Origin of the sequence: Burkholderia sp. AU27893 (assembly GCF_002223205.1) — a bacterium.
GTDB lineage: Bacteria > Pseudomonadota > Gammaproteobacteria > Burkholderiales > Burkholderiaceae > Burkholderia.
On record NZ_NKFD01000001.1, the window covers coordinates 283,307 to 340,977 of the forward strand.

The window sequence follows — 57,671 nt, forward strand, 5'->3', positions numbered from 1 at the left end:
GTGGTGGGTACGCTGGGCGGCGCGCACGCGGATGTCGGTGACGGCCTGAAGGTCGCGCGCGGCAACGCGTGCATGGGCTGCCACGCGGTCGACCGCAAGCTCGTCGGCCCGTCGTTCAAGGATATCGCCGCCCGCTACAAGGCCGATCCGCAGGCCGTGGCCAAGCTGTCGAAGAAGGTGAAGGAGGGCGGCTCGGGCGTCTGGGGCGCCATTCCGATGCCCGCGCACCCGCGCATGAGTGACGCCGACGTGCGTTCGGTGGTCGAATGGGTGCTGGCTGGCGCGCCGTCAAAGTAGGTTTGAGGGGCGATTCAACCCCTATTGCCAAGCGCAGAAATGCGTGTGTATGATGGTTGACTGTTGGGGCGGTAGCTCAGCTGGGAGAGCGTCGCGTTCGCAATGCGAAGGTCGGGAGTTCGATCCTCCTCCGCTCCACCAACGGAATTTGAAGGGCTCGATCACAAGGTCGAGCCCTTTTTGTTTTTGCGGGTCCGCGATGGCACGCCGGACCCAGGCGCCGCACTCGACGTGGCGGGGCGGGTCGACCGGTGGCCGGTCAGTCAGGTCAGCAGTTCGTGCGCGAGCCTGAACGTCGGCACCGCCAACGCGGCGAGCGCCATCGTGACGATTGCGAGAATCACCGTTCTCTTCCGCAGCAGCGCGAAAATGACGAACGACAACGCGTAGAACGCGCAGGTCAGCAGGATGAGCCACCACAACGTTGCGTAGCCGGCGCCGCCTTCGAAGTTCGACACGTTCCGCGTGATCAGCGGCGCGACATAGCCAGCGGCGGTCATGCTCGCGGGCAGGCCCAGCACCGAATACAGGATGTAGACGATGAGCTGTCGCGGTGTCGGATCGGAAGACGTCATGACGGGCGGTTCTTATTCGGGTGGACGGGCAGCCGAACCGTTCGCCGTGCAGGCCGATTCAGGCAGCCGGCAGGATGCGGGCGTTTGCCGTGTTTGGCAACTACCCGCCGCCGCCCACCACCACCCTCACCCCCGCCCGACACTCGGCCGCTTCGGATCGTACGTCCACCCCGGCACGAGATAGCGCATCGCGACCGCGTCGTCGCGCGCCGTGCCGCCAACCTGCCGATAAAGCGCATGCGCGGCCTCGACCTGCGCCATGTCGAGCTCGATCCCGAGCCCCGGCCGCTCCGGCACGGCCACCTGGCCGCCGACGATCTTCAGCGGCTCGCGCGTGAGCCGCGCGTCGCCTTCCTGCCAGATCCAGTGCGTGTCGATCGCGGTGATCGTGCCGGGCGCGGCGGCCGCCGCATGCGTGAACATCGCGAGCGACACGTCGAAGTGGTTGTTCGAATGCGAGCCCCACGTGAGCCCCCAGTCGCGGCACAGCTGCGCAAGCCGCACCGAGCCCTGCATCGTCCAGAAATGCGGGTCGGCGAGCGGGATGTCGACTGCCTGCAGCCGCACCGCATGATCCATCTGCCGCCAGTCGGTCGCGATCATGTTGGTCGCGGTCGGAATGCCCGTCGCGCGGCGGAATTCGGCCATCACCTCGCGGCCCGAATAGCCGCCTTCCGGCCCGCACGGATCCTCCGCATACGCGAGCAGGTGGCCTTGCCCGCGGCACAGCGCGACGGCCTCGTCGAGCGACCACGCGCCGTTCGGGTCGAGCGTCGCGCGCGCATCGGGGAAGCGCGCCTTGATCGCGGCGATCGCTTCCATCTCGTCGGCGCCGGCCATCACGCCGCCCTTCAGCTTGAAATCGGCGAAGCCGTAGCGCTCGACCGCGGCCTCGGCCTGCCGCGCGATCGCGGCCGGCGTGAGTGCTTCCTCGTTGCGCAGCCGGAACCATGCATCCGACGCGTGCGTCTCGTCGCGGTACGGCAGATCGGTGCGGCGCCGGTCGCCGAGGTAGAACAGATAAGCGAGCATCGGCACCGCGTCGCGCTGCTGGCCTTCACCAAGCAGCGCCGCGACCGGCACGTCGAGATGCTGGCCGAGCAGGTCGAGCAGCGCGGCCTCGATCGCGGTGATCACGTTGTCGAGCCGCAGGTTGATCTCGTGCGGCTGGCGCAGCACCGCGGCTTCGCCGGCCGACGTCACCTCGTGCCGGATCGTGCGGCCCGCACCCGGGCCCGTGCCGGACAGCGCCGCGCGCACCGCGTTGAGCGTCGCCAGGTAATGTCCGATCGACTGGCCGACCACGAGATCCGTCATGCGCTCGAGCGCGTGGCGGATGCCTTCGCCGCCCGGCACTTCGCCGACGCCCGTGTGTCCGCTGCTGTCGTCGAGGATCACGAGGTTGCGCGTGAAGTACGGCGCGTGCGCGCCGCACAGGTTGAGCAGCATGCTGTCGCGGCCGGCGACGGGAATCACCTGCATGCGCGTGACGTGCGGGGTGCCGGCACGGCGGGATTCGGACATCGGTTCGCTCCTGGTTCCGGTGATGCACGGGCTGCCGGCTGCGCCGGTGCGGCCCGCGCCGTTCATTGAAGCTCGACGCGGCGGATCTCGCCGACGACGAACAGGTAGCAGATCACGGCGACGAGCGCGTGCGCGACCACGTAGACGAGCGCGCCGTTGAACGAGCCGCTGCGGTCGACGATGTAGCCGATCGCGATCGGCGTCGTGATGCTGGAGAGGTTGCCGCACGTGTTGAGCAGCGCGCCGCTCAAGCCCGCGATCTGGCGCGGCGCGGTGTCGGCGTTGACGGCCCAGCCGAGCGCGCCGAGCCCCTTGCCGAAGAACGACAGCGCCATGAACAGCACGACGAGCACGTGCGAATCGGTGTAGTTGCAGACGATCATCGACATCGACAGCAGCATGCCGACCACGATCGGCACCTTGCGCGCGACCGACAGCGAGCGGCCCTGCTTGAGCAGCCCGTCGGACACGACGCCGCCGAGAATCCCGCCGAGGAACCCGCACACGGCCGGGATCGACGCGACGAGCCCCGCGTTGAGGATCGACATCCCGCGCGCCTGCACGAGGTAGACGGGAAACCAGGTGATGAAGAAATAGGTGAGCGCATTGATGCAGTACTGCGCGACGTACACGCCGATCAGCATCCGGCTCTTCAGTAGCGCCTTCACGTGGCGCATCGACGGGCCGCCGTCGCGGCCGCCGCTCGCCTGGTCGATGTTGACGAGCGCGCCGCCCTCGGCGAGGTAGTCGAGTTCCGCGCGGTTGATGGTCGGGTGGTCCTTCGGGTCGAACATCGTGCGGTTCCACACCAGGACGAACGCGAAGCCGAGCACGCCCATCACCGCGAATACCGACTGCCAGCCGAACGCGTGCACGAGCCAGCCCATCAGCGGCGCGAACACGACGGTCGCCGCGTACTGCGCGGCGTTGAAGATCGCCGACGCGGTGCCGCGCTCGGGCGCAGGGAACCACGCGGACACGATCCGGCTGTTGGCCGGGAACGACGGCGCCTCGGCCGCGCCGACGAGAAAGCGCAGCCCGAACAGCAGCGCGAACGCGACCGCGCCGCCGAAGAAGCCGATCCCGCCTTGCAGCAGCGTGAACAGCGACCAGAAGAAGATGCTGAATGCGTAGACGATGCGCGACCCGTAGCGGTCGAGCAGCCAGCCGCCCGGCAATTGCGCGATCACGTACGACCAGCCGAACGCGGAAAAGATGAAGCCCATCTGCACGTGGCTCAGGTGCAGCGCGCGGGCGAGGCTCGGGCCCGCGATCGCGATCGCCGCGCGATCCGCGTAGTTGATCGTCGTGACCGCGAACAGGACGGCCAGCACCAGCCAGCGCACCCGCGTGCGCCGGGCCGTTGCCGACGCGGACGCCGGCAGCGCTTGAAGCGGATTCATGACTGTCTCCTCCGAAGGGCGGAAGGTGCCGTCGTGCGGCAGACGCGTCGGTGCGCGCATGTTGTGTATGGATGCCGCCGGCGGAGGCCGGGCACCGGACGCCGGGCCGGGCGTCCAGGCCATTCTGTCATGTCGGAATTTGTGCCTTCATGCCAATTGCTGACTCGATCGATTCAGCAATTGAATCGATCGACCGGAGTGCGGTGCGGATGTTGTCGACATATTTTTACCCGGATGATATTGACATCCAATTTATACCCGGATAAAAATATCGTCATTCCGATTCCAGACTGCGGGCGACCACGATGACCACCACACTGCTTCCTTCCTACACGGCGTTCGACGGCCACCGGCGGCTCGCGTCGGGCCCGCTCGCGACCGTCGCGCTCGCGGTTCGCCAGGCTGCCGGCGATGCGATGTCCGCCGCGATCCTGATCTTCGACGACGCGACCGGCCGTTCGATCGACCTCGACCTGCGCGGCACGGCGGACGAGATCCGCGCGCGCTATGCGCCGCCGTCCGCCGATGCATCGGCCGGCTTAGGCGAGCCGGCCGGCGCGGGCGAGCAGCGCGGCCGCGGCCGGCCGAAGCTCGGCGTCGTGTCGCGCGAGATCACGCTGCTGCCGCGTCACTGGGAATGGCTGGCCACGCAGCCGGGCGGTGCGTCGGTCGCGTTGCGCAAGCTCGTCGAGGATGCACGACGCACGCACGCGGAAGCCGACCGGCGACGCGACGCGCAGGCGCGCGCGTACCACTTCATGTCGGCGATGGCCGGCGACCTGCCCGGTTTCGAGGAAGCCGCGCGCGCGCTGTATGCGAACGACCTGACACGCGTCGCCGAGCTGATCGCCGGCTGGCCGGACGACGTGCGCGACCACGCGCTCGCACTGGCGCGCGGCGAGCTGCCGCCGTCCACCGAAGACTGCTGACAGGAGCATCGGACGCCATGACCGCATTCGATCTGAACCGTGGCGCGCTCGCGCCGGTTGCCGACGAGGTCGATCTCGTCGACCTGCGCGTGACGGGCGCGATCCCGCACGAACTCGCCGGCACGTTGCTGCGCAACGGCCCGAATCCGCCGGGCGGCCGCTTCGACGGGAACGGCGTGCTGTCGTGGTGGCCGGAAGCCGCGATGCTGCACGCGATCGCGTTCGAAGGCGGCCGCGCGACCGGCTACAGGAACCGCTGGGCGCGCACGCAGCGCTGGGCCGCCGTGCATGCGCCTGAAGAAGCATCGCAACTGCCCGACACCAATCCGAACGTGAACGTGCTGCAGCATGCCGGCGAATTGCTCGCGCTGTCGGAGGGCGGCGCACCGTTCGCGATCACGGCCTCGCTCGAGTCGCTCGGCGCGCCGGTGCGGCACGCGGGCCTCGGCGGCGGGATGACCGCGCATCCGAAGGTCGATCCGGTGACCGGCGAGCTGATCGCGTTCCGCGCGGACTGGCGCGCGCCATGGCTGCGCTATGGCGTGGCCGATGCGCAGGGCGTGCAGCGCGTCGATGTCGAGATCGCGCTGAACGCGCCGTCGATGATGCACGACCTCGCGATCACCGAAACCCGCAGCCTGCTGCTCGACCTGAACGTCGGCTACGACTTCTCGCTGCTGAAGCAGGGCCACCGGATGCCGCTGCGCTGGCACGACGACCGGCCCGCGCGCATCGGCGTGATTCCGCGCCACGGCGGCGCGGTGCGGTGGTTCGACGTCGAGCCGTGCTTCATCCTGCACGTCGTGAACGCATACGACTGCGACGCGTCGTGCATCGTGCTCGATGCGGTGCGCTATCCGTCGTACCTGCGGCTCGACGCGGGCACGGGCCGCTTCGCCGACAACCCGGTCGGCGAGCTGTGGCGCTACGTGATCGATACGGCGAACGGGCTGATCGACGAAGGGCCGCTGGCCGACGGCGGCATCGAGATGCCGCGCATCAACGAAAGCCGGACGGGGCGCCGCTACCGCTACCTGTATGCGGTGGAGCAGCCGAACCCGGTGGAAATGCGCGGCGTGATGCGTTTCGATCACGCGAGCGGTACGACGACGCGCTATGCGGTGCCGCCCGGCGACCAGAACAGCGAGCCGGTGTTCGTGCCGCGCCCGGGCGGCGCGGACGAGGACGACGGCTGGCTGCTGGTGATGATCTACCGCGCGGCGACGGATACGAGCGAGGTCGTGATCCTCGATGCGCGTGCGATCGACGCGGGGCCGGTTGCCACCGTGCACCTGCCGCGCCGCGTGCCGGCCGGGTTCCACGGCGCGTGGGTGCCGCACGAACGTTGAACGTGAGCGGCGGCGCGCGTCACTGCGCGCGCAGCGCATCGACGATTTTCAGCCGGGCGGCGCGCATTGCCGGCAGGAATCCGCCGACGAGCCCCATCACCAGCGAGAACAGCAGCGTCTTCACGACGATCGCGGGCGTCAGCACGAAGCGGAACGACAGGTCGGCGAAAGTTTGAAAGTTGGTCGTCGAGAACGACGCGAACTGCATCAGCGACGCGCATGCGAGCCCCGCCGCACCGCCGACGAAGCCGAGCAGCAGCGCTTCCAGCAGGAACGCGGCGAGCACGTTCGTGCGCTTGAAGCCGAGCGCGCGCAGCGTGCCGATCTCGGCGACGCGGTTCGCGACCGACGCATACATCGTGATCATCGCGCCGATCATCGCGGCGATCGAGAAGATCGTCGACAGCGTGATGCCGAGGATGTTGATGAACGTCGACAGCGCCTTCGACTGGTCGCCGTAGAAGGTCTGTTCGCGTTTGGCCTCGTCGGTGAGGCGCGGGTCGACGTCGATGTCGGCCTTGAAGCGCGCGAAGCCGTCGGCGCTCGGGATGCGCAGCACCATCGACGAATAGCTGGTGCGCCGGAACGACTGCATCAGCTGGTCGACGTCGCCCCAGATCTCCGAATCGAAGCCGCTGCCGCCCGCGTCGAAGATGCCGACGATGGTCCAGTCGCGCTGCGCGAAATGCAGGCTGTCGCCGAGCTGCGTGCCGCTGAACCCTTTCGCGATCGCGCTGCCGACGATGATGTCCGACGAGCCGGGCGCGAACATGCGACCGGCGGTGAGCTTCACGTGCGGACGCAGCGCGAGGCCCGACGGCGACACGCCGCGGATCACGACGTTCGACGGCTTGCCGGTCGAGGTCTTCACCAGCGAGATCAGCACGACCGCTTCCTTCGACACGAGCGGCCGGCCGTCGGGGCCGAGCGCGACGGCCGGGTGCATTTCGAGCGCATTGGCCTGCTGGTGGTCGATCGAGCTCTGGATCTCGGTTTCGGCGCCCTTGCGGATCACCACCGCGTTGTCGGGTTCGCCGGTCGACACGAGCGTCTTCGTGAGCCCCGCATCGAGCATCTGCACGGTCGCGAACACGAAGATCACGAGCGCCATCCCGCCGGCGGTCAGCGCGGTGGTGAGCCGCCGGGTCCACAGGTTGCGCGCGATGTAGTTGAGCGGGATCGCCATGTGCCGACCTAGCCGATTGCCCTGAGGCCTTCGACGACGCGCACGCGCGCCGCCTGCCACGCCGGCACGATCGCCGCCGCGAAGCCGACCGCGACCGAGCACGCGGCCTGCAGCACGACCGTCTCGGTCGACACCTTGAACACCGGGAAGATGCCGCCGGCCGCCTGCTTGAACAGGCTCGCGGCGGGCGGCGTCGCGAGGATCCCGAGCCCGCCGCCGGCCACCGCGATCACGACCGATTCGCCGAACACGATCAGCGCGAGGAAGCCGGGGCCGAAGCCGAGCGCCTTCAGCGTCGCGTATTCGGCCGTGCGTTCGCGCGCGCTCATCGCCATCGCGTTGGCCATCACGGCCATGATGATCAGGATCACCACGTACGACACGAGGCGGATCGCCGCGATGATCTGGTTCGACATCGCGACGAAGCCGAGCTGGAACGCCTGCTCGGTTTCGGTCAGCGTCTCGGCGAGCGAGTTCTTGAACACCGCGTCGACGTGGCGCGCGATCGACGCGCCGTCGTCGGGGTTCGCGATGCCGAGCACGAATACGCCGACCTGGTCGGCCTGCTTCGGCGTGCGCTGGCGCACCGTCTCGTTCAGGTATTCCCAGTGGAACACCAGCTGCCGCGTGATCGTCGAGTCGTCACGGCCGTCCAGGATGCCGCGCACGACGAAATCCCATGTGCCCGGGTAGATCGTGCCCTTCAGCGGGATCACGTCGCCGATCTTGAAGCCGAATTGCGTCGCGAGCTGGCGGCCGACGAGGCAGCCGCGGCGGTCGCGATCGTAGTCGGCGCGCTGCTGCGCCGGGATGATGAATTCCGGGTACAGGTCGAGGTAGTTGTCCGATACGGCGAAGCTCGCGAAGAAGTTCTTCGGGTCGCGGTAGATGCCGCCGAACCAGTTCGAGCGGACCACGGCCGTCACGCCTTCGACGCCGCGGATCCGGTTCTCGTCGCTCACGGGCAGCGGAAACACGAGCGAGATCGCGTTGCGCGTGACGAGCCGCCCGCTGGAGGCGGCAGCCGCGCCCGCGTACCACGCGTCGACCACCGTGTGCAGCAGCCCGAACGCGAGTACGGCGATGGTGAGCCCGAGCACGGTCAGCAGCGTGCGCAGCCGGTGCCGCAGCGCATTGCGCGCGATCAGCTTCAGCACGTACATCGCGCGCGCTCCCGCAGCCGGTCAGCCGGCGTGCCCATCGATCAGCTCCCCTTTTTCCAGATGCACGAGCGAGCGCGCGGCGCCGGCCGCGTGCGCGTCGTGGGTCACCATGATGATCGTCTTGCCGAGCTCGGCGTTCATTCGCTGCAGCATCGCGAGCACGTCGGTGGCCGATGCGCGGTCGAGGTCGCCGGTCGGCTCGTCGGCGACGATCAGCACCGGATCGGTGATCAGCGCGCGCGCAATCGCGACGCGCTGCTGCTGGCCGCCCGACAGCTCGGACGGGTAATGGCTCGTCCGGTCGCCGAGGTTCACCATGTCGAGCACGAGTTCGACGCGCTCGCGCCGCTCGCGGCGCGACAGGTGGGTGAGCATCAGCGGCAGCTCGACGTTCTCGAACGCAGTGAGCACCGGCATCAGGTTGTAGAACTGGAAGATGAAGCCGACGTTCGCCGCGCGCCATTCGGCCAGTTGCGCCTCCGCGAGCAGCGAGATGTCGAGCCCGCCCACGCGCAGCTCGCCGCTGTCGGGCCGGTCGATGCCGGCCACCAGGTTCAGCAGCGTGCTCTTGCCGGAGCCGGACGGCCCCATCAGCGCGACGAAGTCGCCTTCGCGGATATCGAGCGTGATGTCGGTCAGCACGGGCACGATCTGGTTGCCGCGCCGGTACGACTTCGCGACGTGGCTGATCTCGACGAGGGGCGGCGGGGTATCGTTCACGCGTGCGCTACTTCTTCGCGACGGTCACTTTCGTGCCGTCCTTCAGCTTCGCGCCCGGCGCGAGCACGACCGTGTCGCCGGGCTTCACGCCGGCGAGCGCGACGAGTTCGCCGATCCGCATGCCCCGCGTCACGGGCACGGCGCGCACCGCATCGTCCTTCACGACGAACACGACCGGCCGGCCGTCGCGCTCCACGACCGCGCTGGCCTGCACGGCCGTCACGGGCTGCCGGTCCTGCGCCGACACGGGCTTCGACAGGAACGCGATCTTCGCGCTCATGTCGGGCAGCACGCGGTCGTCGCGGTCGACGAAGCGCACCTTCACGAGCACCGTGGCCTTCGAGCGGTCGACGGTCGGCACGATGCGCGACACGCGGCCCGCGAAGCGCATGTCGGGCAGCGCGTCGAGCTGGATCTCGCACGGCTGCTCGGCACGGATCTTCGCGATGTTCGATTCGGCGACGTCGGCCTCGACCTCGAGCGTGTCCATGTCGGCGATCGTCACGACCGCGCCCTTGCTGTCCGACGCGGACGAGAACGGCGTGATGTTGTCGCCGACGTTCGCGTGCTTCGCGAGCACGATGCCGTCGAACGGCGCGCGGATCACCGTCTGGTCGACCGCCACCTGCGCGGCCTGCGCGTTGGCCTCGGCGGACGCGATCGCGGCCTGGTCGCTGTCGAGCGTCGCGCGCGCCTTGTTCACGCGGGCCGTGTCGGTGTCGAGCTGCGCGGCCGGCACGGCGCCGCGCGGCGCGAGCGCGGACGTGCGTCGTAACGCGATCTCCGCATCCTTCAGTTCCGCCTGCGCGACGCCGAGGTTCGCGCGGGACACCTGCACCTGCGCGCGCGCCTGCGCGAGCGATGCTCGCACGTCGTTGCTTTCGAGCCGCGCGATGATCTCGTCCTGCTTCACGCGCGTGCCTTCGAGCACGCCGAGCCATTCGACGCGCCCCTGGCCCTTCGACGCGACCGCGGCCTTGCGTTGCGGCACGACGTAGCCGGTCGCATTGAGTTGCGTGTCGTTCTGGTACGGGTAGGCTGACGTGACGGCGGTGGTTTCGACGGCTGGCCGGCCGGTGAGTGCGAGACCGGCGGCGATCGCGCCGATGACGAGCGCGGCGGCCGCCGCATAGCGGAGCCACCGGCGGCGACGGGGCGCCGGTGCGAGCGGACGCCGGTCGATCTTCAGTTTGTCCAGATTGTGATCGGGCAATTTGAGCGCCTCGAGACGGCGGCGGTCTGGCGACCGGCCGCGATCCGGTTGCCGGGGAAAGGGACGGATGGACGCCAGTATAAGCGTCGCCCCGACGGTGCGCGAGCCGGTTTGCAGCGCCGCCGCGGCGGCGGCCGGATGGGGCGCCGACCGCGGATACGCGTGCTCCTCCGGGGAAACCCGAGGGGCGCAAGCAACGTGTCAACTTGCCGCGAACACGGTGCGTTATGGAACCAGTGCGTCAGGTTTTGTCGCGACGGCACGGCGCAAGCCGGCCTCGCGGCCTGGGGCTCCGATGCGAATGCCTCGCATCATTACTTACCGGTACGTTTGATTTTTTCTCCGCTAAAGGAAGAACAATGAAGAAGACGCTCGCTTCGATCATCGCCGCAGCATTCGCACTCGCATCGGTTTCGGCATTCGCACAGGATGCGTCGGCACCGACAGCCGACACGTCGGCCGCTGCACCGGCCAAGAAGGATCACAGCAAGCCGAAGCACCAGCTGAAGCACCACGGCTCGAAGAAGGGCCAGGCGAAGGCCGCAGCCGCATCGGCCGCCGGCACGAACGACGCAGGCGCGCAGAACTAAGAAGCGCGTTGCGCTGCGGGCGGCCCCGCCGGCCGCCAGTCGCGAGACCCCGCATGTTCACGCATGCGGGGTTTTGTTTTTTCAGGCCTCGTGTTCGCCGTCCGGCCGCGACGGCGGCGGCGCGCGCATCGCGTCGACCACCGTAAGCATGCGCTGCCAGTGCGAACCTTCCCAGAACACGCGCCGGCACACGTCGCATGCGGCGAAGCGCCGGTGCCGCAGCCGGACGCCGGCCGGCACGCGCGGCGCGGCAGCGGCCGCGTCGAGCGGATGCAGCGGCGCATTGCAGCGCAGGCACAGCCGGAATGGCCGCATGTGCCGCGCGAGATCGAGCCGCTCGAACAGTTCGCGCAACTGGTCGGCCGGCTGCAGCGCGTGCAGGTAGCAGCCACGCTCGACCGCGCGCCGCTTGAGCAGCTCGCGGTCGCGGGTCAGTACGATCCGGCCCTCTCGCGCGGCGAGCGCCGCCAGCGCGTCGTCGCGGTAGTGGTTGTCATAGCAGGTGTCGAAGCCCGCGAGGCGCAGCAATTGCGCGAGGCCGCCGAGATGCGCGTCGGCGACGAAGCGCCATTGCGCTGGTGGCGGCGCGGCGGCCCCGTTCACGGCAGCCGGCCGTGCGCGCTCCGGAAAGGCTTCGACCCGGTCGCCGTCGTCGAGCGGCCGGTCGAGCGCGGCCGGCGCATCGTTCACGCACAGCCGGCCGATTTCGGTATGCGGGACGCCGAGCGCTTCGATCGCGTGCTTCACCGTCGCGTCGCGCGCACACGCATGCCCGAACGCGCGGTCGCGCTGGGCGCGCGGCAGAAAGGCGTTCAGTTCGTCGTGGAAGCGGAAGGTCGCGGTCGCCATGCGGGCAGTATGGCACCGCGCCTGGGCGGCCGCGTGCCCTGCAGACGCCACGCATCTGTGTTTAACTCCCCGCTTCACGGAGCGAAGGAGCGGGTAATGGATCTCGGATTTATCGGGCTGGGTGAAATGGGGCAGGCAATCGCGACGAACCTGCTGAAGGCCGGACACACGGTGCGGGTCTGGAACCGGTCGCGCGAGCGCGCCGAGCCGCTCGCGGCCGTCGGCGCGCAGATCGTCGACACGCCGGCCGACGCGTTTCGCGGCGACGCGGTGTTCTCGATGCTGGCCGACGACGCCGCGGCGCGCGCGATCTTCGACGATGCGCTACTCGCCCAGGCGCCGCGCGGCCTGATCCACGTCAACATGGCGACGGTGTCGGTCGCGCTGGCCGAATCGCTCGCGCACGCGCATGCATCGCGCGGCATCCATTACGTCGCCGCACCGGTGATGGGCCGGCCCGACGTCGCGGCCGCCGCGCGCCTGACGATCATTGCGGGCGGGCCGGCCGAGGCGATCGACCGCGTGCAGCCGCTGTTCGACGCGATCGGCCAGAAGACCTGGCGGTTCGGGTCGTTGCCGCAGCACGCGAACGTCGCGAAGATCGCCGCGAACTTCACGCTCGCGTCGGCGATCGAGACGCTCGGCGAAGCCTCTGCATTGCTCGGCGCGCACGGCGTCGCGATGCGCGACTTCCTCGACGTGATCACCGGCAGCGTGTTTCCGGGCCCCGTCTACGAAGGCTACGGCTCGATGATCGCCGAGCGGCGCTACGAGCCCGCGCGCTTCAAGGCGCGCCTCGGGCTGAAGGACGTTCGCCTCGCGCTGGAAGCCGGCGACGCCGTGTCGGTGCCGCTGCCGGTCGCGAGCGTCGTGCGCGACAACCTGCTCGACGCGCTGGCGCACGGCGGCGGCGAGCAGGATTTCGCGGTGCTCGGCGAAGTCGCGCTGCGCCGCGCGGGCCGCTGAGCCGTCGCGCGACAGAAGTCCGGCGCACCGGCATAATCGACGTTTCGTTTTTCCTTACATCGACGCAGAGGCGGGCATGAACTTGCATACGTGGTGGCTTTTCCTGGCGACGGTGTTCGTCGTGTCGGCGATTCCGGGCCCGAACATGCTGCTGGTGATGACGCACGGCGCGCGGCACGGGCTGCGGCGTTCGACGTGGACGATGGCCGGCTGCCTCACCGCGCTGGTGCTGATGCTGTCGGTGTCGGCGGCGGGCCTCGGCGCGGTGCTCGAAGCGTGGCCGGCGATGTTCAACACGTTGCGCTTCGCGGGCGCGGCCTACCTGATCTACCTCGGCGTGAAGGCGTGGCGTGCACGCGTCGACGACGCGCAGCCGGCCGCCGACGTCGACACCGTGTCGCGCCAGGCCGCGCCGGCATCGCGCGGGACGCTGTTCCGCAACGGTTTCCTGGTCGCGGGCAGCAACCCGAAGGCAATCCTGTTCGCGGCCGCGCTGCTGCCGCAGTTCATCAACGCGGCCGAGCCGACGCTGCCGCAGTTCGGCGTCCTCGTCGTCACGTTCGCGGTGATCGAGGTGAGCTGGTATCTCGTCTACGCGTCGTTCGGCACGCGCATCGGCGCGACGCTGAAGAGCCAGAGCGTGGCGAAGATCTTCAACCGGCTGACGGGCGGCCTCTTCGTCGGCTTCGGCGCGATGATGGCGCTGGTCCGCCACTGATTTCGCACTGACACCGGCGTACCGAACGCCTCGTCCCTCGCAAGAGGGCGGGGCGTTCTGCTTTTCGAGCCTCCGTCACGCGCTCGCTCATGCATGCGGGCGCGTCCATGCCGCCGCGTCGGGGCCACGTCCGGACGCGATCCCGAAGACGGCGGCCGCGCCGGCGAACGCAAACCCCACGCCGCACACCGCGCTCCACCCGCCCCAGGCCCACGCGGTGCCTGCGAGCGCCGCGCCGAGCGCGCCGCCGATGAAGAACAGCCCGACGAACAAGCCGTTCAGGCGGCCGCGCGCGGCCGGGTTCAGCAGGTTGATCTCGCGGCGGCCGATCGTCTGGTCGACGATGACACCCGCATCGAGCAGCGCCGCGCCGCCGGCCAGCAGCGCGAGCGCGAGGCCGCGATGCAGGTGTGCGTCGAAGCCGAACCAGCCGGCGCCCGCGATCCCGAGCACGACGAGCGCCGCGAGCATCGTGCCGTGCGCGATCCGCTGCGCCGCAGGTCCATGCCCACGGTCGCCGGCACGGCCCGCGAGCGGCGTGACGATCGCGCCGCTCGCGCCGGCGAACGCGAACAGCGCAATACCGTGCAGGTCGAGGCCGAACGGCGGCTGCGCGAGCCGCAGCCCGACCGCGGTCCAGAATGCGCTGAACGCGGCCATCGCGAGCGCGGCCGACAGCGCATGCCGGCGCAGCACCGGCTCGTCGGCGAGCAGGCGCCCCATCGACGCAAGCAGCGTGCGGTAGCCGGCCGAGATCGACGGCGTGCGCGCCGGCAGGCGCAGCGCGAGCACCACGGCGATCGCGGCATTCGCGAGCGCGGCCAGCACGTAGAACCCGCGCCAGCCGGCCGAGCCCGCGATCAGGCTTGCGAGCGGCCGTGACAGCAGGATGCCGAGCATCAGCCCGCTCATCACGTTGCCGACCGCGCGGCCGCGCTGCGCCTCGGGCGCCATCGACGCGGCCATCGGCACGAGCATCTGGATCACGCTCGACGCGGCGCCGGCCACGAGCGTCGCCAGCAGGAATACGGTGCCCGACCGCGTGAACGCCGGCAGCGCGAGCGCAGCCGCGCACGCGGCGAGCGTCGTGACGATCAGGCGGCGGTTCTCGAGCAGGTCGACGAGCGGGACGAGCAGCACGAGCCCGGCTGCGTAGCCGAGCTGCGGCAGCATCGCGACGAGGCCGGCCAGGCCGGGCGGCAGGTGCAGGTCGGCGCTGATCGGGCCCGTCAGCGGTTGCGAGGCGAACAGATCCATCACGATCACGCCGACCGTCGCGGCGAAGAACAGCGTCATGCCGGCGCTCAGCGCGGGCGGCGTGCCGGCGCCGGCCGGCGCGCTCACGGGCGGGCGCGCGGCGGAGTGGCAAGGGTTGGCAGGGCAGTTCATTGGAAGCCTGGCGAATGGGTCGAAGGAGTCCCCATCGTAGGTGTCCGATGTTTATGCGACAATTGAAATATCTCTAACATGATTATGCGAGTTTGTTTTGAATACGCGTGATCTCCAGGCATTCGTCGCGGTGGTCGACAGCGGGTCGATGGTCGCCGCGGCCGCGAAGCTCCACCTGACGCAGCCGGGCCTGACACGGCGCGTGCAGAACCTCGAAACGCTGCTCGGCATGCCGCTGCTGGAGCGGCAAAGCAAGCCGCTGAAGCCGACCGCCGCCGGGCGCGACGTCTATGCGCTCGCGCGCAACGTGCTGGGCGCGGTGGACGAGCTGATGGCGGCGGGCGCGCCGGACAGCGAGCCGTCGGGCGAGCTGCGCATCGGCGTGCCGCCGTTCCTGTCCGAGCTGGCACTCGAGCAGCCGATCGACCGGCTGCGTGACGCGTTTCCGCGCCTCACGCTGCGGGTGACGGCCGGCTGGTCGCCGGCGCTGATGCAAGGCGTCGAGCGGGGCACGCTCGACGTCGCGGCCGTGATGGTGCCGGCCAGTTCGACGCTGCCCGATACGTTCGCGTCGACGCTGATCGGCACGCAGCCGACGGTGCTCGTCGCCGCGCGCGACTATCCGCTGCCGGACGGTCCGCTGTCGATCGACACGCTGTCGGGTTTTCCGTGGGTGCTGAGCCAGGACGGCTGCGGGATGCGTTCGGCGCTGAGCCGCATGCTCGGCGCGGCCGGGCTGCCGTTCGACGTCGCGGTCGAGGCGTTCGGCTCGGAGCTGCAGCTGTCGCTCGTCGCGCGCGGCGCGGGCATCGGCATCGCGGCGCCGAACGCGCTGGCGCGCAGCGCGCATCGCGATGCGCTGAGGGTGGTGGAAACGGTGGGGCTGGAGACGCGGATCAACGTGTGGATCGTGCACGGCGCGCTGCCGGGCCGGCTGGTGCGGCCCGTCGCGCTGCTGCGCGATGCGCTGGGCGAGGTGCTCGACCGGGTAAACAGGGTGGGGTCAGAAGCAGAGAACGCGGTCTAGAGGCGACATTCGAGGGAAAATCCTTATTTTCTCTACGGAAATGTTGCATTGCGGAAACCGATTCGCTATAGTTGCACCTGTCTCCTCCATGTCTCCTCTGATATGGATTCAGCCCGCCTCTTAGGCGGGCTTTTTTTTGCCTGCGATTTTGTCGCGGCCTTCCATTCGTCGTCGGTCGCTGCGCTCAGAACTTGTACGTCATCCCGACGTAGCTGATGATCGGATCGGCCTTCAGGTCCGATTTCGACTCCGAGAGCACCGTGCCGTCGGCCGCCTTGATCGTCACCGTCGACGTCGTCTTCAGCGGGATGTACGTGACCGACGCGATCAGCCCGAAATGCTCCGTCATGTTGTACTGCAGGCCCGCGTTGAACACCGGCTGCCATGACGACGACGCCTTCGCCTCCACCGATGTCGTACCCGGCTTGCCCGCGCCCGCCGCGAGAACCGCGCCGAGGTTGTCCTGGGTCTGCTTGATGAAGTTCGTGTTGAGCTGCAGGTCGCTGAACCAGTTGTACGACACGCCGAGGCCGAGGAACGGCCGGAACTTCGCGTTCGCCGCGCCGAAGTAGTACTGCAGGATCGCCGCCGGGCTCCACTGCCGCACGCTCTTCACGATCGGGTTGACCGACGCCAGCCCGATGTTCTGCGTGCCGAGCGCGCCGGCCGGGCCCGGCGGCTTGATCGTGCCCTGGCCCGACACCTTGAACACCGGCGGCACGCCGGCCACCGACGTGACCGCGATATGGTCGGTCAGGAAGTGGCTGACCGTCAGCCCCACGGTGTCGGCGCCGCTCGTGTGCAGCCCGGTGCCCGGCGACGTGAACGACGGCGGCAGCCGCAGCGGCGTGTTGATCGGCGTCGGCGCGACGTTGGTCGTCATCGGCGTGCTGCTCTGCTGCGGCATGATATGGAACCAGCCCAGCGTCACGACGTTGCTGCCGGCGCTCTGCGCGTGCGCCGCGAGCGGCGCCACGGCGGCGGCACTGGCCGCCGCGCAGAGAAGGGTCTTCTTCATCACGGCTCTTCCCTCCGCTTACTGGACGAATGCGCCGATCGTGAAATACGGCGTCGATCCCGCGTTGTCGAGGAAACCGAACACGCCACCCGTGAAGATGAACTTGCCGGTCGGCGACGTGCTGCCCGAGCCCGTGTGAATCGTCGTGACCGTGCCCGGCACCTTCTGCGTGTAGTCGAGATCGAGCGCGGTCGCGAGCGAGGCCTGCGACGCGTTGAACGGATCGAGCAGCGTGGCCTGCTTGTCGATCAGCGCGGTGGTCCGGTAGTCGAACTGGCTGTCGACGCCGATGTACTCGCCGTTCTGCGAGCCGAGCGCGATCGCCGTCTGCGGCGCGAGGATCGAGATGCTCGATTCGTCGTCGGCGGTGAGGCCCGGCACGCCGTTGCTGTCGGGCGTCGGGTTCGGGTTCGCGACACCCGTGCGCACGAGGATCGGCACGAGCTGGTTGCGCAGCTTGCCGACGATCATGAAGCCCTTGCCCTGCGGCGTCGCCGACAGCGTCGGTTTCAGCTGGCTCGCGTAGTTGTTCGACTGGAACGCGCCGCTGCCGTCGGCCGACTGCACGAAGTTCGTGCCCTGCTGCGCGCAGGCGCCGCCGGCGAACTGGCCGGTCGTGTCGCACTTGGTCCACGTGCCGTCCGCGTTGATCGTCACCTTCGCGTCGATCGACGCAGGCGCGAACTTCTGCGACGGCACTTCGCCGAAGCCGACGTGGCTGTACGTGCCCGCGACCTTCGTGATGTCGGTTTCGATCGACGAGAAGCCGATGAACGGGTAGTACGGGAATTTCGTGTCGGGCACCGCGGCCTGGCCGAGCACCCCGTCGAACTGGATTTCCTTGCCGGGGATCGTGCCGCCCGCGACGCCGAAGCCGACGAAGATGCGTGCCGGACGCGACGCATCGAGGCTCGCGCCGTTCAGCCGGAACGCGCACTGGTTCAGCTTGTTGGTCGGCAGCAGCGTTTCCTGCGTGAGCGTGCCGCTGTCGACGGTGCCCGCGCGGGTCGGCGTGACGGTGCCGGTCTTTTGCGGGACGGCCGATTCGACGTAGGTGACCTGCCAGGTCATCTTGGTCGTGTCGAGCTGGACTTTCGCGAGCTCGCCGCTGCCTGCGCCGCCCGTGAATACGGTGTTGTAGTCGAGCGTGGCGGGGCAAAGCCGGTCTTCGACGAGCGGGGGCGGGTTGTCGCCGCCGCTGCCGCTGCCGCCGCAAGCGGAAAGAAGGGGGGCGGCAAAGGCCGCCGCCAGAATGAGGTTGCGCTTCATGTTGCTCCTCCAGATTTGTCTTGTGCGGCGGCCAGCTCCCTGTCGGCCGCTTCTGTTGGTCGTGCTCGTCCTGCTTGCGCCGTGCCGAGCGCCTTCGTGCCTTCCCAGCGTCACGCGACGGCGGTCAGCCCGCCGCCGCGCCCTCGTTCGCTACTTGCTGATCTGCGCGCCCACGCCGAAGTACGGGGTCGACGACGTCGTCGAATTCGCCGAGGTCGACGTGACGCCGCCGTTCACCGTGCCCTGGATCAGCGCCGCATACAGGCCGCCCGTCGCGATCACCACGCCCGAAGCGGACGGATAGGTCGCGCCGCTCGGCGGCGTCGTCGTCGCGTTCAGCAGGCCCGGCGTCGTCTGGCTGTAGTCGAGCGTGAAGCCGTCTTCCTCGACTTGCGTGGACGGGTTGATGAACGACGCGTTGCTGCCGCGGATCAGCGCGGCCGTGTACTTGAAGTTCGAATCTGCGCCCGCGTAACCGCCGTCGATCGCGCCCGACGTGATCGCCGTCGCCGCGCCGAGCACCGCGATGCCCGATTCGTCGTCGACCTGCGCGTCGGTGTGCAGCGGCGGCGTGCCGAGGTTCACGTTGCCCGTGCGCACGATCACCGGCACCGTCGCGCCGTTGAGCTGGCCGATCACCATGTGCGCGGTCGCCGACTTGCCGGTCGTGCCGACGATCGGCAGCGACGTTTGCGGCAGCGTCTGCGGCGCCTTGGTGCTGTCGAAGTAGCCACCGTTCGCGGTGTTCACGGTCCACGGGTTGCCGGTCGTCTGGCAGCCGCCCGAACTGGTCGACGTGCACGCACCGTTCGCGTCGAACGTCTCGCTCGAGTTCGAACCCTTCGTCGCGTAGTTGCCCGACGGCACGAGGTGATAGAGCAGTGCGTTGTACGTGCCCGGCAGTTTCGTCAGGTCGGTCGTCGTGTTCGCGAAGCCGAGGAACGGGTAGAAATCGAAGTGCCGGTTCGGCACCTTGCCGACGTCCTTTGCCACCACGACCGGACCGATGGCGATCGTCAGCCCGTCGTACTGGATCGTCGCGCCCGGAATGCCGCCGCCTGCGACGCCCATGCCGACCAGCAGCATCGGCGGGTTCGCCTGGTTGAAGTCGGCGGCCGTCGAGTACGTGGCGCCGCTCGGCGCCTTGCCCGTGCCGGGTGTCAGGATGAACGCGCAGCGCGTCTGTTCCGCGGTCGGCAGTACGCCGGTCGGCGGGTGCATGACTGCACCGGTGATCGTCGTGCCGGCGCGGCTCGGCGTGACCGTGCCGGTCGCGAGCGGAATCGGCGATTCGAGCCACTTCAGCGTGTAGGTCATCGCCACCGCGTCGATGTTGACGCTGACGATCTCGCCGCTACCGGCGCCGCCGAGGTACGTGCTCTTCACGATGTCGGCGTTGGCCGGGCACAGCGCACCGTTGATGGGCTGTGACGGCGGCGGCCCTTGCGTGCCGCAGCTGGATCCGGAACATTGGGGCGCATTGATCGGCGCGGGTGCGCCGCCGTCCCCCCCACCACATGCAACCAGGAAAGGGGCAATGGCAAAGGCCGTTGCCACCCCCTTCGATAAGGTGTGCGACATGCCGCTGTCTCCAATCGTTTAATTGTGCGAGCTAATGTCGCCGCCTTGATTTTTGCTGTCAATTGATGAACCCGTCTAAAAAAGGCGATTGAAACGGGCAGCGTGTATTGAATCCTTGTCCGACACGGCATTCGGTAAGAATTAAAACGTGAGACGGGCTGCCGAAAGCGGCTGAAGTGGGGGATGTGCGACGCCGGACGGGCCGGCGCAGCGCCTTCCTGCGTATAACGGCAGCGTTTAAAGCGGCGGTATCCGGTTTATCCCTATTCGGGATTGACTGGATAAAGAAAGGGCGGGGTTAATTCACGGGTAATCGCGCAATGGAAAGCTTGTAAATATTTGTAAATGCGCGATCCGGAATTTTTTATATATTGCCTGACAGGGGTAAATAAAAAGCCGGCCAGTGGCCGGCTTTGCATTGCATGCGATGCTGAATCAGCGTTTGAGACCTGCGTCCTCGGCCGCGCCGATGCTCAGGTTCATGCACTGGATCGCGGCGCCCGATGCGCCCTTGCCGAGGTTGTCGAGGCGCGCGACCGTGACGAAGCGCTCCGCGTTGCCGAACACGAACAGGTCGACCCGGTTCGTGTCGTTGTTCGCCTGCACGTCGAAGAAGCCGCCGTCGAGGTTCGCGTCCGCATCGAACGCTGCGACGCGCACGAATGCTTCGTCCGCGTAGTACTCGGCGAACACGCGCTGCACGTCCTGCGGCGTCGTGCGTTTCGCGAGCTGCTCGGGCGTGAAGTAGGTCGTCACCGCGAGGCCCTTCAGGAACGGCCCGACGATCGGCGTGAAGATCGGCGGGTTCGCGAGGCCCGTGTGCGCGGCCATTTCCGGCAGGTGCTTGTGCGTGAGGCCGAGCGCATACGGGCGCGGGCTCGCGAGCTTGCCGTCCGGCGTGGCGTTTTCATAGTCGGCGATCATCGACTTGCCGCCACCGCTGTAGCCGGTGATCGAGTAGCTGTGCGCGGCGAACGTCGGTGCGACGATGCCGGCATCGACGAGCGGACGCATCGCGAGCACGAAGGCCGACGCGTGGCAGCCCGGCACGGCGATGCGCTTCGACGTGCGAATCTTCTCGCGCTGCGCGCGGGTCAGTTCCGGCAGGCCGTACGCCCAGTCGGCGCTGGTGCGGAACGCGGTGCTCGCGTCGATCAGCGTCGTGTTCGGGTTCTCGACGAGCGACGCCGATTCGCGCGATGCAACGTCCGGCAGGCACAGGAACGTGACGTCCGACGCGTTGATCAGACGGCGGCGCTCTTCGACGTCCTTGCGCTTCGCCTCATCGATGCGCAGGATCTCGATGTCGCTGCGTGCCGACAGGTATTCGAAGATCTTGAGGCCGGTCGTGCCTTCCTGGCCGTCGACAAAAACTTTGGTGCTCATTTCGCTCTCACTGAATGAAACGGGGGCCCGCGCCCTGAATCCGCCATTTTAAGACGTCATCCGGCGGCCCTGCACCGCGCGGGGCGAAAAAAAGACGGCCGGCGGGCCGTCTTGTGTCCCTTTGTCGCCCGCCGGAGCGGGCGCCAGGGCATGCTCAGCCGCGGCCGGCCACCCACCGGGCGGTCGCTTCGGCAACCCGCCGGCCGAATGCCTTGCCGGTCTCGAGGTCGCCCGGCAGCGGGCCTTCGTCGGGCGTCGAATCGGCCGGCGACTGCGCGAGCAGGCCCGTCGAGCCGCCCAGGTAGTTGATGTCGTTGCGCGTGGCCGCCTTCGAGTTGGCCGGCATCAGGCTCGTGCCGACCCACACCATCCCATGCTGCATCGACAGCGTGACGAAATATTGAATCGTCGAGAACTTGTCGCCGTTCATCGTCGCGGAGTTCGTGAAGCCCGCGGCGATCTTGTCCTTCCATTTCTGCGTGAACCACGCTTTCGACGTCGCGTCGGCAAACTGCTTGAACTGCGCCGACGGGCCGCCCATGTAGGTCGGCGCGCCGAAGACGATCGCGTCGGCCGCGTCGAGCGCGGCCCAGCCCGCGTCGTCGACGTCGCCGACGGCGAGCAGGCGCACGGTCGCGCCGGCATCCTGCGCGCCCGCGTGCACGGCCTCGGCCAGTTTCTGCGTGTGACCGTAGCCGCTGTGATAGACGATGACGATGTTCGACATGAAGCGTTCTCCGGAAAGGAACGGGAACGGCGGCCCGCAGGCTCGCCGCGTCACGCGCTGCCGGTGGGCGGCGCGACGGATGCGCGGCAGGGTGCCGCGTCCGGTGACGACGAGTCTAGCAAGCCGAAATGACGGGAGAACGCGTGAGCGCGGAGCATGCCATGCCGCGGCGGCCGGCAATCGCGGTGCGGCGGCGTGGCGGCGCGTCACGCCCGCCGCCCGTCACTGCCCCGTTACTGTCCGTAGTTGACCGTGAGTTGCGCGGTACCGATCGCCAGCGTGCCGATCTCGTGCTCGAACATCGGCGCGGGGCGGCCCTGCGCGACGCGCAGGTCGTCGCCCTTGAGCGCATAGACGGTGATCACGTAGCGGTGCGGCTTGCCCGGCGGCGGGCACGGGCCGCCGTAGCCGTCGATCCCGAAGTCGTTGCGCGCCTCGCTCGCGCCGATGCGCCGCAGGAACCCGGACGCGCTCGCGTCGGCGGGCAGGCTCGTGACCGTCGCCGGAATGCCCGCCACCGCCCAGTGCCACCAGCCGTGCCCCGGCGCATCGGGATCGAAGACCGTGACCGCATAGCCGCGCGTGCCGGGCGGCGGGTTGTGCCAGGCGAGCTGCGGCGAGTGGTTGCCGCCCTTGCAGTCGCCGCGGTCGAACACGTTCGCGGCGCGGACGCGCCCGCCCGGCGTCAGGTCGTCGCTCGTCACGGTGAACGGGCCTTCCGCATGCGCGGGCAGGGCAGAGAGGGCGGCGGCGTAAAGGAGGGCGGCGAGGAACGGCGACGGGCGACCTGATGGCGCAGGCGGAGTGATCCGGCGATCCACACGCATATGGCGCTTCTCCCGTCACGTGGGCCGGACCGATGCGTCCGGCATTGTTGGCGTAGTGCGTTGCCTGCGCAGCTGATGGCAGCGATGGATCAAGTCTAGCATTAGGGTTCGATGAGCGACGCACGCCGCGACGCGTGGTCGCGATCGTTTCCCGCACGAATCGACGGACGAAAAAAAGCCGCCCGCGATGAAGCGGGCGGCTCGTTCAGCCAGGACGCCGGCCGGCGGGCCGGCGCGGCCTCAGTCCTTCGGGGACGTTGCGCCGCCGTGCGCAGCCGACCACTCGGCCGGTGCGTGCAGGAATTTCTCGACTTCGTCGAGCGTCTTCGTCTCGAAGTAGCCCGAGGCCTTCGCGACGCGCAGCACGTCCCACCACGTGGCGAGCGCGTGCAGGTCGACGTCGATGTCCTTCAGGACCGACACGCTTTCCTTGAAGATGTTGTAGTGGAACAGCACGAAGCAGTGGTTCACCGTCGCGCCCGCGGTGCGCAGCGCGTTGACGAAGTTGATCTTGCTGCGGCTGTCGGTCGTCAGGTCTTCCACCAGCAGCACGCGCGAGCCTTCTTCCAGATGGCCTTCGATCTGCGCGTTGCGGCCGAAACCCTTCGGCTTTTTGCGCACGTACTGCATCGGCACCATCATCCGGTCCGCGATCCAGGCCGCGAACGGGATGCCGGCCGTCTCGCCGCCCGCCACCGCGTCGATCTGCTCGAAGCCGATGTCGCGCGTGATCGTCGTTTCAGCCATTTCCATCAGCGCGCGGCGCACGCGCGGATACGAAATCAGCTTGCGGCAGTCGATGTAGACGGGGCTTGCCCAGCCGGACGTGAAGATGAACGGTTTTTCTGCGTTGAAGTGCACTGCTTGTACTTCGAGCAGGATTTTGGCGGTCGTATCCGAGATCGACTGACGATCGTAGCCTGTCATGGGCATTCCTTGGGTGATGAGCGAAGAGCGGGCGCGGGCCCGGTGGCGCAGCAAGGGGAACCTGCCCGGAGGGCCGGGGCGCGATCGGAGGGCCAATCGCATCGCTGCGCGCGTAGCCCGCTATTTTACCCGATTCAGGCCGGTTTTCGGCGGAATTCGCGCGGGTTCGCCGCGCGGCTCACCACCGGCGAAACAAGCGGGGCCGGATCGCTTGCGCTGATGCGGGGGATGCGGCGTTGCACCAACATGCGTCATTTAGGGGGTGTACACTAGGCGACCCTTAGAAATCGTTCAGTACTTTGTACTTTCCTCTTGCCACCCGCCAAGGTTCGATGGCGTGCCGATCCGGCGCGTCGCGTGCCGTCTCGCAGTCGATCACCCCCTCGATTCAAGCAGACGCGGCCGAAGGTGCGGCGTACTGAACCGTCAATATTTCGCATGTCTCTCGCAGGTCAATCATGGACGAACAACTGAAGCAGGCCGCACTCGCTTATCACCTGAACCCGAAACCCGGCAAGATTTCGGTCACCCCGACCAAGCCGCTGTCGAACCAGCTGGATCTGTCGCTCGCGTATTCGCCGGGCGTCGCCGCTGCGTGCGAAGCGATCCACGCCGATCCGCTCGACGCGCAGAAGTACACGTCGCGCGGCAACCTCGTCGGCGTCATCACGAACGGCACCGCCGTGCTCGGCCTCGGCAACATCGGCCCGCTCGCCGCGAAGCCGGTGATGGAAGGCAAGGGCTGCCTCTTCAAGAAATTCGCGGGCATCGACGTGTTCGACATCGAACTGTCGGAGTCCGACCCCGACAAGCTCGTCGAGGCGATCGCGATGCTCGAGCCGACGCTCGGCGGCATCAACCTCGAGGACATCAAGGCGCCGGAATGCTTCTACATCGAGCAGAAGCTGCGCGAGCGCATGAAGATTCCCGTCTTCCACGATGACCAGCACGGCACCGCGATCATCGCGTCGGCCGCGATCCTGAACGGCCTGACGGTCGTCGGCAAGAAACTGTCCGAAGTGAAGCTCGTGTGCTCGGGCGCGGGCGCCGCGGCGATCGCGTGTCTGGACCTGCTGGTGAACCTCGGCCTGACGAAGTCGAACATCCTCGTCGCCGATTCGAAGGGCGTGATCTACGAAGGGCGCGGCAACCTCGATCCGTCGAAGCAGCGCTATGCGGCGACCACCGACGCACGCACGCTCGCCGATGCGATCGTCGGTGCGGACGTGTTCCTCGGCTGCTCGAGCGCGGGCGTGCTGAAGCAGGACATGGTCAAGACGATGGGCGAGCGCCCGCTGATCCTGGCGCTCGCGAACCCGGAACCGGAAATTCGCCCGGAAGACGCGAAGGCCGTGCGCCCGGACGCGATCGTCGCGACCGGCCGTTCGGACTACCCGAACCAGGTCAACAACGTGCTGTGCTTCCCGTTCATCTTCCGCGGCGCGCTCGACGTCGGCGCGACGACGATCACGGAAGAAATGAAGCTCGCGTGCGTGCGCGCGATCGCCGAGCTGGCGCAGGAAACCGACCAGAGCGAGGAAGTCGCGAAGGCGTATGAAGGCCACTCGCTCGAATTCGGGCCGGACTACCTGATTCCGAAGCCGTTCGACCCGCGCCTGATCATCAAGATCGCGCCGGCCGTCGCGCAAGCCGCGATGGATTCGGGCGTCGCCACCCGTCCGATCCAGGACATGGACGCGTACCGCGAGCAGCTCGGCGCGACCGTCTACCGCACCGGCATGGTGATGCGTCCGGTGTTCGCCACCGCGAAGCAGAAGCAGGCCCGCATCGTGTTCGCCGAGGGCGAGGACGAGCGCGTGCTGCGTGCCGCGCAGTTCGTGCTGCAGGAAAAGATCGCGAAGCCGATCCTCGTCGGCCGTCCGTCGGTCATCGACATGCGCCTCGCGAAGATCGGCTCGAAGCTGAAGGCCGGCACCGATTTCGAGATCGTCGATCCGGAAGACGATGCGCGCTACCACCGCTACTGGCAGGCGTATCAGGAGATCGGCGCGCGCGACGGCGTGACGCCGGAAGTCGCGAAGGCGGCGATGCGCAAGTTCAACACGCTGATCGGCGCGATGCTCGTGCATCTGGGCGACGCGGACGGGATGATCTGCGGGATGATCGACACGTTCCACAGCCACCTGAAGTTCATCGAGCAGGTGCTGGGCCGTGCGAAGGGCGCCGAGCACTTCGCGGCGATGAACCTGCTGATGCTGCCGGGCCGCAACCTGTTCGTGTGCGATACGTACGTGAACGAGCTGCCGAGCGCGGAACAGCTCGCCGACATGACGATCCAGGCCGCGGCCGAGATCGAGCGCTTCGGCATCGTGCCGAAGGCTGCGCTGCTGTCGAACTCGAACTTCGGCAGCGCGCCGTCGGCGTCGTCGCGCCGCATGGGCGAAGCCCGCAAGCTGATCGTCGAACGTGCGCCGAACCTGGAAGTCGACGGCGAAATGCACGGCGACGCGGCGCTGTCGGAAATGATCCGCAAGCAGGCCTTCCCCGGCACGACGCTGTCGGGCGAAGCGAACCTGCTGATCATGCCGAACGTCGAAGCGGCGAACATCGCGTACAACCTGCTGAAGATGGTCGGCGGCGAAGGCGTGACGGTCGGCCCGTTCCTGCTCGGCGCGGCGAAGCCGGCCCACATCCTGACGCCGGCCGCGACCGTGCGCCGGATCATCAACATGACGGCCGTTGCCGCCGCGAACGTGAACACGAAGTAAGTCCACGCCCGCGTGTGCCGCGCTTCACGCGCGGCGCAATGAAAAACGCCACGGAACCTGCGTTCCGTGGCGTTTTTTTTCGCGAAGCGACGTGAGCGGATAGCCGCTCACTGGCGGGCATCCGGCCGCGAATGCCCGCCGCGTGCCGTTACGCGACCTGCTGGTGCGACTGGCCGCCGGCCGGCGAACGCCACTTCGCGAGGAGCGTGTCCCACTTCACCCGTACCGCGCGCAGGTTGTTCTCCTTCACGTGGCCATAGCCGCGAATGCCGTCCGGCAGCGCCGCGAGTTCGACGCCGAGCGGGCGGTTGGCCGCGTTCAGCTTGGCGAGCACCTCGTCGATCAGCGCTTCGTACTCGCCGATCAGCGCACGCTCGGTGCGACGCTCCGCGGTACGGCCGAACGGGTCGAGCCCCGTGCCGCGCAGGAACTTCGCCTTCGCGAGCAGCCGGAACGCCGACATCATCCACGGGCCGTACGCCTTCTTCACGAGATGGCCGTGGGCGTCCGTTTTCGCGAACAGCGGCGGCGCGAGGTGGAATTTCAGCTTCCAGTCGCCTTCGAACTGCGCGGTCAGGCGCGCGAGGAACGCCGGATCGGACTGCAGCCGCGCGACCTCGTATTCGTCCTTGTACGCCATCAGCTTGAACAGGTTGCGCGCGACCGCTTCGGTCAGCTGCTCCTGCGCCGTGTCGCCGTCCGCCAGTGTGCGCTCGGCGGCGCGCACCTTGTCGACGAACGCCGCATAGCGTGCCGCATACGCGGCATTCTGGTACGCGGTGAGGAATTCCACGCGCTTCGCGATCAGCGCGTCGACCGCCTTCTTCGTGTGCAGCGAAATCACCGTGGCGCCTTGCACGGGGCGCGCGTCGCCGGCCGCGGCCTGCTTCACGCTCGCCAGGTCGTACGCGGCGCGGCGGCCCCAGTCGAAGGCCGCACGGTTCTTCTCGACCGATACCGCATTCAGCTCGATCGCGCGGACCAGCGACGCGAGCGTCAGCGGCAGCCAGCCCTTTTGCCACGCGTAGCCGAGCACGAACGGGTTCGTGTAGATCGCGTCGCCGAGCAGCGCGACCGCGAAGCGGTTCGCGTCGATGAAATCGACGGCTTCGCCCGCCGCCGCACGGATGTCGTTTTCCGCGGACAGGCCGGGGAACGACCAGTTCGGGTTCTTGATGAACTCGGCGGTCGGCGTCTGCGCGCTGTTGACGACCACGCGCGTCGTGTCGTGCCGCATCCGCGACGTGCATTCGTCGCCGGCCGTGACGATCGCGTCGCAGCCGATCACGAGGTCGGCTTCGCCCATCGCGATCCGCGTTGCGTGGATGTCGGTCGGCGCGTGCGAGATCTGCACGTGGCTCATCACGGCGCCGCCCTTCTGCGCGAGGCCGGTGACGTCGAGCACGGTCACGCCCTTGTTTTCCAGGTGCGCGGCCATCCCGAGCAGTGCGCCGATCGTGACGACGCCCGTGCCGCCGACGCCCGTGACAAGCACGCCGTAGGCGCGGTCGATGTCCGGCAGCGTCGGTTCGGGGATCGGCGGCAGTGCGTTGCCGTCGACCGACACGGCCTTCGGCTTCTTCAGCTGGCCGCCCTCGACCGTGACGAAGCTCGGGCAGAAGCCCTTCACGCACGAGAAATCCTTGTTGCAGCTCGACTGGTTGATCTGGCGCTTCGTGCCGAATTCGGTTTCCAGCGGCTCGACCGACAGGCAGTTCGACTGCACCGAGCAGTCGCCGCAGCCCTCGCACACCGCGTCGTTGATCACCACGCGCTTGGCCGGGTCCGGATACGTGCCGCGTTTGCGGCGGCGGCGTTTCTCGGTCGCGCAGGTCTGGTCGTAGATCAGGATCGTCGTGCCTTCGATCTCGCGCAGCTCGCGCTGCACGTCGTCGAGCTGGTCGCGGTGATGGATCGTCACGCCCGGCGCGAGCAGCGCCTTCTGGCTGTCGTACTTCTCCGGCTCGTCGGTGACGATCACGATCTTCTTCGCGCCTTCGGACGCGAGCTGGTGCGTGATCTGCGGCACCGTCAGCACGCCGTCGACCGGCTGGCCGCCCGTCATCGCCACGGCGTCGTTGTAGAGGATCTTGTAGGTGATGTTCGCCTTCGACGAGATCGCCGCGCGCACGGCCAGCAGGCCCGAGTGGAAATAGGTGCCGTCGCCGAGGTTCGCGAACACGTGCTTCTCGTCCGTGAACGGCGCCTGGCCGATCCACGGCACGCCTTCACCGCCCATCTGGCTGAAGGTGCTCGTGCTGCGGTCCATCCACACGGTCATGTAGTGGCAGCCGATGCCGGCGATCGCGCGCGAGCCTTCCGGCACGTTGGTCGACGTGTTGTGCGGGCAGCCCGAGCAGAACCACGGCTTGCGCTCGGTCTGCACGTGCGGCTTCGCGAGCGCCATTTCCTTCGCGTTGATCACGGCGAGGCGCGCGGCGATGCGCGCCCGCACGTCGGACGGCAGCTCGAACTTCTCGAGGCGTGTCGCGATCGCCTTCGCGATGATCGCGGGTGACAGCTCGTAGTGCGCGGGCAGCAGCCAGTTGCCCATCGGCACCGACCATTCGCCGCCGGCGCCGTCCTTCTCGTCGAACTTGCCGAACACGCGCGGACGTTGCCCGTCGGGCCAGTTGTACAGCTCTTCCTTGATCGCGTATTCGAGGATCTGGCGCTTTTCCTCGACGACGAGGATTTCGTCGAGCCCGCGCGCGAACGCCTGCGCGCCCTGCGCTTCGAGCGGCCACACGCAGCCGACCTTGTAGAGCCGGATGCCGATCCGCGCGCAGGTTTCGTCGTCGAGGCCGAGGTCGGTCAGCGCCTGGCGCACGTCGAGGTACGCCTTGCCGCCGGTCATGATCCCGAAGCGCGCGCTCGGCGAATCGATCTCGATGCGATCGAGCTTGTTCGCACGCACATAGGCGAGCGCCGCATACCACTTGTAGTCGAGCAGCCGGGCTTCCTGCACGAGCGGCGGGTCGGGCCAGCGGATGTTCAGGCCCCCTTCCGGCAGGATGAAGTCGGTCGGCAGCACGATCTCGGTGCGATGCGGGTCGATGTCGACCGATGCCGACGATTCGACCACGTCCGTCACGCACTTGAGCGCGACCCACAGGCCCGAGTAGCGGCTCATCGCCCAGCCGTGCAGGCCGAAGTCGAGATATTCCTGCACGTTGGACGGGAACAGCACCGGTAGCCCGCAGGCCTTGAAGATGTGTTCGGACTGGTGCGCGAGCGTCGACGATTTCGCTGCGTGGTCGTCGCCGGCGAGCACCAGCACGCCGCCGTGCTGCGACGAGCCGGCCGAGTTCGCGTGCTTGAACACGTCGCCCGTGCGGTCGACGCCCGGGCCCTTGCCGTACCACATGCCGAACACGCCGTCGTGCTTCGCGCCGGGGTACAGGTTCACCTGCTGCGAGCCCCACACGGCGGTGGCGGCGAGATCTTCGTTGAGGCCGGGCTGGAAGACGATCTGGTGGGCGGCCAGGTGCTGCTTGGCTTTCCAGAGCGACAGATCGAGGCCGCCGAGCGGGGAACCGCGATAGCCGGAGATGAAGCCGGCGGTATTGAGGCCGGCGGCACGATCGCGTTCCTGCTGGAGCATCGGCAGGCGCACGAGGGCCTGGATGCCGCTCATGTACGCGCGGCCGCGTTCCAGTGTGTATTTGTCGTCAAGCGTGACGGACTTCAGCGCGGCTTCTAGCGATGCGCGTTGGCCTGCGTCTAGCGGGGCATTCATTAACTGTCTCCTCCACCCAGTTTGGGATCACCAAAACTCGACTGCTTCGGGCGTCTTGTGGACGCGTCTGCAGTGGCCGGCATATTGGCCGGTTTTAAGCGATGGTAGCACTGGGGCAAACCCGCCGCCCATCGGTTGGAACGCGGGGGAATTGCGGCGGCGCATCAGAAAAACAGGGCGGAACCATGCGTTACATCATGTAAAAGCATGTAAAGCCGGCCCCATCTTCGGGCAAACGCCGTTAATCTTGTCGGCCTGCCGGAGGTGCCCGGTCGCGTTGGCTTGTTTCGACGCAATCGGGGAGGCGCCGGCAGTTTTACAGGAGGTGCAATGAACACACGTCATATCCAGAGTTTCCTGATCGTGTCCGCCGCGTTTTTCTCGATGACCGGCCCGGTGCACGCGCGAGGCGCGAGCGCCCTGGCGGCCGCCGGCGCGCAGATGCAGCAGATCGTGCCGGGCCAGGACGCCGTCGCGCAGCCGTCGGCCGAGCGCGCCGTCGAGTCGAAGGCGAACGCGCGTTGATCCGCTCGCGCGGCCCGCGGGCCGCGCCGGAATGCAAAAAGGGCGGGAATCCACGGATTCCCGCCCTTTTTATTTGCGCCGCGAGATCGTGCAGGCTGCCGGGTTGCCCCGGGCAGCCGCCCGCCGGATGCGTCAGGCCTTGTCCTGCACGACGCCGCGGCGGATCTGGTCGAGTTCGATCGATTCGAACAGCGCCTTGAAGTTGCCTTCGCCGAAGCCCTGGTTGCCCTTGCGCTGGATGATCTCGAAGAAGATCGGCCCGATCTGGTTCTCGGTGAAGATCTGCAGCAGCAGGTCGTCGCGTGCGCCGTCGATCAGGATCTTGCGCTTCTTCAGTTCCTCCAGCGATTCGCCGTGGTTCGGCACGCGGCGGTCGACCAGTTCGTAATACGTGTCGATCGTGTCGAGCAGCTTCACTTCCTTGCTGCGCAGGCCATCGACCGCCTGGTAGATGTCGGCGGCGCCGAGCGCGATGTGCTGGATGCCTTCGCCGTGGTATGCGTCGAGGTATTCCTGGATCTGGCCGGCCGTATCCGAGCCTTCCTCGTTGATCGGGATGCGGATCTTGCCGCACGGCGACGTCATCGCCTTCGACTTCACGCCCGTCACCTTGCCTTCGATGTCGAAGTAACGCACTTCGCGGAAGTTGAACAGGCGCTCGTAGAACTCGGCCCATTCCTGCATGCGGCCGCGATGCACGTTGTGCGTCAGGTGATCGATGTAGGTGAGGCCGTGGCCGACCGGGTTCGGGTTCGCGCCGGCGATCGGCTCGAAGTCGACGTCGTAGATGCTGATGTCGCCGATGGCGCCCGGTTGCGCGCCATTCTTGCCGCGCCAGCGGTCGACGAAGTAGATCAGCGAGTCGCCGATGCCCTTGATCGCCGGGATGTTCAGCTCCATCGGGCCGGTCTTGTTGTCGAAGCCCCATGCGCCGAGTTCCAGCGCGTGCTGGTACGCCTTCGCGGCGTCCTGCACGCGGAACGCGATCGCGCAGATCGACGGGCCGTGCAGGCGCGCGAAGCGTTGCGCGAACGAATCGGGTTCGGCGTTGATGATGAAGTTGATGTCGCCCTGGCGGTACACCGTCACGTCCTTGTGGCGGTGGCGCGCGATCGCGGTGAAACCCATCCGTTCGAACAGTTGTCCGAGCGCTTTCGGGTCCGGTGCCGTGTATTCGATGAATTCGAAGCCGTCGGTGCCGACGGGGTTGTCCCAGTTCGGGATCTGCATGGCGTGTCTCCTGTGGGGGCGATCGGCCGGGGCGACGTGTGCAGGCCCGGCCTGGTTCGATGTCGAACGTGGCACACGCGGTGGCGTGCGCGACGAATCGGTGCGTGCGACAAAGTGTAGCGGGCAGCCGCGAGCGTAAACTTGCGAACTTAATTGCCCGAACCTACGATGGCGCAATTTCCCGTCTCAAACCATTCATTGGAGGGCAGAAGATGGCGCAAGCCGAATTGGATGCCATCGACCGGCGGATTCTCGCGATTCTTCAGGAGAACGGGCGCCTGTCGAACCAGGAGATCGCCGAGCGCGTGAACCTGTCGCCGAGTCCCTGCCTGCGGCGGATCCGGCGGCTCGAGGAGATCGGCGTGATCACCGGTTATGTCGCGCTGCTGGACCCGCAGAAGCTCGGGCTCGACCTGCTTGCGTACGTGAGCGTGCGGCTCGAGAAGCGCGGCGGCCTGGCGCCGGTGCGGGCCGACGAAACGTCGGCGCGGGCGGGCGCGACCCATGCGGAGCTGTTTCGCGCGGCCGTGCAGACCTGGCCGGAAGTGGTCGCGTGCCACGCGATGACGGGGGACATGGATTACCTGCTGCGCGTGCAGGTCGAGGACATGGCGCATTTCTCCCGCTTCGTGCAGGAGCACCTGCTGCATCACCCGTCGGTGATCGACGTGAAGACGAGCTTTTCGCTCGAATGCTTCAAGGAGACGACGGCGTTGCCGATTCGTTCGGTGCGCTAGTGCGCGGGGGGAAAGGGGAGGCCGGGCGCGCGGCAGGCGCGGCCCGGCTGGCTGAAGTTACGCCGTCAGCGCGGCGGGCATCAACGATTCGATGAACTTCGTGGTGCGGCGCGCCTGGCGCTTCATCGCGTAGTCGAACACCGCGGCCTGCTCCTGCAGCATCTCGGCGATGATCGTCGAGTGGTCGGCCGGCGGCAGCGACAGGTACGCATCGGCTTCGCCGTACGCGTACTCGATCCGCATCCCGGATTTCTTCGCGATGTGCATCATCGTTGCGTTACGCGACAGGCAGTGCATGTACAGCATCGTCACGTGCGTGTTGCGGCTGCGGATCGCCGCGCGCTCGAACAGCTTCGAGCCGACGCCGCGGCCGCGTGCGCTTTCGAGCACCGACACGCCGAATTCGGCCGTGCGCTTGTCGCCCTCGGCCGGCAGGTAGGCCAGGTGGCCGACGCCGATCAGTTCGAGGTCGTGGTCGAACACGCCGAACACGGTGTCGCGGCCGAAGTCGATCGTGCGGACATAATTCTCGATCACGTGGTCGGGCACCATCTGGCCGAAGCGCAGCAGGCGGTCCTCTTCGTCGAGCGAGAGAAAGTGGGTGAGCATCTGCTCACGGTCTTTGGAAGCCAGTTCCCTGACGAGAACCGGCGCACTGCCGACCGTGCCGACAACTTCGGCAGGGCCGTTGAATTGCGTGTTCATCGTGGGTTCCTCAGTGTGTGGCTGCACAAGCGGGTTGTGCAATGCAACAGCATTTTACCCGACGAGGGTTGGGGAAAACCCGTATTTGACGTTATTTGTGCCGAGGAGAAATTCTAAAACCGCTTAGTTAATTTAGTATCTGTTTGATTTTTAACGGATTTAAAATTCATCATATGAAATGCGCTGCGAGTGGTCGAAGTGTACCCGTCGCGCAACGCATGCTGCTGCGCGGCAATCAGGCCGCCGTCGACAGCCCGCGCTCGATCAGGTCGATCACCTGCTCGGCGAAGTCCCGGTAGCCGAGTCGGCCGCCCGGCTTCAGCCATGTGAACGTCCAGTTGATCATCCCGAACACCATCATCGTCACGGACGTCTGGTTTTCCTTCGAGATGCGGTCCGGGTACGCGCGTGCGAGCTGCCGCGTGAACGCCGCTACGATGTCGCGCTGGCGGTCGAGCACGATTTCGCGCTGCGCGTCCTCGAGATACTTCACGTCGTTGAGCAGCGCGACGTGCCGGCTGTGCGACGTCTCGTATTCGGCGAGGAACGCACGCACGAGCTCCGCGAACGCGTCACGCTCGCTGAGGCCGCGTCGCTGGCTCGCCCCTTCCACCTCGGCGATGATCAGCATCAGCCGTTTCGTGTAGCGGTCGAGCAGGTCGAACAGGATCGCTTCCTTGCTCTCGTAGTAGTGATAGAGGCGCGCCTTCGACGTGCCGCTCGCGGTCGCGAGATCGGACATCGACGTGCTCGGGTAGCTCGTCTGCGCGAATTTCTCGGCGGCCAGATCGAGGATCTGCTCGCGCTGGGATTCGTGGTCGGGCGCTCGGGTACGGGCCATGGTCGAATGGGGAAGATTAGCGGTGCGCGGTGGCCGTGCGGGCCGCGCGCACCTGCGTGGAAGAGAGGGCGTCGGGCGCGTCGTCCTGCAGCTCGAGCCGGCCGGCTGCCGCGAGTTCGCGGCAGCGCCACCAGGCGATCGAGTCGCTGACGAACAGCCCGCCGCGGTCGGCGTCGGCCATGATGGTGCCGACGAGGCGCGCCGCGGGCCGCCAGTCGGTTTCCGCGCGCGCGACGATCAGCGCGTCGAGGTCCTCATAGTAGCCGCTCTTGATCGTGTTGCTGACCCAGTAGCGCAGCTCGGCGTTCAGGTGTTTCGCCTCCTGCCATTCGAGTGCGAGGCGGCCGATGCGCAGTACCGAGATCGGCGCGGCCACCGGGCGCTTGCGCGCCAGCTCGGCCGGCGAGAACATGCCGGTCGCGCACGCCTGGTCGGTGCGCGACAGCGCCGTGCGCTGCGCAGAGTCGAGATCGGCGGCCGACAGGCGCACTTCGTTCAGGCGTTGCGGGACGTTGCGCAGGTGATAGGCGACGCGGCGCAGCAGCAGCTTGTCGCCGACGCTCGGCGCATGCCACACCACCACCTGGCCGGTATCCGTCGCGAGCTGGTCGAGGCGCGCGAACTCGCCTTCGATCTCCGCGTTCCAGTCGGGAATCTGGTCGCCGAGCACGCGCTGCCAGAAGGCGGCGCGCGTGTCGGGCGTCTCGTCGGCGCCCTTGAGCGGCCCGACGCCGAGATCGTCGAGCAATCCGACGACGCGCTCGTCGCGTCCGGCTTGCGCGAGTGCCTCGCGCAGCGACGCGGCGGCGGTGCCGCCCTGAATCACATGAATGGTACTCATCGGCCTGTCGTCAACAAAAGAAAACCGCCGGCCGAGCGGACGTTGCGATGTCCAGCCGGCCGGCGGCCCCTAGTGTAAGCGAGATGTGTGACGGCGAGAAACCGTCCGGCGCCGCGACGCGACGTCGCTCAACGCTCGTCGTAGCTCACGACGACCTTGTCGCTGACCGGGTGGCACTGGCACGTGAGCACGAAGCCGTCCTTCACTTCATGCTCTTCGAGCGTGTAGTTCTTCTCCATCCGCACTTCGCCCTCGAGCACCTTCGCGCGGCACGTGCAGCACACACCGCCCTTGCACGCGTACGGCAGCGCGAGGCCCGCGCGCAGGCCGATGTCGAGCAGGCTCACGCCTTCGTACGGCAGGCGCAGCTTGCGTTTCTTGCCGTCGAGCACGATTTCGAGGTCGGCGGCCGGGGTCTGGTCGGTGATTTCGACGATCGGCGCGCCGGCCTGCGGCAACGGTGTGCCGAAGCGCTCGACGTGCACCTTCGCCTGCGGCACGCCGGCAGCCTTCAGCGCGGCCTCGGCTGCATCCATCATCGGCGCGGGGCCGCAGATGAATGCCTCGTCGATCGCGTCGGCCGGCATCAGCGTGTCGAGGAATTCCGCGCATTTCGCCTGGTCGAGCACGCCGTTGAACAGCGCGACGTCCTGCTGGTCGTCCGACAGCACGTGATAGAGGACGAAGCGGTTCATGTAGCGGTTCTTCAGGTCCTCGAGCTCCTCCGCGAACATGATCGCGTCGACGCTGCGGTTGCCGTAGATCAGCGTGAACGTGCTGCGCGGCTCGAGTTCGAGCGTCGTCTTCACGATCGCGAGCACCGGCGTGATGCCGGAGCCGCCGGAAAACGCGACGTACTGCTTGCCGTGATCGGCGTTCAGGTGCGTGAAGAAACGGCCGTCCGGCGTCATCACGTCGATCGTGTGCCCCGGCTTGAGCGAGTCGAACGCGAAGTTCGAGAAGCGGCCGCCGCGCACCCGCTTGATGCCGATGCGCAGTTCGCCGTCACGATCGTAGTCCGTCGTGCCGACGCAGATCGAATACGAGCGGCGCGTTTCCTCGCCGTCGATGTGGGTCTTCAGCGTGACGAACTGGCCCTGCGTGAAGCGGTACGCATCGCGCAGCTCGGGCGGCACGTCGAAGGAGACGGTGACGGCGTCGGCGGTCTCGGGCCGCACGTCGCGGATACGCAGCGGATGAAATTGCGGGGTCGCCATATCGATTAATAAGGTTTGAAGTAGTCGAAGGGTTCGCGGCAGTCGACGCAGCGATACAGCGCCTTGCAGGCCGTGGACGCGAATTGCGCGAGACGCTCGGTACGGGCGGAGCCGCAGCGCGGGCATGCGGGGGCCGCGACCGGTCGCGGCACGAAGCGCACGACGTTTTCCCGCGGCGCGGCGGTGCCGCACTGTCCGACCGGCGGCGCGATGCCGTACGCGCGCAGCTTGTCGCGCGCTTCCTGCGTGATCCAGTCGGTCGTCCACGCGGGGGCGAGCACCGTCTCGATCCGGTGCGCCGGGAGGTCCGCGGCCTGCAGCGCGGCAGCGATGTCCTCCGCGATCTGCGACATGGCCGGGCAACCCGAGTAGGTCGGCGTGATGACGACCTCGAGCTGGCCGTCGTCCGCGCGGCGGACGTCGCGCAGGATGCCGAGCTCGCGGATCGACACGACCGGGATCTCGGGATCGGGCACGGCTTCGAGCACGTCCCATGCACGGGCGAGCAACGGGTCGGCGTGGCGCGCGACGGGATCGGCGTTAGCGGGGGCGGTCTGGACGGACATCGTCGGGCTCCGTTGGGCGGGGGCGGCCGGTTACCAGCTCGCGCCGGGATGCTGGCGTGCGAGGCTCTGCAGTTCCGCGAGCAGGTAGCCCATGTGCTCCGAGTGCTCGCCCTGCTTGCCGGTCGTCACATGCTGCACGGGGGCCGGCAGCGTGAGCGTCGCTTCCGCGAGCGCGTCGTCCACGTCCGCGCGCCATGCTGCTTCGAGCGTGGCCGGTGCGGGGGCGATGCCCGCGGCGGCGACCGCGTCGTCGATTGCATCGGCAGCGAAGAATTCGCGCGTGTACGGCGTCAGGTAGTCGAGCGCGTTCTGCGCGCGGCGGTGCGATTCGTCGGTGCCGTCACCGAGGCGAACCAGCCACTCGCGTGCATGCTGCACGTGATAGCGGGTTTCCTTTACCGATTTCGCGGCGATCGCGGCGAGCTGCGGGTCGGTCGACGTTTCGAGCGCGGTCCACACGTGCAGCATCAGCGCCGAGTACAGGAAGTTGCGCACGATCGTCACCGCGTAATCGTTGTCGGCGCGCGCGGTGCCGGCGATCGGGCCATAGTGCGGCAGCTCGGCGAGCGTGAAGTTCGCGAACTCGCGCTCGGTGCGAAAGTACGCGTAGTCGTCTTCGGTCTTCGTCGCGCCGGTGAGCTGGCGCTCGAGTTCGGCCGCGTGCGTATACAGCATGCGCGCCTGGCCGATGAGGTCGAGGCTCATGTTGGTGAGCGCGATGTCTTCCTCGAGGATCGGGCCGTGGCCGCACCATTCGGCGTTGCGCTGACCGAGGATCAGCGTGTTGTCCGCGAGGCGCAGCACATAGGAGAGGTGTTCGGGCGTGATCGTCATGGCGCGGGCGTTACATGTGGTTGACTTCGTCGGGCAGCGTGTAGAACGTCGGGTGACGGTAGATCTTGTCGCCCGCCGGTTCGAACAGCTCCGCCTTCTCCTTCGGATCGGACGCGGTAATGGCCGCCGACGGCACCACCCAGATGCTCACGCCTTCCTGGCGGCGCGTGTAGACGTCGCGCGCCATGCGCAGCGCCATCGATGCGTCGGCGGCGTGCAGGCTGCCGCAATGCTTGTGGTCGAGCCCCTGCTTGCTGCGCACGAACACTTCCCAGATCGGCCATTCCTTGTTCATCACTTTCTCCTCAATCCTGAATTCGATGGTGTGCCGCCGCTCAGGCAGCGTGCTGTTCGGCGCGGGCGCGGCGCTTGGCTTCGTGGGCGAGTGCGGCTTCGCGCACCCATGCGCCGTCCCCGTGCGCTTTCACGCGGGTCGCGAGGCGTTCCTTGTTGCACGGGCCGTCGCCGTTGACCACGCGCCAGAATTCGTCCCAGTCGATCGTGCCGTAGTCGTGATGGCCGCGCGCCTCGTTCCACTTCAGGTCGGGGTCGGGCAGCGTCACGCCGAGCACCTTCGCCTGGTCGACCGTCGCGTCGACGAACTTCTGCCGCAGATCGTCGTTCGAGATCCGCTTGATGCCCCATTTCGCGGACTGGTTGCTGTGGACCGAATCGGCGTCGCTCGGGCCGAACATCATCAGCACCGGCCACCACCACCGGTTCACGGCCTGCTGGACCATTGCGCGTTGCGCGTCGGTGCCCTTCATCATCGACAGCAGTGCGTCGAAACCCTGGCGCTGGTGGAACGATTCTTCCTTGCACACGCGGATCATGGCGCGCGCGTACGGGCCGTACGTGCAGCGGCACAGCGGAATCTGGTTCATGATCGCGGCGCCGTCGACGAGCCAGCCGATCACGCCGACGTCGGCCCAGGTGGGCGTCGGGTAGTTGAAGATGCTCGAGTATTTCGCCTTGCCGGCGAGCAGTGCGTCGATCAGCGAATCGCGCGACACGCCGAGCGTTTCGGCCGCGCTATAAAGATAGAGGCCGTGACCGGCTTCGTCCTGGACCTTCGCGAGCAGGATCGCCTTGCGCTTCAGGCTCGGTGCGCGCGAGATCCAGTTGCCTTCGGGCAGCATGCCCACGACTTCCGAATGCGCGTGCTGCGAGATCTGGCGAACCAGCGTCTTGCGATAGGCATCGGGCATCCAGTCCTGCGGTTCGATCTTGCCGTCGGCGGCCATGACCGCATCGAACCGCGCCTGCTCGGGCGACTCGGCTGCGGCGTCGAGCGGCGCGACGTTGCCTGGGATGTCGAGGGATTGCGTGTACATGGCGAAGCTCTCGTCCGGTTGAATGTGTGCGAAGTATAAACCAACCGACCGGTCGGTTAATATATTTCTTGCGGATTTGCGGCAAGACTCGGGTAAACGAGGGACGTCGGGGCGCGATCGGGCGGCGTGACGGTGATCCGGGGCGTGGGGTTCGCGTCTTCTGCGGCACAATGCCCGCTTTCAGACGAGGATTTTGCCGATGTCATTTCGAAGCAGTATCGCCGCGGCCGTGCTGGGCGCGGCCGTCTTTGTCTCGCCGCTCGCGGCGTCGGCCTCGGCCGCGCCGGCCGGATGGGTGGCGGCGTGGGCGACCGCGCTGCAGCCGATCCCCGACCTGGCCGCACCGCCGCCGCTCTATCGCGCACCCGACGTGTCCGGACGGGCCGTGCGCCAGATCGTCTACCCGACGGTGTCGGGGCGTGCCGCGCGGATCCGCGTCAGCAATGCCTACGGACGTGCACCGCTGGTCGTCGAGGCGGCGAGCCTCGCGCGCGCCGGTGAAGGGGCGGCGCTGGCTGGTGCCGCGGCGCCGGTCCGGTTCGGCGGCAAGGCGTCGGTGACGCTGGCGCCAGGCCAGGAACTTGAAAGCGATCCGGTGGCGATCGATGTGGCGGCCGGGCGGCCGTATGCGATCAGCCTCCAGATGGGGGCGAACCAGCGGATGACGGTCTGGCACCGCGTGTCGAACCAGTTCAATTACGTGTCTGCACCGGGTGATCACGTGAGTGATCCGGGCGCCGCCGCGTTTCGCACCCGATTTACCCAATACGCATGGGTGAGCGAGCTCGCGGTCGAGGCCGGTTCAGCGCGCGCCAGCGTAGCGGCGATCGGCGATTCGATCACCGACGGACTGCGCTCGAGCGTGAACCGGAATCACCGCTGGCCGGATGCGCTCGCGCGTCGGCTGACTGCCACCGGCGTGGAGTCGATCGGTGTCGCGAATCTTGGTATCAGCGGGAATCGGCTGCTCAGCGATTCGGCTTGCTATGGCACGTCGCTGGCGTCGCGGTTCGAGCGCGATGCGCTGTCGCGCGCAGGTGTGAAGGCCGCGATCGTGCTGATCGGTATCAACGACATCAATTTTGCGGCGATGCCGCCGCACGCGGGGCTCGATTGCGACCACCCGCATACGCAGGTCACGGCTGCATCCTTGATCGACGGCTACCGCCGGCTGATCGAAGCGGCGCACCGTCAGGGCGTGAAGGTCTTCGGCGCGACGCTGACGCCGGCTGGGCTACCGGCGGGGCGCGAGGCGATCCGGCTCGAGGTGAACCGGTGGATCCGGAGCGGTAGCGGGTTCGATGGCGTGGTCGACTTCGATGCTGTGCTGCGCGATCCGGCGCGCCCGAGCGTGCTGCAGCGCCGATACGATAGCGGGGACGGTATTCATCCGAGCGACGCCGGCTACACGGCGATGGCCGACGCGGTGCCGGTCGAGCAACTGCAGGCTGCGGTGGTCGGCAAGTGACGCGTCTCTATATATAGAGGGAAGTGTTGCCGGCAACGCGTAGGTCAGCGGCACCCCTTGGCCCGTCGAGCCCGAAGCCCCCGTGCGCGTCGGCGCACGGGGGCTTTTTCAAAATATTTTCACAAAGGGCTTGCGTAGACGGGGGTGGGTGCTTAGAATCACGCCTCTTTCGCGCTAACGGAAACGCGGCGCGGGAGAAGGGAAGCAGGGCGGGTGGTGCGCAGCAGTCTGGAGCGCGCCACTGGCCTGGAAGTTGAGCCCCGCAGTCGCAACGATGGTGTTAAAAAGTTGTTGACGAACTGCGAAACACGGTTCATAATCTCGCTTCTCTGCTGCTGAAAACGCAGCGCTGCCGGGAAACACGAAGTTCCTCGCAGAATGCTCTTTAAAAATTAACAGCCGATAAGTGTGGGCGCTTGATGAAAGCGAGCTGATCCTCGGATCAGATAGCGAAAGTATCAAGAGTCTCACACTAAAGTAAGTCAGGTTTATGAAGTGATTCATATTCCTGTCAGCTTTGAGTGAGCGACCGGTTCTTAACCGAACCGAAAACAGTAACAGGTTTAAACTGAAGAGTTTGATCCTGGCTCAGATTGAACGCTGGCGGCATGCCTTACACATGCAAGTCGAACGGCAGCACGGGTGCTTGCACCTGGTGGCGAGTGGCGAACGGGTGAGTAATACATCGGAACATGTCCTGTAGTGGGGGATAGCCCGGCGAAAGCCGGATTAATACCGCATACGATCTACGGATGAAAGCGGGGGACCTTCGGGCCTCGCGCTATAGGGTTGGCCGATGGCTGATTAGCTAGTTGGTGGGGTAAAGGCCTACCAAGGCGACGATCAGTAGCTGGTCTGAGAGGACGACCAGCCACACTGGGACTGAGACACGGCCCAGACTCCTACGGGAGGCAGCAGTGGGGAATTTTGGACAATGGGCGAAAGCCTGATCCAGCAATGCCGCGTGTGTGAAGAAGGCCTTCGGGTTGTAAAGCACTTTTGTCCGGAAAGAAATCCTTGGCTCTAATACAGTCGGGGGATGACGGTACCGGAAGAATAAGCACCGGCTAACTACGTGCCAGCAGCCGCGGTAATACGTAGGGTGCGAGCGTTAATCGGAATTACTGGGCGTAAAGCGTGCGCAGGCGGTTTGCTAAGACCGATGTGAAATCCCCGGGCTCAACCTGGGAACTGCATTGGTGACTGGCAGGCTAGAGTATGGCAGAGGGGGGTAGAATTCCACGTGTAGCAGTGAAATGCGTAGAGATGTGGAGGAATACCGATGGCGAAGGCAGCCCCCTGGGCCAATACTGACGCTCATGCACGAAAGCGTGGGGAGCAAACAGGATTAGATACCCTGGTAGTCCACGCCCTAAACGATGTCAACTAGTTGTTGGGGATTCATTTCCTTAGTAACGTAGCTAACGCGTGAAGTTGACCGCCTGGGGAGTACGGTCGCAAGATTAAAACTCAAAGGAATTGACGGGGACCCGCACAAGCGGTGGATGATGTGGATTAATTCGATGCAACGCGAAAAACCTTACCTACCCTTGACATGGTCGGAATCCTGCTGAGAGGCGGGAGTGCTCGAAAGAGAACCGGCGCACAGGTGCTGCATGGCTGTCGTCAGCTCGTGTCGTGAGATGTTGGGTTAAGTCCCGCAACGAGCGCAACCCTTGTCCTTAGTTGCTACGCAAGAGCACTCTAAGGAGACTGCCGGTGACAAACCGGAGGAAGGTGGGGATGACGTCAAGTCCTCATGGCCCTTATGGGTAGGGCTTCACACGTCATACAATGGTCGGAACAGAGGGTTGCCAACCCGCGAGGGGGAGCTAATCCCAGAAAACCGATCGTAGTCCGGATTGCACTCTGCAACTCGAGTGCATGAAGCTGGAATCGCTAGTAATCGCGGATCAGCATGCCGCGGTGAATACGTTCCCGGGTCTTGTACACACCGCCCGTCACACCATGGGAGTGGGTTTTACCAGAAGTGGCTAGTCTAACCGCAAGGAGGACGGTCACCACGGTAGGATTCATGACTGGGGTGAAGTCGTAACAAGGTAGCCGTATCGGAAGGTGCGGCTGGATCACCTCCTTTCCAGAGCTGAAGTCGTAACAAGGTAGCCGTATCGGAAGGTGCGGCTGGATCACCTCCTTTCCAGAGCTATCTCGCGAAGTTGAGCGCTCACGCTTATCGGCTGTAAATTTAAAGACAGACTCAGGGGTCTGTAGCTCAGTCGGTTAGAGCACCGTCTTGATAAGGCGGGGGTCGTTGGTTCGAATCCAACCAGACCCACCATTGTCTGGCGGTAGGTACCTGAGGCAAATCTGTACTCATGGGGGCATAGCTCAGCTGGGAGAGCACCTGCTTTGCAAGCAGGGGGTCGTCGGTTCGATCCCGTCTGCCTCCACCAATCACCAACGCCAAGGGCTTGGTTCAGACACTGAACCGAGAATTTTGCATTGGCGATTGAGCCAGTCAGAGGATATCAACAGATATCGGCTGTCGTTCTTTAACAATCTGGAAGAAGCAAGTAATTTGGATAGCGGAAGCGTCTTGAGATGGACGTGAAAACTATCCGGGTTGTGATTGTATCGATGTATCTCAAGATGATTCGAACTCTATGTTCGACTTAAATTGGAATACGGCACAACGCGAGAACTCAACCTGTAACGAGACAGACTCGTTATAGGGTCAAGCGAACAAGTGCATGTGGTGGATGCCTTGGCGATCACAGGCGATGAAGGACGCGGTAGCCTGCGAAAAGCTACGGGGAGCTGGCAAACGAGCTTTGATCCGTAGATGTCCGAATGGGGAAACCCACTCCTTTTGGAGTATCCATGGCTGAATACATAGGCCATGCGAAGCGAACGCGGTGAACTGAAACATCTAAGTAACCGCAGGAAAAGAAATCAACCGAGATTCCCAAAGTAGTGGCGAGCGAAATGGGATGAGCCTTGCACTCTTTATTTGTATTGTTAGCCGAACGCTCTGGAAAGTGCGGCCATAGCAGGTGATAGCCCTGTAGGCGAAAACAGTATGAAAGAACTAGGTGTGCGACAAGTAGGGCGGGACACGTGAAATCCTGTCTGAAGATGGGGGGACCATCCTCCAAGGCTAAATACTCGTGATCGACCGATAGTGAACCAGTACCGTGAGGGAAAGGCGAAAAGAACCCCGGGAGGGGAGTGAAATAGATCCTGAAACCGCATGCATACAAACAGTCGGAGCCTCGTAAGGGGTGACGGCGTACCTTTTGTATAATGGGTCAGCGACTTACGTTCAGTAGCAAGCTTAACCGTATAGGGCAGGCGTAGCGAAAGCGAGTCCGAATAGGGCGTTCAGTTGCTGGGCGTAGACCCGAAACCAAGTGATCTATCCATGGCCAGGATGAAGGTGCGGTAACACGTACTGGAGGTCCGAACCCACTAACGTTGAAAAGTTAGGGGATGAGCTGTGGATAGGGGTGAAAGGCTAAACAAACTTGGAAATAGCTGGTTCTCTCCGAAAACTATTTAGGTAGTGCCTCGTGTCTCACCTTCGGGGGTAGAGCACTGTCATGGTTGGGGGGTCTATTGCAGATTACCCCGCCATAGCAAACTCCGAATACCGAAGAGTGCAATCACGGGAGACAGACATCGGGTGCTAACGTCCGGTGTCAAGAGGGAAACAACCCAGACCGCCAGCTAAGGTCCCCAAATATAGCTAAGTGGGAAACGAAGTGGGAAGGCTAAAACAGTCAGGAGGTTGGCTTAGAAGCAGCCACCCTTTAAAGAAAGCGTAATAGCTCACTGATCGAGTCGTCCTGCGCGGAAGATGTAACGGGGCTAAGCTATATACCGAAGCTGCGGATGCGTGCTTTGCACGCATGGTAGGAGAGCGTTCCGTAAGCCTGCGAAGGTGCGTTGAAAAGCGTGCTGGAGGTATCGGAAGTGCGAATGCTGACATGAGTAGCGATAAAGGGGGTGAAAGGCCCCCTCGCCGTAAGCCCAAGGTTTCCTACGCAACGTTCATCGGCGTAGGGTGAGTCGGCCCCTAAGGCGAGGCAGAAATGCGTAGCTGATGGGAAGCAGGTCAATATTCCTGCACCATTGTTAGATGCGATGGGGGGACGGATCGCGGAAGGTTGTCCGGGTGTTGGAAGTCCCGGTCGCTGCATTGGAGAAGGCGCTTAGGCAAATCCGGGCGCGTAATTCAAGGGTGTGGCGCGAGCTCCTTAGGGAGCGAAGCAATTGGAAGTGGTTCCAAGAAAAGCCTCTAAGCTTCAGTCTAACGATGACCGTACCGCAAACCGACACAGGTGGGCGAGATGAGTATTCTAAGGCGCTTGAGAGAACTCGGGAGAAGGAACTCGGCAAATTGGTACCGTAACTTCGGGATAAGGTACGCCCTTGTAGCTTGACTGGCCTGCGCCAGGAGGGTGAAGGGGTTGCAATAAACTGGTGGCTGCGACTGTTTAATAAAAACACAGCACTCTGCAAACACGAAAGTGGACGTATAGGGTGTGACGCCTGCCCGGTGCCGGAAGATTAAATGATGGGGTGCAAGCTCTTGATTGAAGTCCCGGTAAACGGCGGCCGTAACTATAACGGTCCTAAGGTAGCGAAATTCCTTGTCGGGTAAGTTCCGACCTGCACGAATGGCGTAACGATGGCCACACTGTCTCCTCCCGAGACTCAGCGAAGTTGAAGTGTTTGTGATGATGCAATCTACCCGCGGCTAGACGGAAAGACCCCATGAACCTTTACTGTAGCTTTGCATTGGACTTTGAACCGATCTGTGTAGGATAGGTGGGAGGCTATGAAACCGGAACGCTAGTTTCGGTGGAGCCGTCCTTGAAATACCACCCTGGTTTGTTTGAGGTTCTAACCTTGGCCCGTGATCCGGGTCGGGGACAGTGCATGGTAGGCAGTTTGACTGGGGCGGTCTCCTCCCAAAGCGTAACGGAGGAGTACGAAGGTACGCTAGGTACGGTCGGAAATCGTGCTGATAGTGCAATGGCATAAGCGTGCTTAACTGCGAGACCGACAAGTCGAGCAGGTGCGAAAGCAGGTCATAGTGATCCGGTGGTTCTGTATGGAAGGGCCATCGCTCAACGGATAAAAGGTACTCTGGGGATAACAGGCTGATACCGCCCAAGAGTTCATATCGACGGCGGTGTTTGGCACCTCGATGTCGGCTCATCTCATCCTGGGGCTGTAGCCGGTCCCAAGGGTATGGCTGTTCGCCATTTAAAGAGGTACGTGAGCTGGGTTTAAAACGTCGTGAGACAGTTTGGTCCCTATCTGCCGTGGGCGTTGGATATTTGAAGGGGGCTGCTCCTAGTACGAGAGGACCGGAGTGGACGAACCTCTGGTGTACCGGTTGTCACGCCAGTGGCATCGCCGGGTAGCTATGTTCGGAAGAGATAACCGCTGAAAGCATCTAAGCGGGAAACTCGCCTTAAGATGAGATATCCCTGGGGACTAGATCCCCTTGAAGGGTCGTTCGAGACCAGGACGTTGATAGGTCAGGTGTGTAAGCGCAGTAATGCGTTCAGCTAACTGATACTAATTGCCCGTAAGGCTTGATCCTATAACAAGTCTGCCTTGTAGATCGGCGCCGTGCCTTGCACGAGCTGCGATCCAAAGCGACAAGTTGGATTCTCGTGTGTGATACACACAACTCAAAATTACTGCTTCTTCCCGGATTGGTTGTGCTGCAAAGCCAGCGCAACAACCCTCTTTGCCTGATGACCATAGCGAGTCGGTCCCACCCCTTCCCATCCCGAACAGGACCGTGAAACGACTCTACGCCGATGATAGTGCGGATTCCCGTGTGAAAGTAGGTAATCGTCAGGCTCCCTAAGCCGAGAACCCCCGCCCGAAAGGCGGGGGTTTTTGCATTGGCGCGGCAGAAATGCATGGGGGCGCGGAGTGGACGGCCTGGCCATATCCAGGCGCCGAATACGTCGATTCAGACACCTGCCGTTTCCGAGAACTCGCAGCGCTGCGCTACTGATCAAGCCGATCGAGTTGGTCCCGCACGGGTAGCTGGCGTCGGCTGAAACCCACATTCAAACATCCATCCTCCTGCTGCTGCCGACGATGGCGGCCAGGCCGAGTAGCGACTCCATCTCGTGTATCTGACTACCGCTCGGGGCAGATTTGAGCGTCGCCGCGGTGCGGCCCGGCGGGGCATCGCCAACTCCTCGATTGCCGATTCTCGGGCGTCGTTCATCGGCGTATCGAGCTCATCCTCGGCCAAAAGTCACTATTGCAATTTCGCGCCTATCAAGTTCGCGGCCCCCGTCACCACAACGAGCCCTCGGCATGCCGGGCAACGGGGCCCTCTATCGGACGTTTGGCAGCGTTCTCGCTGCGCGCGCTGAGTGGCTGATGCCCATCGAGCGGACGAAGTCGAATCGCGCGGTGAATCGCATTGTGTAGCCATCTAGGGTTGTTTATGACTCAATTGATTGCATCTTCGCTCAAGTAGGCTTGAGCGAGGGCACGGGCGCGTGTAAACCACCGGATGGACATGGGCGCTGCTAGCGCGAACCTGCGTCCGCGAGTTCGTCGACCCGATAGCATCAGAAATCCGCGCTGTTCCTTTTGACGAGCACGGGCTGCCCGTCTCGCGCCGCATCGATTTCTTCGATGAGTGAATAGGCCGTGCCGCCAAAGCAGTCTCGCCCATTACCCATAACGCGAAGTGCTTGCCGCCGGCGTCGATGCCGGTCGATCGCACCGTGCATGCGGTACTCGGATCTCGGAGTGCGGAGCCATTGCCCGGCGGAAACCGACGGGTCGTGTTCCTGCCTTGATTTCGGGTTAGCACGACCAACGCCGGGCAGCGAGCGATCGATGTCGAAGACGGGATGTCGCACGCCAGCTTTCCGTCGTCGTCGGATGGATGCGGAGCGGAGAACGCGCCGGCGTCGAATCCTGCGCAGGTACTGGCGTTCAGCTGCACGACGCGGGCATCGTACGGGCATGCGGGATGTCATGCGTATGCCGTGGATTCGCTGCGGTAGGCCAACCAGATGCTGACGTCGGTCGGCTTGCATGATGGCGAAGGAGTGGGTGGCACATTGCAGAATGCTCCCCGAGATCGCGTCGACAAGCCTGCGGGCAGGCCGAGGCGGGACCGCATATCATCGCCGAGTAGTGGCTGCAATGCGTCGCTTCAGGCTGGGCCGCCGGACCCACCTTCTGACGCGCTATCGTCAGCGCCGACGAGGTACGTGGACGCATCGTTGAGCAGCCACACATAGGCGATCGTATCTTGGCTCAGCGGGACGCCCCAACGAAACCGACGTGTGCCGAACCGAGGCACCCGGTATCGAGCGCGGGTTTCAGTCGGTCATATGCGAGGAGCAACGAAGCTGCCGCGCTGCGTCCTGGGGCGTGGCTGTCGGCAGTGCCTGCTGGCGGAGCCTGGTGATCGTGCTCGAGCGACACCAGGCATCCGACGGACCCGCGGCATGCGCGGTCAAAGCCGTGAAGGTCATCGCAAGGGCAAGCAGGCGCATGAGTATCGGAACCGGAGGCGGGCAGCTGGCCTGCGATGGTATCGCGGCCGTGGCTGAAGTCGGCTTGGGTCGGTGTCGCGCCCGCCACTTCCTGTCGGCAGCCGTGGCCGCAGGATCCGATGCAGCTGCTGGAAAACGCCCGAAAGCCTCGACACGTCATCCCCCGCAGGTCCGGTCAGACAACCGGTGAGATTGGAAGCGATATCCCTCAAAGTATCGGGGACACATCACTGCATCCACTCGGCACGAAATTTGCGGAAATTTTTCGTTTACCCGCTTGGCAGAGTGCGTAAGAGGTCGTATGATGGCGGTCTTTCGTTTTCAGCGTAGATGCAAATCGACGCTGGGGGCGGAGTCTGACGAAGATGTGGCATTGATCAGCAGCACCCATGCTTGCCTTAGCCGGGCAAGGGCGGGAGATCGGTGGTCAGGCAGGCGTCGGGAAGAGAGTAAAAATAATCTTCCGGATCCGCTTGACAGAAGTGCGATGCACCCCCATAATCGTCAGTTCTCTACGGAGGGGTGCCCGAGTGGCTAAAGGGGGCAGACTGTAAATCTGTTGGCTTACGCCTACGTTGGTTCGAATCCAACCTCCTCCACCAAGATTATCAGCGCAGTGAGCGGTAAGGAATCGTTTGTGGCCCGTGCGGGTGTAGCTCAATGGTAGAGCAGAAGCCTTCCAAGCTTACGACGAGGGTTCGATTCCCTTCACCCGCTCCAGACCGCGAAGTTGAAGCGTAAAGCGCCCATGTGGCTCAGTGGTAGAGCACTCCCTTGGTAAGGGAGAGGTCGGCAGTTCGATCCTGCCCATGGGCACCAGCAGTAAAAAGTCAGTGTCTTGTTTGCGCGCGGCGCAACCTGTGAAATTCCTTCTGGGAGTCGAAAATGGCCAAGGGTAAATTTGAGCGGACCAAGCCGCACGTGAACGTTGGTACGATTGGTCACGTTGACCACGGCAAGACGACGCTGACGGCAGCGATCACGACGGTTCTGACGAAGAAGTTCGGCGGCGAAGCGAAGGCATACGACCAGATCGACGCGGCACCGGAAGAAAAGGCGCGCGGCATCACGATCAACACGGCACACGTCGAGTACGAAACGGCTAACCGCCACTACGCACACGTCGACTGCCCGGGCCACGCTGACTATGTGAAGAACATGATCACGGGCGCAGCGCAGATGGACGGCGCGATCCTGGTTTGCTCGGCAGCAGACGGCCCGATGCCGCAGACGCGTGAGCACATCCTGCTGGCACGTCAGGTTGGCGTTCCGTACATCATCGTGTTCCTGAACAAGTGCGACATGGTGGACGACGCTGAACTGCTCGAGCTGGTCGAGATGGAAGTTCGCGAACTCCTGTCGAAGTACGACTTCCCGGGCGACGACACGCCGATCGTGAAGGGTTCGGCCAAGCTGGCGCTGGAAGGCGACACGGGCGAGCTGGGTGAAGTGGCGATCATGAGCCTGGCCGACGCGCTGGACACGTACATCCCGACGCCGGAGCGTGCAGTTGACGGCGCGTTCCTGATGCCGGTGGAAGACGTGTTCTCGATCTCGGGTCGTGGCACGGTCGTGACGGGTCGCGTTGAGCGCGGCATCGTGAAGGTCGGCGAAGAAATCGAAATCGTCGGTATCAAGCCGACGGTGAAGACGACCTGCACGGGCGTTGAAATGTTCCGCAAGCTGCTGGACCAAGGTCAGGCAGGCGACAACGTTGGTATCCTGCTGCGCGGCACGAAGCGTGAAGACGTGGAGCGTGGCCAGGTTCTGGCGAAGCCGGGTTCGATCACGCCGCACACGCACTTCACGGCTGAAGTGTACGTGCTGAGCAAGGACGAAGGCGGCCGTCACACGCCGTTCTTCAACAACTACCGTCCGCAGTTCTACTTCCGTACGACGGACGTGACGGGCTCGATCGAGCTGCCGAAGGACAAGGAAATGGTGATGCCGGGCGACAACGTGTCGATCACGGTGAAGCTGATCGCTCCGATCGCGATGGAAGAAGGTCTGCGCTTCGCAATCCGCGAAGGCGGCCGTACGGTCGGCGCCGGCGTCGTCGCCAAGATCATCGAGTAAGCCAGTTATTCGTTGATCGACAGTTTTGGGGCTGGCAACAGCCAGCCCCAGCATGGTTTAGGGGTATAGCTCAACTGGCAGAGCGTCGGTCTCCAAAACCGAAGGTTGGGGGTTCGATTCCCTCTGCCCCTGCCAAAAAATAGCCACGTGTCCTACGTGGCATTTGTTTTAAGGTGTTATGGCGAATCCATCCGTCGAAACTGTAAATACCTCCGGCGATAAGCTGATGCTGGCCCTGGGCGTATTGTTGGTCTTGGCCGGATTCGTGGGCTTCTTCTGGCTGGCCAATCAGCAATGGTATGTCCGCGGTGCTGCGTTGGCGGTCGGTATCATCGCCGGCGTTGCCGTCGGGCTGATGTCCGCACCTGGCAAGAGTCTCATCGCCTTTGCCAAGGATTCGTACAAGGAAGTCCGGAAGGTCGTTTGGCCCACCCGCAAGGAAGCAACGCAAACCACACTCGTCGTGTTCGGTTTCGTGCTCGTGATGGCGATTTTCCTCTGGTTGAGTGACAAATCGATCGAATGGGTGATTTTCTCGGCGATTCTGGGTTGGAAATGATATGAGCGATACTCCGGCATCCCCGAGCGGAAAGCGTTGGTACGTCGTGCACGCCTACTCCGGTATGGAGAAGAGCGTGCAGCGTGCGCTTCAGGAGCGCATCGAACGTGCTGGCATGCAGGACAAATTCGGTCAGATCCTGGTCCCGACCGAAGAAGTGGTCGAAGTCAAAGGTGGCCACAAGGCAGTGACTGAGCGTCGTTTCTTCCCCGGCTACGTGCTGGTCGAGATGGAAATGACGGACGAAACGTGGCACCTCGTGAAGAACACCGCGAAGGTTACCGGTTTCGTCGGCGGTGCGCGTAATCGCCCGACCCCGATTTCCCCGAAGGAAGTCGAGAAGATCATGTCGCAGATGCAGGAAGGCGTCGAGAAGCCGCGCCCGAAGACCCTGTTCGAAGTCGGCGAGATGGTGCGTGTCAAGGAAGGCCCGTTCACGGACTTCAACGGCACCGTCGAGGAAGTCAACTACGAAAAATCGCGCGTGCGTGTATCGGTCACCATTTTTGGCCGATCCACCCCGGTCGAACTCGAGTTCGGTCAGGTCGAAAAAGTTTGATCCCGATTCGGTGGGCAGCCTCGGCTGCCCACCTTCGCGCTTACGGTCCGCGTCATGGCCGTTGAGGAGCGTCAGTAGCCCGTGGCGAAAGCGCGTTATTACTCACCGAACGCCTTCTCTGGCGTTCCAATGAGGTTCACAAATGGCAAAGAAGATTATCGGCTTTATCAAGCTGCAGATCCCTGCAGGTAAAGCCAACCCGTCGCCGCCGGTCGGTCCGGCACTGGGCCAGCGCGGCCTGAACATCATGGAGTTCTGCAAGGCGTTCAACGCGCAGACTCAAGGCATGGAGCCGGGTCTGCCGGTGCCGGTGGTCATCACGGCATTCGCTGACAAGAGCTTCACGTTCGTGATGAAGACGCCGCCGGCGACCGTCCTGATCAAGAAGGCGGCGAAGGTGGACAAGGGCTCGAGCAAGCCGCACACCGACAAGGTCGGTTCGATCACGCGCGCTCAAGCTGAAGAAATCGCGAAGACCAAGATGCCGGACCTTACGGCAGCTGATCTGGACGCAGCCGTTCGCACCATCGCTGGTAGCGCACGCTCGATGGGCATCACTGTGGAGGGCGTGTAAATGGCTAAGATCTCCAAGCGCCGTCAGGCATTTGCCGCCAAGGTTGATCGTCAGAAGCTGTACGCGATCGAAGACGCACTGAGCCTCGTGAAGGAATGCGCGAGCGCGAAGTTCGACGAGTCGATCGACGTCGCAGTCCAGCTCGGCATCGATGCAAAGAAGTCGGATCAAGTCGTTCGTGGTTCGGTCGTTCTGCCGGCCGGTACGGGCAAGTCGGTTCGCGTTGCTGTGTTCGCGCAAGGCGAGAAGGCTGAGCAAGCACGTGCAGCAGGCGCGGAAATCGTCGGTATGGAAGACCTGGCAGAGCAGATCAAGGCTGGCCAGATGGACTTCGACATCGTGATCGCTTCGCCGGACACGATGCGTATCGTCGGTACGCTCGGTCAGATCCTGGGCCCGCGCGGCCTGATGCCGAACCCGAAGGTCGGCACGGTCACGCCGGACGTCGCAACCGCCGTCAAGAACGCGAAGGCTGGTCAGGTGCAATTCCGTGTCGACAAGGCCGGTATCATCCACGCGACCATCGGCCGTGCATCGTTCGAACCGACCGCACTGCGCTCGAACCTGTCGGCGCTGATCGAAGCGCTGCAGAAGGCAAAGCCGGCAACGAGCAAGGGCGTCTACCTGCGCAAGATCGCACTGTCGAGCACGATGGGCGTCGGCGTGCGTGTCGACCAGGCTACGCTGGCAGCACAGTAAGCAAGTATTCGGGCCGCTTCGTTCGCGAAGCGGCCTACATGGGCTTTGGGCGGTTGTTCGTGCAGTAGGGCGGGCAACCGGTTATCAAAGACCGTTGGTGGGGCACAGCAGTCAGGTGATCCCTTAATTCAAGCCAACGCAGATGGCGAACCCGAAAAAGTTTTGCAGTGGTGAAGCCGCAGGCCGCGAAGCGATTCCCGGCGTGAGGTGGAAATACTCCTAACGAGGTCGGACGCCGTTGTTGAACGAGGTACGTGAGGTTTCGGCCATGCCGGCTGCGCCGAACGTATCGTTTCTGGAGGCTAACCGTGCCGCTTAATAGAGAAGACAAGCAAGCCGTCGTCGCTGAGGTTTCCGCGCAAGTCGCGAAGGCCCAGACCGTTGTGCTGGCTGAGTATCGTGGAATTGCGGTTGGCGATCTGACCAAGCTGCGCGCGAAAGCGCGTGAGCAACAGGTGTACCTGCGCGTGTTGAAGAACACGCTGGCGCGTCGCGCTGTTGAAGGTACCCCGTTTGCTCCGCTGGCAGAGCAGATGACTGGCCCGTTGATCTACGGCATCTCGGAAGATGCAATTGCTGCTGCTAAGGTCGTCAACGACTTCAGCAAGAGCAATGACAAGTTGGTCATCAAGGCTGGTTCGTTCGATGGCAAGGTGATGGACAAGGCTGGCGTGCAAGCGCTGGCAAGCATCCCGAGCCGCGAAGAACTGCTCTCGAAGCTGCTGTTCGTTATGCAATCGCCTGTTTCGGGCTTCGCGCGCGCTCTGGCCGCGCTGGCCGAGAAGAAGCAAGCGGAAGCTGCGTAATCGAGCGTGCATCAGCGTCATTGATCGCTGGCTGTATCCGAATTCAATTTAGGAGTATTTCAAATGGCAATCGCAAAAGAAGACATCCTGGCAGCAGTCGAAGGGATGACCGTTCTGGAACTGAACGAACTGGTCAAGGCATTCGAAGAGAAGTTTGGCGTGTCGGCAGCTGCAGTGGCAGTCGCTGGCCCGGCAGGCGGCGGCGCAGCTGCTGCAGCAGAAGAAAAGACCGAATTCACGGTCGTTCTGGCTGAAGCAGGCAGCAACAAGGTTGCAGTCATCAAGGCAGTTCGCGAACTGACGGGCCTGGGCCTGAAGGAAGCGAAGGACGTCGTTGACGGCGCACCGAAGGCTGTCAAGGAAGGCGTCGACAAGGCTGCTGCTGAAGAAGCCAAGAAGAAGCTGGAAGAAGCAGGCGCGAAGGTCGAAGTCAAGTAAGTTTCGGCGCGCTGTGCGAAGGCTGGCGGTATTTTCACCGCCGGCCTTTTTGTGCTTTGTGGGGACGTTATTCTGGCACTCATTCGGGAGCCCGAATAATCGGCCCCAGAAGCCAAAGAAAACCGCCTGATCGTTGTCATGGGTCACGAATGGCGGTTCTCTTTGTCTTCTGAAGCGACTGCAGAAGGCAAGTTTGGTCGGGTAGCGGGCAACACAGGCATCCGCTGCCGTCAGCCAGCGGTTGGTAGCGGCCAACCACCAAGCTTCTCGGCTCGTTCAAGCCGTCGGACGGCCATCGGGTCTCAGTCGGTGAACACTCGGGTTTGAAACGTCCAGGTATTCCGCCTCGATAGCACCCGCCGTGATTCGGAGATCGTATGCAATATTCCTTCACCGAGAAGAAGCGCATTCGCAAGAGTTTCGCGAAGCGCCCCATCGTTCACCAAGTTCCTTTCTTGCTGGCTACCCAGCTTGAATCATTCAGCACGTTTCTGCAAGCCGATGTGCCGGCCACGCAACGCAAGCCTGAAGGTTTGCAGGCCGCGTTCACATCGGTATTTCCCATTGTTTCGCACAACGGTTTCGCACGTCTCGAGTTCGTGAGCTATGCGTTGTCCGCGCCGGCATTCAACATCAAGGAATGCCAGCAGCGCGGCCTGACGTACTGCTCCGCGCTGCGCGCGAAGGTCCGCCTTGTCATCCTCGACAAGGAATCGCCGAACAAGCCGGTCGTCAAGGAAGTGAAAGAGCAGGAAGTGTACATGGGCGAAATTCCGCTCATGACGCCGACGGGCTCGTTCGTCATCAACGGCACTGAGCGTGTCATCGTCTCGCAGCTGCACCGTTCGCCGGGCGTGTTCTTCGAACACGACAAGGGCAAGACGCACAGCTCGGGCAAGCTGCTGTTCTCGGCACGGATCATTCCGTACCGCGGCTCGTGGCTCGACTTCGAATTCGATCCGAAGGACATCCTGTACTTCCGCGTCGACCGTCGCCGCAAGATGCCGGTCACGATCCTGCTGAAGGCCATCGGCCTCACGCCGGAACAGATCCTCGCGAACTTCTTCGTGTTCGACAACTTCACGCTGATGGACGAAGGCGCGCAACTCGAGTTCGTGCCCGAGCGCCTGCGTGGTGAAGTCGCGCGCTTCGACATCACGGATCGTGATGGCAAGGTCATCGTCCAGAAGGACAAGCGGATCAACGCGAAGCACATTCGCGACCTCGAAGCCGCGAAGACCAAGTTCATCTCGGTGCCGGAAGACTATCTGCTCGGCCGCGTGCTGGCGAAGAACGTCGTCGACGGCGACACCGGCGAAGTGATCGCGAGCGCGAACGACGAAGTCACGGAAAGCGTGCTCGAGAAGCTGCGCGAAGCGGGCATCAAGGACATCCAGACGCTCTACACGAACGACCTGGACCAGGGCCCGTACATCTCGTCGACGCTGCGTGTCGACGAAACGACCGACAAGACGGCCGCGCGCATCGCGATCTACCGCATGATGCGTCCGGGCGAGCCGCCGACCGAAGAAGCGGTCGAGGCACTGTTCAACCGTCTGTTCTACAGCGAAGAAGCGTACGACCTGTCGAAGGTCGGCCGTATGAAGTTCAACCGCCGCGTCAGCCGTGACGAGATCACCGGCCCGATGACGCTGCAGGACGACGACATCCTCGCGACGATCAAGATCCTCGTCGAGCTGCGCAACGGCAAGGGCGAAGTGGACGACATCGACCACCTCGGCAACCGTCGTGTGCGTTGCGTCGGCGAACTGGCGGAAAACCAGTTCCGCGCAGGTCTCGTGCGTGTCGAGCGCGCGGTCAAGGAACGCCTCGGCCAGGCCGAAAGCGAAAACCTGATGCCGCACGACCTGATCAACTCGAAGCCGATTTCGTCGGCGATCCGCGAGTTCTTCGGTTCGTCCCAGCTGTCGCAGTTCATGGACCAGACCAACCCGCTGTCGGAAATCACGCACAAGCGTCGTGTTTCCGCACTGGGCCCGGGCGGTCTGACGCGCGAACGCGCAGGCTTTGAAGTCCGCGACGTGCACCCGACCCACTATGGCCGCGTGTGCCCGATCGAAACGCCGGAAGGTCCGAACATCGGCCTGATCAACTCGCTCGCACTGTATGCGCACCTGAACGAGTATGGCTTCCTCGAGACGCCGTACCGCAAGGTCGTGGACAGCAAGGTGACCGACCAGATCGACTACCTGTCGGCGATCGAAGAAGGCCGCTACATGATCGCTCAGGCAAACGCCGCGATCGACGAGAACGGCCAGCTGATCGACGAACTCGTGTCGTCGCGTGAAGCCGGCGAAACGATGATGGTCACGCCGGACCGCATCCAGTACATGGACGTCGCGCCGTCGCAGATCGTGTCGGTCGCAGCTTCGCTGATTCCGTTCCTCGAGCACGATGACGCGAACCGTGCGCTGATGGGTTCGAACATGCAGCGTCAGGCCGTGCCGTGTCTGCGTCCCGAAAAGCCGGTCGTCGGTACGGGCATCGAGCGCACCTGTGCGGTCGACTCGGGTACGACGGTCCAGGCGTTCCGCGGCGGCGTCGTCGACTATGTCGACGCAGGCCGTATCGTGATTCGCGTGAACGACGACGAAGCAGTCGCAGGTGAAGTCGGTGTCGACATCTACAACCTGATCAAGTACACGCGTTCGAACCAGAACACGAACATCAACCAGCGTCCGATCGTGAAGATGGGCGACAAGGTCTCGCGCGGCGACGTGCTGGCCGACGGCGCCTCGACGGACCTGGGTGAGCTCGCGCTCGGCCAGAACATGCTGATCGCGTTCATGCCGTGGAACGGCTACAACTTCGAGGATTCGATCCTGATCTCGGAGAAGGTCGTGGCCGACGATCGCTACACGTCGATCCACATCGAAGAGCTGAACGTCGTTGCACGCGACACGAAGCTCGGGCCGGAAGAAATCACGCGCGACATCTCGAACCTGGCAGAAGTCCAGCTCGGCCGTCTCGACGAATCGGGCATCGTGTACATCGGTGCTGAAGTCGAAGCAGGCGACGTGCTGGTCGGCAAGGTCACGCCGAAGGGCGAGACCCAGCTGACGCCGGAAGAGAAGCTGCTGCGCGCGATCTTCGGCGAGAAGGCCTCCGACGTGAAGGACACGTCGCTGCGCGTGCCGTCGGGCATGAGCGGCACCGTGATCGACGTCCAGGTGTTCACGCGTGAAGGCATCCAGCGCGACAAGCGTGCGCAACAGATCATCGACGATGAACTGAAGCGTTACCGTCTCGACCTGAACGACCAGCTGCGCATCGTGGAAGGCGACGCGTTCCAGCGTCTCGCACGCATGCTCGTGGGCAAGGTCGCGAACGGCGGTCCGAAGAAGCTCGCGAAGGGCACGAAGATCGACCAGGCTTACCTGGAAGACCTCGACCACTACCACTGGTTCGACATCCGCCTCGCGGACGACGAAGCAGCGGCGCAGCTCGAAGCGATCAAGAACTCGATCGAAGAAAAGCGTCACCAGTTCGACCTCGCGTTCGAAGAGAAGCGCAAGAAGCTCACGCAAGGCGACGAACTGCCGCCGGGCGTGCTGAAGATGGTCAAGGTGTACCTCGCGGTCAAGCGTCGCCTGCAGCCTGGCGACAAGATGGCAGGCCGTCACGGTAACAAGGGTGTCGTGTCGAAGATCGTCCCGATCGAAGACATGCCGTACATGGCCGATGGCCGTCCGGCAGACGTCGTGCTGAACCCGCTGGGCGTTCCGTCGCGGATGAACGTGGGTCAGGTTCTGGAAGTGCACCTCGGCTGGGCCGCGAAGGGCCTCGGCTGGCGTATCGGCGAAATGCTGCAGCGTCAGGCGAAGATCGAGGAACTGCGCGTGTTCCTGACGAAGATCTACAACGACTCGGGCCGCAAGGAAGACCTCGAAAGCTTCACGGACGAAGAGATCCTCGAACTCGCGAAGAACCTGCGCGAAGGCGTGCCGTTCGCAACGCCGGTGTTCGACGGTGCGACCGAGGAAGAAATGGGCAAGATGCTCGACCTCGCGTTCCCGGACGACATCG

46 protein-coding genes, 7 tRNA genes and 3 rRNA genes (2 of these 56 running past the window's edge) are annotated in these 57,671 nt (G+C 64.8%); 29 read left to right on the forward strand and 27 right to left on the reverse strand.

The features are described 5' to 3' along the window. Positions 1 to 297 carry the 3' portion of a c-type cytochrome gene (locus CFB47_RS01285; protein ID WP_373453128.1) on the forward strand. It extends 51 nt beyond the left edge of the window, so the window shows 297 of its 348 coding nt (coding positions 52–348); its start codon lies off the left edge, out of view; the stop codon is at positions 295 to 297. A gap of 65 nt (positions 298 to 362) precedes the next feature. Then, positions 363 to 438 (forward strand) — tRNA-Ala (locus CFB47_RS01290). A gap of 122 nt (positions 439 to 560) precedes the next feature. Here the strand turns inward: CFB47_RS01290 and CFB47_RS01295 are convergent. The 3 genes from CFB47_RS01295 to CFB47_RS01305 form a co-directional block, all read right to left on the reverse strand. Continuing rightward, positions 561 to 872: a hypothetical protein gene (locus CFB47_RS01295; RefSeq protein ID WP_089460316.1), complete on the reverse strand. Its 312-nt coding sequence runs from the start codon at positions 870 to 872 to the stop codon at positions 561 to 563. A gap of 126 nt (positions 873 to 998) precedes the next feature. Then, entirely contained in the window at positions 999 to 2,396 is a 1,398-nt protein-coding gene (locus tag CFB47_RS01300; protein WP_089461326.1) for an enolase C-terminal domain-like protein, read from the reverse strand. A 62-nt stretch (positions 2,397 to 2,458) separates the two neighbouring features. Then, the gene (locus CFB47_RS01305) at positions 2,459 to 3,799 is read right to left on the reverse strand and encodes an MFS transporter (RefSeq protein ID WP_089460317.1); all 1,341 of its coding nucleotides are present in this window, start codon (positions 3,797 to 3,799) and stop codon (positions 2,459 to 2,461) included. Positions 3,800 to 4,104: 305 nt separating this feature from the next. Between CFB47_RS01305 and CFB47_RS01310 the strand changes: the two genes are divergently transcribed. Further along, positions 4,105 to 4,728, forward strand: a complete 624-nt coding sequence (locus CFB47_RS01310; protein ID WP_089460318.1) for a DUF2239 family protein — start codon at positions 4,105 to 4,107, stop codon at positions 4,726 to 4,728. Between the two features lie 17 nt (positions 4,729 to 4,745). Further along, positions 4,746 to 6,077, forward strand: coding sequence for a carotenoid oxygenase family protein (locus tag CFB47_RS01315; RefSeq protein ID WP_089460319.1), 1,332 nt, complete (start codon positions 4,746 to 4,748; stop codon positions 6,075 to 6,077). A gap of 19 nt (positions 6,078 to 6,096) precedes the next feature. On the opposite strand, the gene CFB47_RS01320 is transcribed toward CFB47_RS01315, so the two are convergent. From CFB47_RS01320 to CFB47_RS01335, 4 genes are read right to left on the reverse strand one after another with little or no spacing between them, the layout of a single operon-like run. Beyond that, entirely contained in the window at positions 6,097 to 7,263 is a 1,167-nt protein-coding gene (locus CFB47_RS01320; RefSeq protein WP_089460320.1) for an ABC transporter permease, read from the reverse strand. An 8-nt stretch (positions 7,264 to 7,271) separates the two neighbouring features. Beyond that, positions 7,272 to 8,426, reverse strand: a complete 1,155-nt coding sequence (locus CFB47_RS01325) for an ABC transporter permease (RefSeq protein ID WP_089439003.1) — start codon at positions 8,424 to 8,426, stop codon at positions 7,272 to 7,274. Between the two features lie 21 nt (positions 8,427 to 8,447). Next, entirely contained in the window at positions 8,448 to 9,146 is a 699-nt protein-coding gene (locus CFB47_RS01330) for an ABC transporter ATP-binding protein (protein WP_089460321.1), read from the reverse strand. Positions 9,147 to 9,153: 7 nt separating this feature from the next. Beyond that, on the reverse strand, positions 9,154 to 10,359 hold the full coding sequence (locus CFB47_RS01335; protein WP_089460322.1) for an efflux RND transporter periplasmic adaptor subunit: 1,206 nt from the start codon (positions 10,357 to 10,359) through the stop codon (positions 9,154 to 9,156). Between the two features lie 359 nt (positions 10,360 to 10,718). Between CFB47_RS01335 and CFB47_RS01340 the strand changes: the two genes are divergently transcribed. Further along, positions 10,719 to 10,949, forward strand: a complete 231-nt coding sequence (locus CFB47_RS01340) for a hypothetical protein (RefSeq protein ID WP_089460323.1) — start codon at positions 10,719 to 10,721, stop codon at positions 10,947 to 10,949. A gap of 81 nt (positions 10,950 to 11,030) precedes the next feature. On the opposite strand, the gene CFB47_RS01345 is transcribed toward CFB47_RS01340, so the two are convergent. Then, positions 11,031 to 11,798, reverse strand: a complete 768-nt coding sequence (locus tag CFB47_RS01345; protein WP_089460324.1) for a Mut7-C RNAse domain-containing protein — start codon at positions 11,796 to 11,798, stop codon at positions 11,031 to 11,033. Positions 11,799 to 11,894: 96 nt separating this feature from the next. Between CFB47_RS01345 and CFB47_RS01350 the strand changes: the two genes are divergently transcribed. Beyond that, the gene (locus tag CFB47_RS01350; protein WP_089460325.1) at positions 11,895 to 12,764 is read left to right on the forward strand and encodes an NAD(P)-dependent oxidoreductase; all 870 of its coding nucleotides are present in this window, start codon (positions 11,895 to 11,897) and stop codon (positions 12,762 to 12,764) included. A 76-nt stretch (positions 12,765 to 12,840) separates the two neighbouring features. Further along, positions 12,841 to 13,482, forward strand: a complete 642-nt coding sequence (locus CFB47_RS01355; protein ID WP_089460326.1) for a LysE family translocator — start codon at positions 12,841 to 12,843, stop codon at positions 13,480 to 13,482. Between the two features lie 87 nt (positions 13,483 to 13,569). Here CFB47_RS01355 and CFB47_RS01360 read toward each other — a convergent pair whose 3' ends face one another. Next, positions 13,570 to 14,871 (reverse strand): MFS transporter, encoded by a 1,302-nt coding sequence (locus tag CFB47_RS01360; protein WP_089460327.1) that lies wholly within the window; start codon positions 14,869 to 14,871, stop codon positions 13,570 to 13,572. A gap of 97 nt (positions 14,872 to 14,968) precedes the next feature. Between CFB47_RS01360 and CFB47_RS01365 the strand changes: the two genes are divergently transcribed. After that, positions 14,969 to 15,898 carry a LysR family transcriptional regulator gene (locus tag CFB47_RS01365; RefSeq protein ID WP_089460328.1) on the forward strand — a complete coding sequence of 310 codons (930 nt, stop codon included), beginning with the start codon at positions 14,969 to 14,971 and terminating at the stop codon, positions 15,896 to 15,898. A 184-nt stretch (positions 15,899 to 16,082) separates the two neighbouring features. On the opposite strand, the gene CFB47_RS01370 is transcribed toward CFB47_RS01365, so the two are convergent. The 7 genes from CFB47_RS01370 to CFB47_RS01400 form a co-directional block, all read right to left on the reverse strand. Then, entirely contained in the window at positions 16,083 to 16,916 is an 834-nt protein-coding gene (locus CFB47_RS01370) for an OmpW family protein (protein ID WP_089439010.1), read from the reverse strand. Between the two features lie 18 nt (positions 16,917 to 16,934). Further along, entirely contained in the window at positions 16,935 to 18,185 is a 1,251-nt protein-coding gene (locus tag CFB47_RS01375; protein WP_089455422.1) for a DUF2957 domain-containing protein, read from the reverse strand. Between the two features lie 150 nt (positions 18,186 to 18,335). Next, positions 18,336 to 19,766 (reverse strand): DUF2957 domain-containing protein, encoded by a 1,431-nt coding sequence (locus CFB47_RS01380; protein ID WP_089460329.1) that lies wholly within the window; start codon positions 19,764 to 19,766, stop codon positions 18,336 to 18,338. A 435-nt stretch (positions 19,767 to 20,201) separates the two neighbouring features. After that, a complete protein-coding gene (gene argC, locus CFB47_RS01385) occupies positions 20,202 to 21,152 on the reverse strand; it encodes an N-acetyl-gamma-glutamyl-phosphate reductase (RefSeq protein WP_089460330.1) in 951 nt (316 codons plus the stop codon). Between the two features lie 154 nt (positions 21,153 to 21,306). After that, complete coding sequence (locus CFB47_RS01390) at positions 21,307 to 21,879, reverse strand: flavodoxin family protein (protein ID WP_039366855.1); 573 nt, start codon at positions 21,877 to 21,879, stop codon at positions 21,307 to 21,309. Positions 21,880 to 22,112: 233 nt separating this feature from the next. Next, positions 22,113 to 22,706 (reverse strand): YbhB/YbcL family Raf kinase inhibitor-like protein, encoded by a 594-nt coding sequence (locus CFB47_RS01395; protein ID WP_089455425.1) that lies wholly within the window; start codon positions 22,704 to 22,706, stop codon positions 22,113 to 22,115. Positions 22,707 to 22,946: 240 nt separating this feature from the next. After that, entirely contained in the window at positions 22,947 to 23,633 is a 687-nt protein-coding gene (locus tag CFB47_RS01400) for an orotate phosphoribosyltransferase (RefSeq protein ID WP_011350651.1), read from the reverse strand. Between the two features lie 458 nt (positions 23,634 to 24,091). On the opposite strand from CFB47_RS01400, the gene CFB47_RS01405 reads away from it, so the two are divergent. After that, complete coding sequence (locus tag CFB47_RS01405; RefSeq protein ID WP_089455426.1) at positions 24,092 to 26,362, forward strand: NADP-dependent malic enzyme; 2,271 nt, start codon at positions 24,092 to 24,094, stop codon at positions 26,360 to 26,362. Positions 26,363 to 26,510: 148 nt separating this feature from the next. Here CFB47_RS01405 and CFB47_RS01410 read toward each other — a convergent pair whose 3' ends face one another. Next, positions 26,511 to 30,101: an indolepyruvate ferredoxin oxidoreductase family protein gene (locus CFB47_RS01410; protein ID WP_089460331.1), complete on the reverse strand. Its 3,591-nt coding sequence runs from the start codon at positions 30,099 to 30,101 to the stop codon at positions 26,511 to 26,513. 330 nt (positions 30,102 to 30,431) lie between these two features. On the opposite strand from CFB47_RS01410, the gene CFB47_RS01415 reads away from it, so the two are divergent. Continuing rightward, a complete protein-coding gene (locus CFB47_RS01415; RefSeq protein WP_089455428.1) occupies positions 30,432 to 30,626 on the forward strand; it encodes a hypothetical protein in 195 nt (64 codons plus the stop codon). Positions 30,627 to 30,758: 132 nt separating this feature from the next. Here CFB47_RS01415 and hppD read toward each other — a convergent pair whose 3' ends face one another. Next, positions 30,759 to 31,856 (reverse strand): 4-hydroxyphenylpyruvate dioxygenase, encoded by a 1,098-nt coding sequence (hppD, locus tag CFB47_RS01420; protein WP_089460332.1) that lies wholly within the window; start codon positions 31,854 to 31,856, stop codon positions 30,759 to 30,761. Between the two features lie 212 nt (positions 31,857 to 32,068). On the opposite strand from hppD, the gene CFB47_RS01425 reads away from it, so the two are divergent. After that, positions 32,069 to 32,593: an Lrp/AsnC family transcriptional regulator gene (locus CFB47_RS01425; RefSeq protein WP_011655746.1), complete on the forward strand. Its 525-nt coding sequence runs from the start codon at positions 32,069 to 32,071 to the stop codon at positions 32,591 to 32,593. Positions 32,594 to 32,650: 57 nt separating this feature from the next. Here CFB47_RS01425 and CFB47_RS01430 read toward each other — a convergent pair whose 3' ends face one another. The 8 genes from CFB47_RS01430 to paaA form a co-directional block, all read right to left on the reverse strand. Then, positions 32,651 to 33,298, reverse strand: coding sequence for a GNAT family N-acetyltransferase (locus tag CFB47_RS01430; RefSeq protein ID WP_039366876.1), 648 nt, complete (start codon positions 33,296 to 33,298; stop codon positions 32,651 to 32,653). 235 nt (positions 33,299 to 33,533) lie between these two features. Further along, complete coding sequence (locus tag CFB47_RS01435; protein ID WP_006482923.1) at positions 33,534 to 34,139, reverse strand: TetR/AcrR family transcriptional regulator; 606 nt, start codon at positions 34,137 to 34,139, stop codon at positions 33,534 to 33,536. Positions 34,140 to 34,155: 16 nt separating this feature from the next. Further along, positions 34,156 to 34,980 carry a DUF1835 domain-containing protein gene (locus CFB47_RS01440; protein WP_089439020.1) on the reverse strand — a complete coding sequence of 275 codons (825 nt, stop codon included), beginning with the start codon at positions 34,978 to 34,980 and terminating at the stop codon, positions 34,156 to 34,158. A 128-nt stretch (positions 34,981 to 35,108) separates the two neighbouring features. Next, on the reverse strand, positions 35,109 to 36,197 hold the full coding sequence (gene paaE / locus CFB47_RS01445) for a 1,2-phenylacetyl-CoA epoxidase subunit PaaE (protein ID WP_089439021.1): 1,089 nt from the start codon (positions 36,195 to 36,197) through the stop codon (positions 35,109 to 35,111). 5 nt (positions 36,198 to 36,202) lie between these two features. After that, positions 36,203 to 36,763, reverse strand: a complete 561-nt coding sequence (gene paaD, locus CFB47_RS01450; RefSeq protein WP_089439022.1) for a 1,2-phenylacetyl-CoA epoxidase subunit PaaD — start codon at positions 36,761 to 36,763, stop codon at positions 36,203 to 36,205. Between the two features lie 30 nt (positions 36,764 to 36,793). Further along, a complete protein-coding gene (gene paaC, locus CFB47_RS01455; RefSeq protein WP_089455431.1) occupies positions 36,794 to 37,597 on the reverse strand; it encodes a 1,2-phenylacetyl-CoA epoxidase subunit PaaC in 804 nt (267 codons plus the stop codon). 10 nt (positions 37,598 to 37,607) lie between these two features. Continuing rightward, the gene (gene paaB, locus CFB47_RS01460; RefSeq protein WP_089460333.1) at positions 37,608 to 37,892 is read right to left on the reverse strand and encodes a 1,2-phenylacetyl-CoA epoxidase subunit PaaB; all 285 of its coding nucleotides are present in this window, start codon (positions 37,890 to 37,892) and stop codon (positions 37,608 to 37,610) included. A gap of 40 nt (positions 37,893 to 37,932) precedes the next feature. Then, positions 37,933 to 38,931, reverse strand: a complete 999-nt coding sequence (gene paaA, locus CFB47_RS01465; RefSeq protein ID WP_089460334.1) for a 1,2-phenylacetyl-CoA epoxidase subunit PaaA — start codon at positions 38,929 to 38,931, stop codon at positions 37,933 to 37,935. A 199-nt stretch (positions 38,932 to 39,130) separates the two neighbouring features. Between paaA and CFB47_RS01470 the strand changes: the two genes are divergently transcribed. The 6 genes from CFB47_RS01470 (at position 39,131) to rrf (ending at position 46,240) form a co-directional block, all read left to right on the forward strand. Continuing rightward, on the forward strand, positions 39,131 to 40,399 hold the full coding sequence (locus tag CFB47_RS01470) for an SGNH/GDSL hydrolase family protein (RefSeq protein WP_089460335.1): 1,269 nt from the start codon (positions 39,131 to 39,133) through the stop codon (positions 40,397 to 40,399). A gap of 565 nt (positions 40,400 to 40,964) precedes the next feature. Beyond that, positions 40,965 to 42,497 (forward strand): 16S ribosomal RNA (locus tag CFB47_RS01475). Between the two features lie 124 nt (positions 42,498 to 42,621). After that, positions 42,622 to 42,698 (forward strand) — tRNA-Ile (locus CFB47_RS01480). A gap of 39 nt (positions 42,699 to 42,737) precedes the next feature. After that, positions 42,738 to 42,813, forward strand: a tRNA-Ala gene (locus CFB47_RS01485). A gap of 279 nt (positions 42,814 to 43,092) precedes the next feature. Then, a 23S ribosomal RNA gene (locus CFB47_RS01495) occupies positions 43,093 to 45,974 on the forward strand. A gap of 153 nt (positions 45,975 to 46,127) precedes the next feature. After that, positions 46,128 to 46,240, forward strand: a 5S ribosomal RNA gene (gene rrf / locus CFB47_RS01500). Together the 16S, 23S and 5S rRNA genes with 2 tRNA genes alongside form the textbook arrangement of a ribosomal RNA operon. Before the next feature lie 731 nt (positions 46,241 to 46,971). Here the strand turns inward: rrf and CFB47_RS40120 are convergent. Next, positions 46,972 to 47,268, reverse strand: coding sequence for a hypothetical protein (locus CFB47_RS40120; RefSeq protein WP_143330788.1), 297 nt, complete (start codon positions 47,266 to 47,268; stop codon positions 46,972 to 46,974). A 1,161-nt stretch (positions 47,269 to 48,429) separates the two neighbouring features. On the opposite strand from CFB47_RS40120, the gene CFB47_RS01505 reads away from it, so the two are divergent. The 12 genes from CFB47_RS01505 to rpoB form a co-directional block, all read left to right on the forward strand. After that, positions 48,430 to 48,515, forward strand: a tRNA-Tyr gene (locus CFB47_RS01505). Between the two features lie 44 nt (positions 48,516 to 48,559). Next, positions 48,560 to 48,633, forward strand: a tRNA-Gly gene (locus tag CFB47_RS01510). A gap of 24 nt (positions 48,634 to 48,657) precedes the next feature. Further along, positions 48,658 to 48,732 (forward strand) — tRNA-Thr (locus tag CFB47_RS01515). A 66-nt stretch (positions 48,733 to 48,798) separates the two neighbouring features. Next, entirely contained in the window at positions 48,799 to 49,989 is a 1,191-nt protein-coding gene (gene tuf, locus CFB47_RS01520; protein ID WP_011350666.1) for an elongation factor Tu, read from the forward strand. A gap of 59 nt (positions 49,990 to 50,048) precedes the next feature. After that, positions 50,049 to 50,124, forward strand: a tRNA-Trp gene (locus CFB47_RS01525). A gap of 43 nt (positions 50,125 to 50,167) precedes the next feature. Further along, positions 50,168 to 50,548 (forward strand): preprotein translocase subunit SecE, encoded by a 381-nt coding sequence (gene secE / locus CFB47_RS01530; RefSeq protein WP_006482892.1) that lies wholly within the window; start codon positions 50,168 to 50,170, stop codon positions 50,546 to 50,548. A 1-nt stretch (position 50,549) separates the two neighbouring features. Beyond that, positions 50,550 to 51,107: a transcription termination/antitermination protein NusG gene (gene nusG / locus CFB47_RS01535; RefSeq protein WP_006400672.1), complete on the forward strand. Its 558-nt coding sequence runs from the start codon at positions 50,550 to 50,552 to the stop codon at positions 51,105 to 51,107. Between the two features lie 142 nt (positions 51,108 to 51,249). Continuing rightward, positions 51,250 to 51,681: a 50S ribosomal protein L11 gene (rplK, locus tag CFB47_RS01540; RefSeq protein WP_006477201.1), complete on the forward strand. Its 432-nt coding sequence runs from the start codon at positions 51,250 to 51,252 to the stop codon at positions 51,679 to 51,681. Then, positions 51,682 to 52,380, forward strand: a complete 699-nt coding sequence (rplA, locus tag CFB47_RS01545; RefSeq protein WP_006482906.1) for a 50S ribosomal protein L1 — start codon at positions 51,682 to 51,684, stop codon at positions 52,378 to 52,380. A 308-nt stretch (positions 52,381 to 52,688) separates the two neighbouring features. Further along, the gene (gene rplJ / locus CFB47_RS01550) at positions 52,689 to 53,186 is read left to right on the forward strand and encodes a 50S ribosomal protein L10 (RefSeq protein ID WP_021161756.1); all 498 of its coding nucleotides are present in this window, start codon (positions 52,689 to 52,691) and stop codon (positions 53,184 to 53,186) included. A 63-nt stretch (positions 53,187 to 53,249) separates the two neighbouring features. Then, the gene (gene rplL, locus CFB47_RS01555) at positions 53,250 to 53,624 is read left to right on the forward strand and encodes a 50S ribosomal protein L7/L12 (RefSeq protein WP_021161757.1); all 375 of its coding nucleotides are present in this window, start codon (positions 53,250 to 53,252) and stop codon (positions 53,622 to 53,624) included. 377 nt (positions 53,625 to 54,001) lie between these two features. Continuing rightward, positions 54,002 to 57,671, forward strand: the 5' portion of a protein-coding gene (gene rpoB / locus CFB47_RS01560; RefSeq protein WP_089439036.1) for a DNA-directed RNA polymerase subunit beta. 437 nt of this gene lie beyond the right edge of the window; 3,670 of the gene's 4,107 nt are visible here — the first part of the coding sequence; it begins with the start codon at positions 54,002 to 54,004; its stop codon lies off the right edge, out of view.

Coding starts and splice junctions, on each gene's coding strand:
- CFB47_RS01295 (WP_089460316.1), bottom strand. CDS start 872: ATGACGTCTTCCGATCCGACACCGCGACAGCTCATCGTCTACATCCTG.
- CFB47_RS01300 (WP_089461326.1), bottom strand. CDS start 2,396: ATGTCCGAATCCCGCCGTGCCGGCACCCCGCACGTCACGCGCATGCAG.
- CFB47_RS01305 (WP_089460317.1), bottom strand. CDS start 3,799: ATGAATCCGCTTCAAGCGCTGCCGGCGTCCGCGTCGGCAACGGCCCGG.
- CFB47_RS01310 (WP_089460318.1), top strand. CDS start 4,105: ATGACCACCACACTGCTTCCTTCCTACACGGCGTTCGACGGCCACCGG.
- CFB47_RS01315 (WP_089460319.1), top strand. CDS start 4,746: ATGACCGCATTCGATCTGAACCGTGGCGCGCTCGCGCCGGTTGCCGAC.
- CFB47_RS01320 (WP_089460320.1), bottom strand. CDS start 7,263: ATGGCGATCCCGCTCAACTACATCGCGCGCAACCTGTGGACCCGGCGG.
- CFB47_RS01325 (WP_089439003.1), bottom strand. CDS start 8,426: ATGTACGTGCTGAAGCTGATCGCGCGCAATGCGCTGCGGCACCGGCTG.
- CFB47_RS01340 (WP_089460323.1), top strand. CDS start 10,719: ATGAAGAAGACGCTCGCTTCGATCATCGCCGCAGCATTCGCACTCGCA.
- CFB47_RS01345 (WP_089460324.1), bottom strand. CDS start 11,798: ATGGCGACCGCGACCTTCCGCTTCCACGACGAACTGAACGCCTTTCTG.
- CFB47_RS01350 (WP_089460325.1), top strand. CDS start 11,895: ATGGATCTCGGATTTATCGGGCTGGGTGAAATGGGGCAGGCAATCGCG.
- CFB47_RS01355 (WP_089460326.1), top strand. CDS start 12,841: ATGAACTTGCATACGTGGTGGCTTTTCCTGGCGACGGTGTTCGTCGTG.
- CFB47_RS01360 (WP_089460327.1), bottom strand. CDS start 14,871: ATGAACTGCCCTGCCAACCCTTGCCACTCCGCCGCGCGCCCGCCCGTG.
- CFB47_RS01370 (WP_089439010.1), bottom strand. CDS start 16,916: ATGAAGAAGACCCTTCTCTGCGCGGCGGCCAGTGCCGCCGCCGTGGCG.
- CFB47_RS01375 (WP_089455422.1), bottom strand. CDS start 18,185: ATGAAGCGCAACCTCATTCTGGCGGCGGCCTTTGCCGCCCCCCTTCTT.
- CFB47_RS01380 (WP_089460329.1), bottom strand. CDS start 19,766: ATGTCGCACACCTTATCGAAGGGGGTGGCAACGGCCTTTGCCATTGCC.
- argC (WP_089460330.1), bottom strand. CDS start 21,152: ATGAGCACCAAAGTTTTTGTCGACGGCCAGGAAGGCACGACCGGCCTC.
- CFB47_RS01390 (WP_039366855.1), bottom strand. CDS start 21,879: ATGTCGAACATCGTCATCGTCTATCACAGCGGCTACGGTCACACGCAG.
- CFB47_RS01395 (WP_089455425.1), bottom strand. CDS start 22,706: ATGCGTGTGGATCGCCGGATCACTCCGCCTGCGCCATCAGGTCGCCCG.
- CFB47_RS01400 (WP_011350651.1), bottom strand. CDS start 23,633: ATGACAGGCTACGATCGTCAGTCGATCTCGGATACGACCGCCAAAATC.
- CFB47_RS01405 (WP_089455426.1), top strand. CDS start 24,092: ATGGACGAACAACTGAAGCAGGCCGCACTCGCTTATCACCTGAACCCG.
- CFB47_RS01410 (WP_089460331.1), bottom strand. CDS start 30,101: ATGAATGCCCCGCTAGACGCAGGCCAACGCGCATCGCTAGAAGCCGCG.
- CFB47_RS01415 (WP_089455428.1), top strand. CDS start 30,432: ATGAACACACGTCATATCCAGAGTTTCCTGATCGTGTCCGCCGCGTTT.
- hppD (WP_089460332.1), bottom strand. CDS start 31,856: ATGCAGATCCCGAACTGGGACAACCCCGTCGGCACCGACGGCTTCGAA.
- CFB47_RS01425 (WP_011655746.1), top strand. CDS start 32,069: ATGGCGCAAGCCGAATTGGATGCCATCGACCGGCGGATTCTCGCGATT.
- CFB47_RS01430 (WP_039366876.1), bottom strand. CDS start 33,298: ATGAACACGCAATTCAACGGCCCTGCCGAAGTTGTCGGCACGGTCGGC.
- CFB47_RS01435 (WP_006482923.1), bottom strand. CDS start 34,139: ATGGCCCGTACCCGAGCGCCCGACCACGAATCCCAGCGCGAGCAGATC.
- CFB47_RS01440 (WP_089439020.1), bottom strand. CDS start 34,980: ATGAGTACCATTCATGTGATTCAGGGCGGCACCGCCGCCGCGTCGCTG.
- paaE (WP_089439021.1), bottom strand. CDS start 36,197: ATGGCGACCCCGCAATTTCATCCGCTGCGTATCCGCGACGTGCGGCCC.
- paaD (WP_089439022.1), bottom strand. CDS start 36,763: ATGTCCGTCCAGACCGCCCCCGCTAACGCCGATCCCGTCGCGCGCCAC.
- paaC (WP_089455431.1), bottom strand. CDS start 37,597: ATGACGATCACGCCCGAACACCTCTCCTATGTGCTGCGCCTCGCGGAC.
- paaB (WP_089460333.1), bottom strand. CDS start 37,892: ATGAACAAGGAATGGCCGATCTGGGAAGTGTTCGTGCGCAGCAAGCAG.
- paaA (WP_089460334.1), bottom strand. CDS start 38,931: ATGTACACGCAATCCCTCGACATCCCAGGCAACGTCGCGCCGCTCGAC.
- CFB47_RS01470 (WP_089460335.1), top strand. CDS start 39,131: ATGTCATTTCGAAGCAGTATCGCCGCGGCCGTGCTGGGCGCGGCCGTC.
- tuf (WP_011350666.1), top strand. CDS start 48,799: ATGGCCAAGGGTAAATTTGAGCGGACCAAGCCGCACGTGAACGTTGGT.
- secE (WP_006482892.1), top strand. CDS start 50,168: ATGGCGAATCCATCCGTCGAAACTGTAAATACCTCCGGCGATAAGCTG.
- nusG (WP_006400672.1), top strand. CDS start 50,550: ATGAGCGATACTCCGGCATCCCCGAGCGGAAAGCGTTGGTACGTCGTG.
- rplK (WP_006477201.1), top strand. CDS start 51,250: ATGGCAAAGAAGATTATCGGCTTTATCAAGCTGCAGATCCCTGCAGGT.
- rplA (WP_006482906.1), top strand. CDS start 51,682: ATGGCTAAGATCTCCAAGCGCCGTCAGGCATTTGCCGCCAAGGTTGAT.
- rplL (WP_021161757.1), top strand. CDS start 53,250: ATGGCAATCGCAAAAGAAGACATCCTGGCAGCAGTCGAAGGGATGACC.